This window comes from Paraburkholderia madseniana, assembly GCF_009690905.1.
GTDB lineage: Bacteria > Pseudomonadota > Gammaproteobacteria > Burkholderiales > Burkholderiaceae > Paraburkholderia > Paraburkholderia madseniana.
Genome location: NZ_VOSW01000084.1, coordinates 1 through 41,604, shown reverse-complemented (window position 1 = coordinate 41,604; position 41,604 = coordinate 1). Strand labels below are relative to the sequence as shown.

The 41,604-nt window shown below is 62.9% G+C and carries 32 protein-coding genes, 1 tRNA gene and 1 pseudogene; 23 read left to right on the top strand and 11 right to left on the bottom strand.

Annotated features, from left to right (window positions below):
• From tolA to FSO04_RS33490, 7 genes are all read left to right on the top strand, one after another.
• Positions 1 to 790, top strand: a 790-nt coding sequence (gene tolA, locus FSO04_RS33520; RefSeq protein ID WP_154565857.1) for a cell envelope integrity protein TolA, incomplete at its 5' end; no start/stop codon positions are given.
• A gap of 139 nt (positions 791 to 929) precedes the next feature.
• Entirely contained in the window at positions 930 to 2,222 is a 1,293-nt protein-coding gene (gene tolB / locus FSO04_RS33515) for a Tol-Pal system beta propeller repeat protein TolB (RefSeq protein ID WP_154565856.1), read from the top strand.
• Between the two features lie 32 nt (positions 2,223 to 2,254).
• A complete protein-coding gene (pal, locus tag FSO04_RS33510) occupies positions 2,255 to 2,764 on the top strand; it encodes a peptidoglycan-associated lipoprotein Pal (protein WP_035552920.1) in 510 nt (169 codons plus the stop codon).
• A 19-nt stretch (positions 2,765 to 2,783) separates the two neighbouring features.
• Complete coding sequence (ybgF, locus tag FSO04_RS33505; protein WP_154565855.1) at positions 2,784 to 3,533, top strand: tol-pal system protein YbgF; 750 nt, start codon at positions 2,784 to 2,786, stop codon at positions 3,531 to 3,533.
• A gap of 195 nt (positions 3,534 to 3,728) precedes the next feature.
• A tRNA-Lys gene (locus FSO04_RS33500) sits at positions 3,729 to 3,804 on the top strand.
• Between the two features lie 338 nt (positions 3,805 to 4,142).
• Entirely contained in the window at positions 4,143 to 4,607 is a 465-nt protein-coding gene (locus tag FSO04_RS33495) for a hypothetical protein (RefSeq protein WP_325063544.1), read from the top strand.
• Positions 4,608 to 4,800: 193 nt separating this feature from the next.
• On the top strand, positions 4,801 to 5,613 hold the full coding sequence (locus tag FSO04_RS33490; RefSeq protein WP_154565854.1) for a mechanosensitive ion channel family protein: 813 nt from the start codon (positions 4,801 to 4,803) through the stop codon (positions 5,611 to 5,613).
• A 166-nt stretch (positions 5,614 to 5,779) separates the two neighbouring features.
• On the opposite strand, the gene FSO04_RS33485 is transcribed toward FSO04_RS33490, so the two are convergent.
• Complete coding sequence (locus tag FSO04_RS33485; protein WP_154565853.1) at positions 5,780 to 6,457, bottom strand: DedA family protein; 678 nt, start codon at positions 6,455 to 6,457, stop codon at positions 5,780 to 5,782.
• A 273-nt stretch (positions 6,458 to 6,730) separates the two neighbouring features.
• Between FSO04_RS33485 and mutL the strand changes: the two genes are divergently transcribed.
• Positions 6,731 to 8,770: a DNA mismatch repair endonuclease MutL gene (mutL, locus tag FSO04_RS33480; RefSeq protein WP_154565852.1), complete on the top strand. Its 2,040-nt coding sequence runs from the start codon at positions 6,731 to 6,733 to the stop codon at positions 8,768 to 8,770.
• Positions 8,771 to 8,813: 43 nt separating this feature from the next.
• Positions 8,814 to 9,770 carry a tRNA (adenosine(37)-N6)-dimethylallyltransferase MiaA gene (gene miaA, locus FSO04_RS33475; protein ID WP_154565851.1) on the top strand — a complete coding sequence of 319 codons (957 nt, stop codon included), beginning with the start codon at positions 8,814 to 8,816 and terminating at the stop codon, positions 9,768 to 9,770.
• A 72-nt stretch (positions 9,771 to 9,842) separates the two neighbouring features.
• On the opposite strand, the gene purM is transcribed toward miaA, so the two are convergent.
• Positions 9,843 to 10,898, bottom strand: coding sequence for a phosphoribosylformylglycinamidine cyclo-ligase (gene purM, locus FSO04_RS33470; protein WP_154565850.1), 1,056 nt, complete (start codon positions 10,896 to 10,898; stop codon positions 9,843 to 9,845).
• A 159-nt stretch (positions 10,899 to 11,057) separates the two neighbouring features.
• Here purM and FSO04_RS33465 point away from each other — a divergent pair, with 159 nt between their 5' ends.
• From FSO04_RS33465 to panB, 7 genes are all read left to right on the top strand, one after another.
• Positions 11,058 to 12,134 (top strand): AI-2E family transporter, encoded by a 1,077-nt coding sequence (locus FSO04_RS33465; protein WP_154565849.1) that lies wholly within the window; start codon positions 11,058 to 11,060, stop codon positions 12,132 to 12,134.
• A gap of 104 nt (positions 12,135 to 12,238) precedes the next feature.
• Positions 12,239 to 13,012 carry a DnaA regulatory inactivator Hda gene (gene hda / locus FSO04_RS33460; RefSeq protein WP_168435938.1) on the top strand — a complete coding sequence of 258 codons (774 nt, stop codon included), beginning with the start codon at positions 12,239 to 12,241 and terminating at the stop codon, positions 13,010 to 13,012.
• Positions 13,005 to 13,691, top strand: a complete 687-nt coding sequence (locus tag FSO04_RS33455; RefSeq protein ID WP_154565848.1) for a histidinol-phosphatase — start codon at positions 13,005 to 13,007, stop codon at positions 13,689 to 13,691. The genes hda and FSO04_RS33455 overlap by 8 nt, the downstream gene beginning before the upstream one ends.
• Positions 13,688 to 15,271: a polynucleotide adenylyltransferase PcnB gene (gene pcnB, locus FSO04_RS33450; RefSeq protein WP_168435937.1), complete on the top strand. Its 1,584-nt coding sequence runs from the start codon at positions 13,688 to 13,690 to the stop codon at positions 15,269 to 15,271. Before FSO04_RS33455 ends, pcnB begins: the two co-directional genes overlap by 4 nt.
• Before the next feature lie 48 nt (positions 15,272 to 15,319).
• Positions 15,320 to 15,868 carry a 2-amino-4-hydroxy-6-hydroxymethyldihydropteridine diphosphokinase gene (gene folK / locus FSO04_RS33445; RefSeq protein ID WP_154565846.1) on the top strand — a complete coding sequence of 183 codons (549 nt, stop codon included), beginning with the start codon at positions 15,320 to 15,322 and terminating at the stop codon, positions 15,866 to 15,868.
• Positions 15,865 to 16,545, top strand: coding sequence for a deoxynucleoside kinase (locus FSO04_RS33440; protein ID WP_154565845.1), 681 nt, complete (start codon positions 15,865 to 15,867; stop codon positions 16,543 to 16,545). Before folK ends, FSO04_RS33440 begins: the two co-directional genes overlap by 4 nt.
• A 35-nt stretch (positions 16,546 to 16,580) precedes the next feature.
• Positions 16,581 to 17,396 carry a 3-methyl-2-oxobutanoate hydroxymethyltransferase gene (gene panB / locus FSO04_RS33435; RefSeq protein ID WP_154565844.1) on the top strand — a complete coding sequence of 272 codons (816 nt, stop codon included), beginning with the start codon at positions 16,581 to 16,583 and terminating at the stop codon, positions 17,394 to 17,396.
• Positions 17,397 to 17,776: 380 nt separating this feature from the next.
• Here the strand turns inward: panB and pabB are convergent, their stop codons facing one another.
• The 5 genes and pseudogenes from pabB to grpE form a co-directional block, all read right to left on the bottom strand.
• Positions 17,777 to 19,657, bottom strand: a complete 1,881-nt coding sequence (gene pabB, locus FSO04_RS33430; protein WP_154565843.1) for an aminodeoxychorismate synthase component I — start codon at positions 19,655 to 19,657, stop codon at positions 17,777 to 17,779.
• Positions 19,658 to 19,681: 24 nt separating this feature from the next.
• Positions 19,682 to 20,824 (bottom strand): molecular chaperone DnaJ, encoded by a 1,143-nt coding sequence (gene dnaJ, locus FSO04_RS33425; RefSeq protein WP_154565842.1) that lies wholly within the window; start codon positions 20,822 to 20,824, stop codon positions 19,682 to 19,684.
• A gap of 268 nt (positions 20,825 to 21,092) precedes the next feature.
• Positions 21,093 to 23,048 (bottom strand): molecular chaperone DnaK, encoded by a 1,956-nt coding sequence (gene dnaK / locus FSO04_RS33420; RefSeq protein WP_154565841.1) that lies wholly within the window; start codon positions 23,046 to 23,048, stop codon positions 21,093 to 21,095.
• A gap of 153 nt (positions 23,049 to 23,201) precedes the next feature.
• Positions 23,202 to 23,387, bottom strand: a pseudogene (locus tag FSO04_RS33415) (thioredoxin family protein); the annotation flags it as partial.
• 120 nt (positions 23,388 to 23,507) lie between these two features.
• Positions 23,508 to 24,092: a nucleotide exchange factor GrpE gene (grpE, locus tag FSO04_RS33410; RefSeq protein ID WP_154565840.1), complete on the bottom strand. Its 585-nt coding sequence runs from the start codon at positions 24,090 to 24,092 to the stop codon at positions 23,508 to 23,510.
• Positions 24,093 to 24,471: 379 nt separating this feature from the next.
• Here grpE and FSO04_RS33405 point away from each other — a divergent pair, with 379 nt between their 5' ends.
• Positions 24,472 to 24,633 carry a hypothetical protein gene (locus FSO04_RS33405; protein ID WP_012431795.1) on the top strand — a complete coding sequence of 54 codons (162 nt, stop codon included), beginning with the start codon at positions 24,472 to 24,474 and terminating at the stop codon, positions 24,631 to 24,633.
• Here the strand turns inward: FSO04_RS33405 and FSO04_RS33400 are convergent.
• The 3 genes from FSO04_RS33400 to hrcA all read right to left on the bottom strand — a co-directional run bounded on the left by FSO04_RS33400 (position 24,605) and on the right by hrcA (position 27,286).
• On the bottom strand, positions 24,605 to 25,012 hold the full coding sequence (locus FSO04_RS33400) for an RNA-binding S4 domain-containing protein (protein WP_054040979.1): 408 nt from the start codon (positions 25,010 to 25,012) through the stop codon (positions 24,605 to 24,607). The two genes, FSO04_RS33405 and FSO04_RS33400, sit on opposite strands and share 29 nt — an antisense overlap.
• An 8-nt stretch (positions 25,013 to 25,020) precedes the next feature.
• A complete protein-coding gene (gene hemH / locus FSO04_RS33395) occupies positions 25,021 to 26,091 on the bottom strand; it encodes a ferrochelatase (RefSeq protein WP_154565839.1) in 1,071 nt (356 codons plus the stop codon).
• Between the two features lie 175 nt (positions 26,092 to 26,266).
• Positions 26,267 to 27,286, bottom strand: a complete 1,020-nt coding sequence (hrcA, locus tag FSO04_RS33390; RefSeq protein WP_154565838.1) for a heat-inducible transcriptional repressor HrcA — start codon at positions 27,284 to 27,286, stop codon at positions 26,267 to 26,269.
• A gap of 213 nt (positions 27,287 to 27,499) precedes the next feature.
• On the opposite strand from hrcA, the gene FSO04_RS33385 reads away from it, so the two are divergent.
• Together FSO04_RS33385 and recN are read left to right on the top strand one after the other, a co-directional pair.
• Positions 27,500 to 28,402 carry an NAD kinase gene (locus tag FSO04_RS33385; protein WP_154565837.1) on the top strand — a complete coding sequence of 301 codons (903 nt, stop codon included), beginning with the start codon at positions 27,500 to 27,502 and terminating at the stop codon, positions 28,400 to 28,402.
• Between the two features lie 96 nt (positions 28,403 to 28,498).
• Positions 28,499 to 30,169, top strand: a complete 1,671-nt coding sequence (recN, locus tag FSO04_RS33380; RefSeq protein WP_154565836.1) for a DNA repair protein RecN — start codon at positions 28,499 to 28,501, stop codon at positions 30,167 to 30,169.
• Positions 30,170 to 30,198: 29 nt separating this feature from the next.
• Here the strand turns inward: recN and glnE are convergent, their stop codons facing one another.
• The gene (gene glnE / locus FSO04_RS33375; protein WP_154565835.1) at positions 30,199 to 32,991 is read right to left on the bottom strand and encodes a bifunctional [glutamate--ammonia ligase]-adenylyl-L-tyrosine phosphorylase/[glutamate--ammonia-ligase] adenylyltransferase; all 2,793 of its coding nucleotides are present in this window, start codon (positions 32,989 to 32,991) and stop codon (positions 30,199 to 30,201) included.
• A 186-nt stretch (positions 32,992 to 33,177) separates the two neighbouring features.
• Here glnE and FSO04_RS33370 point away from each other — a divergent pair, with 186 nt between their 5' ends.
• The 4 genes from FSO04_RS33370 to aroG all read left to right on the top strand — a co-directional run bounded on the left by FSO04_RS33370 (position 33,178) and on the right by aroG (position 41,415).
• Entirely contained in the window at positions 33,178 to 37,359 is a 4,182-nt protein-coding gene (locus FSO04_RS33370; RefSeq protein WP_233465061.1) for a YhdP family protein, read from the top strand.
• 128 nt (positions 37,360 to 37,487) lie between these two features.
• Positions 37,488 to 38,378 (top strand): carbon-nitrogen hydrolase family protein, encoded by an 891-nt coding sequence (locus FSO04_RS33365; protein WP_154565833.1) that lies wholly within the window; start codon positions 37,488 to 37,490, stop codon positions 38,376 to 38,378.
• Between the two features lie 93 nt (positions 38,379 to 38,471).
• Positions 38,472 to 39,938, top strand: coding sequence for a metalloprotease TldD (gene tldD / locus FSO04_RS33360; RefSeq protein WP_054037784.1), 1,467 nt, complete (start codon positions 38,472 to 38,474; stop codon positions 39,936 to 39,938).
• A gap of 403 nt (positions 39,939 to 40,341) precedes the next feature.
• Positions 40,342 to 41,415 (top strand): 3-deoxy-7-phosphoheptulonate synthase AroG, encoded by a 1,074-nt coding sequence (gene aroG, locus FSO04_RS33350; protein ID WP_154565831.1) that lies wholly within the window; start codon positions 40,342 to 40,344, stop codon positions 41,413 to 41,415.
• Positions 41,416 to 41,604: the final 189 nt, after the last annotated feature.

Here is a 41,604-nt window from a genome sequence, read left to right as displayed (position 1 = left end):
CTTTTTGCGCAGCCTGATCGGCCGCCAGTTGCCGCTGCCGGATGAACAGGCCGACATCGCGTTGCAGGAAAAGAAACGCCAGCAACAGGAAGCGGCCCGTCAGGCGCAACTGGCCGAGCAACTGCGTCAGCAGAAGCTGCAAGCCCAGCAGGAAGCCGAGGCGAAGCGCCAGCGGCAACTGGCGGCCGATCAGGCTGCGCAAAAAGCGGCCGCGGCCAAGCAGAAACAGTTGCAACAACAGCAACAGCAGCAGGCCGACAAGCTGAAACAACAGCAATTGGCCGACCAGCAAAAGCAACAGCAGGAGCAGCAGAAACAAGCCGACGCTGAGGCGCAGAAGAAAGCCGATGCGCAGAAAGCGGCGAAGGCCAAGGCGCAGGCCGATGCAGCGGCGCAAGCCAAGAAGCTGGATGCGGAACGTCGTGAGCGGCTTGCCCAGATGCAAGGTTCGGCAGGCGCCCCGGGTTCGACCGGCAATGGACTCGCGAAGAGCGGCACGGGTAGCGGCTCGGGTGGCACGGCGACATCGCCGGGTTACGCGGACAAGGTGCGTCGTGTGGTGCGCCCGAATATCTCGTGGGGTGGCGAAACGGAAGGTCTGGAGACCGTCATCTCCGTGCGCTGCTCGCCGACTGGCACGCTGCTGGACGCGCAGATCGCGCGCAGCAGCGGCAACTCGGCGTGGGACGATGCGGCACTGCGGGCCGTCCAGCGTTCCAATCCGATGCCTCAGGACATCGACGGGAAGACGCCGACCAGCTTCAAGATTACGTTGCGCCCGGCAGGTTGATTGCAACAGTTTGACAGTCAGTTGACAGCAGACGCCGCGCCCCGCCCAGCGCGGCGCGCCCGGGAACGAATTAGATGTTTTCGGGTCTCTCTGCTGTCGTGAAGTGTTAGTAAAACCGTTTTTGGGGAAACCATTCAGCATGAGTTTGATGACCAAGCTAGGCCTGCGGACACTTGTAGCATCGTGCCTGATCGCCGTCGGCGGCGCCGCCCACGCACAACTCAACGTCCTCGTGACAGGCGTCGGGTCCACCCAGTTTCCGATCGCAACGGCGAATTTCGCCAATGAAGCGAACTCGCCGCAGCAGGTCAGTACGATCGTGCGTCAGGATCTGCAACGCAGCGGCAAATTCACGAATATCGACGCGGGCAGCACGCCCGTCGCGGAAACCGATTCCGTCGACCTCGGCAGCTGGAAGGCCAAGGGCGCCAACGCGTTCGTGTCGGGCAGCGTGAACCGCTTGCCGAACGGCCAGTACGAAGTGCGCTTCAAGCTGTACGACACAGTCAAGGGCGAAAGCCTGGGCGGCCTCGTGCTGGTGAGCCCGGAAAGCGGCTTGCGCATGAGCGCACACAAGGTTGCGGACTATATCTACGCGAAGCTGATGGGCGGCCGCGGCGTGTTCGCCACGCGCCTGTCGTACGTCATCAAGACCGGTGGCCGTTATCAGTTGCAGATCTCCGATTCGGACGGCCAGGACGCGCACATCGCGCTGTCGAGCCCCGAGCCGATCATCTCGCCCGCCTGGTCGCCTGACGGCACCAAGGTCGCTTACGTTTCGTTCGAAAAGAAGAAGCCGATCGTCTACATCCACGACCTGCCTACGGGCCGTCGCGTGGTCGTATCAGACCAGAAGGGTAACAACAGTGCGCCGGCATGGTCGCCGGACGGCCGCACGCTGGCCGTCGCGCTTTCGCGCACCGGCAACACGCAGATTTTCGCCGTCAATGCGGACGGCAGCGGCCTGCGGCGCCTGACGCAAGGCAGTTCGATCGACACTGAACCGTGCTTCTCTCCTGACGGCCAGTCGATCTATTTCACCAGCGACCGTGGCGGCCAACCGCAGATCTACAAGATGTCGGCCCAGGGCGAGAACGCCGGCGCCGCGCAACGCGTGACCTTCACGGGCAACTACAACACCAGCCCGCGCGTCAGCCCGGACGGCAAGCAGCTCGCCTATATTTCGCGCGTCGGCGGCGGCTTCAGGCTGTATATCCAGGACCTGCAAGGCAACACGGCAACGGGCCTGACGGACACCACACATGACGAATCGCCGAGCTTCGCGGCGAACGGTCAGTACATTCTTTACGCCACAGAGGTGAACGGCCGTGGCGTGTTGGCCGCAGTATCGACCGACGGTCGCACTCGGCAGGTCCTTTCCGTTCAGGGTGGCAGCGTACGCGAGCCATCCTGGGGCCCGTTTATGCAGTAACGTTCATGCAACAACACAAGGAGAGTAACAAAATGATGTCAAAACTTCGTTTCGCATTTGCCGTATTGATGGTCGGTGCGTTGGCCGCATGTCACTCGGGCGTCAAGCTCGACGAAAACGCTAACAAGGGTGGTGCAGTTTCGACGCAACCGAATCCGACCGATGTCGCTCAGGTCAACGTCGATCCGCTAAACGATCCGAACAGCCCGCTCGCCAAGCGCAGCATCTACTTCGACTTCGACAGCTACTCGGTCAAGGACGACTATCAATCGCTGCTGCAACAACACGCGCAATACCTGAAGAGCCATCCGCAACGTCACGTCCTGATCCAGGGCAACACCGACGAACGCGGCACCAGCGAATACAACCTGGCACTCGGCCAGAAGCGTGCCGAGGCGGTGCGCCGTTCGCTGTCGCTGATGGGCGTGACGGACTCGCAAATGGAAGCCGTGAGCCTCGGCAAGGAAAAGCCGCAAGCTACCGGTCATGACGAATCGTCGTGGGCACAAAACCGCCGCGCCGACCTCGTGTACCAACAGTAAGTAACAGGTGATGAGCCGAATGACGCATCGTTTCTCCTGGCTGCGGTTTGCCGCAGCGGCCTGCGTCGCGGGCACGGCCTTCGCGGCTATGCCTGCGCATGCGGGCATCTTTGACGACGATCAGGCCCGTCAGGCCATTCTCGATCTGCGTTCGAAGACCGATAGCCTGTCGAGCCAATTGTCGGCCGCACAGCGCACGATCCTCGATCAGTCCAACCGCCTCGACCAGTTGAATCAGCAGGTCGCAACGTTGCGTGGGCAGAACGAGGATATGGGCAACCAACTCACCACGCTGCAAAAACAGCAGAAGGACTACTACACCGATCTGGACACGCGCCTGAAGAAATTCGAGCCGCAGCAACAGACGGTGGATGGCGTCCAGGGTGAGGTGCAGCCGGGCGAAACCGATTCGTTCAATGCGGCTTCACAGTTGTTCCGCAACGGCGACTTCAAGAATGCGGCGGCGGCGTTCCGCAGCTTCATCTCCAAGTTTCCGAACAGTCCTTACCAGCCGACCGCGCAGTACTGGCTCGGCAACGCGCTGTATGCGCTGCGCGACTACAAGGGCTCGACGGCGACCTGGCAAGGTGTGGTGGCTAAGTATCCGCAGCATCCGCGTGCGCCGGAAGCGTTGCTCGCGATTGCGAACAATCAGCTCGAGCAAGGTCAGAAGGCTGCGGCCAAGAAGACGCTGGAGCAGATCGTCGCGCAGTACGGCGGCTCGGACGTCGCCCAGTCGGCTCAGAGCAAGCTGTCGCAGATCAAGTAGTCGTACAGGGTTTGGCAGTTGATGTAACGCGCAGTGGCTGCGCAGTCTCCAAATCAACAGTCACGCGCGCCTCTCGCCGGAAAGCCCGGGGTAGTGATACCTCGGGCTTTTCACTATCTGAAGTGCGGATAGCTCGACTCACCACCATGGGTTGACAGGCCATAGGTCCTATCGCTATAATCTCGCTTCTCTTTTGGGTCGTTAGCTCAGCTGGTAGAGCAGCGGACTTTTAATCCGTTGGTCACAGGTTCGAATCCCGTACGGCCTACCAAAAGATTCAAGGGCTTGCACGCGTCAGCGTGCAAGCCCTTTTCTTTTTGCGGCTCGAATCCGCGCGCGGTCTCGGCGAATCACGCCGTCACCATTCGTCCGTATCGCCCCAACCGAATGGCGTCGCGAGAAACACCGTTTGAGTGACGAGCGAAAGCGACGAAAGCGACGAAATCGGAACGATATCGCCGCACTCTTTACACGCGTGCGAAGCATTCTCACAGCGCCAATCACAAAACCCCACGCACCCACGGGCCCCTCTTACATCACGCCTCTTCGATACGAAACAGATACAACGGACTCCGAACATTGATATTTATTGAGACGTGAAGACGTGCAATGATCGCCGCCGATTCTGCGAATCACGCTGCAACGCTGCGTGAGCAGACGCTTTGGCAACGCCGCAGATCCCTGCGCTTTCATTCTGTCAACATGACCAATTTTCTGTTCGACCTCGTCTCGAACCTTGTTTTGCTGGCTATCGTTCTGAGCGCATGTCATCTGTGCAACCGGTTCGCACCCGGCGCCGCGCTCAATGGTGCGCACATTTTCGTCGCAATGATTTCGGCCGCCTTGCTGCTCGATGCCGCGCTAACCTTTCTCGTGTTCGCCGATGCGCAGAGCCGCTATGGCAAATTCAGCACGCCGGCCGCGTTCTTCGAACGCGCCAGCGCATATGTGCTTGCAGCCATTGCGGCTTTGGCTTCGCGCTACGTGGCACGTCGCGCGCGCGCCGCCAAAACTAACGACAACACGCTGGTCATTCGCACGTCCCCGTACTCCGAATCTCAACTGCCGATGTAGCCCCACGCGGCCCGTTTTCTTCCCTTACGCAATCCGCATCATCAACAGGAACGGACCTTGCGGTCGCGCGCGCCGTCGCGTATAACTTTCGAAGACCGAGATTTACAGTTTGCGCCCGTCGCCGGGCATTCGCCGCTGTATTGCACTACCGCCGTTCAATCAGTCGAAGGCAACTCAACCAGCGAGGAACATCTTGGATCTCGAAACCGTACGCGTGTTCATCATGACCCGAGGCATCGACCTCGGCACCAAGGTACTCGGCGCAATCGTCTTGTGGATCGTCGGCCGGTGGGTCATCGGCCTCATCACCGGCTTGCTTCGCAAACTGTTGTCGAAAAACGGCCACGTCGATCCAACACTCGCTCATTACCTCGGTTCGATTCTCGGCGCACTGCTGAACCTGCTGCTGATCCTTGCGATCCTGCAGGTGTTCGGCGTCCAGACTACCTCGTTCGCCGCATTGCTCGCCGGCCTCGGTCTTGCAATCGGCACGGCGTGGGGCGGCTTGCTCGCACACTTCGCGGCAGGCATCTTCATGCAGGTGCTGCGGCCGTTCAAGGTGGGGGATTTCGTCATGGCGGGCGGTGTCACGGGCACGGTCTCGGAACTGGGGTTATTCGGCACGACCATCGTGACGCCCGACAATGTGGTAACCATCGTGGGTAACAACAAGATCTTTTCGGACACAATCTCGAACTACAGCGCACTGCCGGTGCGGCGCGTCGAGCTGACCGCGAAGATTGCGAACGGCGTCGATCCTACGGATGCGATGGTCCGGTTGAAGGCGGCCGTTACGCAGATCCCCAACGTGGCCGAGAGTCCCGCACCGGATATCGAAGTACTGAGCTTCACGCCGGAAGGACCGTTGCTGTGCGTGCGGCCCTACACGCATACCGATCATTACTGGCAGGTCTACTTCGACACCAACCGCGCGATCATCCAGACCTTCAAGGACGCAGGCTATCCGACACCGGAAACACCGCTTGCGCCGCGTATCGTCAGTTGAGCACTATCGGGGCTCAGGTCTCTGGATCGAGGCTGACGTCCGCTAAGGTGAAGCGTTGTTCGCTGCCTCAGCGCTTCAACTGACCAAAAGCCCAACCGCAAAACGAAAACGGCGTCGCGAGATTCGTGACGCCGTTTGTTCGTTCAGCTTCGTACTACGTGAAGCGTTAGCGGCTACCCGACTTGGCCGCGTCGCTCTTCTTGCGCGTCACTTTCCACAGCGCGCCGAGCACAACCGGCACCACGGCCGCGCCGATACCCACCAGCACGATCAGGTTCAAATACTGCCGGATGAACGGAATGTTGCCGAAGAAGTAACCGAGGAACACCAGCAGCAACACCCAGAGCAGCGCACCCAGGACATTGAAAAGCTGGAACCGGCTAACCGTCATCTCCGACGCGCCCGCCACGAATGGGGCGAAAGTCCGCACCACCGGAATGAAACGCGCCAGCACGATGGTCTTGCCGCCATGCTTCTCGTAGAAGTTATGAGTCTTCTGCAGCGCGCTGCGGTCGAGGAAGCGCTCAAGGAAAGGGATGCGCGAATTGAACACCCGAGGCCCGATGGACCGCCCGACCATGTAGTTAACCGTGTTGCCGGTGATCGCAGCGACGAGCAGCAGCACGATCAGCAAACCGAGATTCATTTCGCCGGTCGCACAAAAAGCACCGCCGATGAACAGCAGTGAATCGCCCGGCAGAAACGGCAGGACGACCAGCCCGGTTTCGCAGAACACGATCAGAAACAGCACCGCGTAGACCCAGGCGCCGTACTCGTGAATAAAGACTCCCAGAAACTTGTCGATGTGCAAGACAAGGTTGGCGAACTGTAGCAGCGTGTCCAAAAAGCGTCCTTTATTGAGCGAATGTGAGCGTGGCGGAAGCGGCCGCGTCAGCAGCCTTGCGGGCGATGAGCAACGAGCGCATGCTCGCCGCTGGAAATTGACCGCGTCATGATACCGAAAGTGCCCGGCTGCGATTAAAAATCTGCCTTGCGCGGACAATTTCGACGCCGTGCGGCGATTCTGCAGTTCTGCGATCACCTGCCGCACGACCGCGCCGATTCCTACCTTCGGCCCCCATCCAGCCTGTTCGCGCCGAATCGCTATAATTTCGCCATGTCAGAATTCTCCGAAACGCCTGCCGGCACCGCCGACGCGGCCGCAGTTTCCGCCGCCGCGCCCGTCCCACGCCCGTTGCGGGCGATCCAGCCCCTGCCCGATCAGTTGATCAGCCAGATTGCCGCCGGCGAAGTGGTCGAGCGGCCGGCCTCGGTGGTCAAGGAATTGCTCGAAAATGCGCTCGACGCCGGCGCGCAGACGCTGCGCATCCTGCTCGACGAAGGCGGCGTCAAACGCATCTCGATCACCGACGACGGCTGCGGCATCCCCGAAAACGAACTCGCGCTCGCGCTGATGCGTCACGCGACCAGCAAGATCCGCTCGCTCGCCGAACTGGAAGCGGTTGCCACGCTGGGGTTTCGCGGTGAGGCGCTGGCGTCGATTGCATCCGTCGCGCAGATGGCCATCACGAGCCGCACTGCTGACGCGCCGCACGCCGTGCGCGTCGACGCGCAAACGGGAGTGCTGAGCCCCGCCGCGGGCACCCAGGGCACCACGATCGAAGTCCGCGAGCTGTACTTCAACACGCCCGCGCGCCGCAAATTCCTGAAAAGCGAGCAGACCGAACTCGGCCATTGCCTCGAACAGATTCGTCGCGCTGCGCTGGCGCGGCCGGATGTGGCGATTTCGGTCCTGCACAACGGTAAGGCGGTCGAACACTGGAATGCCAGCGAACCTCCCGTGCGGGTCGCCAAGATCCTCGGCGAAACCTTTGCGACGGCTCATTTGCCGCTCGACGAATCCGCTGGACCGCTCGCCGTCTACGGCTGCGCCGGCCTGCCGACCGCGAGCCGCGGACGCGCCGATCAGCAGTATTTCTTCGTCAATGGCCGGTTCGTGCGCGACAAGCTGCTCACGCACGCCGTGCGCGCCGCCTACGAAGACGTGCTGCATGGCGACCGCTATCCGTCCTATGTGCTGTTTCTCGATCTGCCGCCAGAAGCGGTCGATGTGAACGTGCATCCGTCGAAAATCGAAGTGCGGTTTCGCGATTCCCGTTCGATTCACCAGTTCGTGTTTCATGCCGTGCAGCGTGCGTTGGCCCGGCATGCGGGCGCGTCGCCGGAAACGACTGCCGGTGGGCATGCAGCGCATCTGGAAGCATCGCCGGGTGGGCCGGCTTCGTTCGGCGCTACACCGCTCGGCGGCGCGGGTGCTGGAGGCGGCGGTGGCTTCGGCACCACTGCAGGCGGCTTCGGCGGCGGCTTTGGTAGCGGATCCGGATCCTCGCAGCCGGGCAATAGCTGGATGCGCCAGGCACGCATGACACAAGGCACGCTGCCGGTTGCCCAACCGTTGGCCTTCTACGACGCCCTCTTCGGCCGCAGAGACACGAACACCGGCACAGCGGAAGGCGCGACGCTCTTCGAAGCGCGCGACTCGGCTACGGAAGCGCCGTCCCCGTACAACGCCTCAGGGTCATACGCATCGCCCGCGTTCAATGCCTCCGACGAGCAGCCGCTCGGTTTCGCCCTCGGCCAGATTCACGGCATCTATGTGCTCGCACAGAACGCACATGGACTGGTGATTGTCGATATGCACGCCGCGCACGAGCGCATCCTGTACGAGCAGTTTAAAAACGCGCTGGCCGATCGCACGATTGCCGTGCAGCCGCTGCTGATCCCGCAGACCATGCAGGCCGATCCGATCGAAATCGGCACGGTCGAAGAAGAGCGCGACACGCTGGACGCACTCGGCTTCGACCTCGCGGTGCTGTCGCCGACTACGCTCGCGATCCGCGCTGTGCCCGCCCTGCTGAAAGACGCCGATCTGCAGGCCTTGGCCCGTGCGGTCCTCTCGGACCTGCATGCGTTCGGCGGTTCACGCGTACTGACGGAGCGTCAGCACGAACTGCTCGGCACGCTCGCCTGCCATCACGCGGTGCGCGCGAACCGGCGTCTGACGCTCGACGAAATGAACGCCCTGCTGCGCCAGATGGAGGCGACCGAGCGCGCCGACCAATGCAACCACGGGCGTCCGACGTGGTACCAGCTGACGCTGTCCGATCTCGATCGGCTGTTCATGCGTGGGCAGTGACGGTGCGCCTGATTACGCTGATTCGGCGCGCGTCGTCTTGCCTATGACCTCAAGCACCTCACGCACACCCACGCCGATCCCTTGCCTGCTCGGCCCGACCGCGTCCGGCAAAACCGCTGCTGCGCTGGCGCTGGCCGCACGGCGGCCAGTGGAAATCATCAGTGTCGATTCGGCGCTGGTCTATCGCGAGATGGATATCGGCACCGCCAAGCCGACGGCGGAAGAACGCGCGGTGGCGCCGCATCATCTGATCGACATCGTCGATCCGACGGACGCATATTCGGCGGCGGAATTTCGCAGCGACGCGTTGCGCCTGATCGGCGAGATCAGCGCGCGCGGGCGACTGCCCTTGCTGGTCGGCGGGACAATGTTGTACTACAAGGCGCTCACTCAAGGGCTAAACGACCTGCCCGCCGCGGATGCCGACGTTCGCGCGACGCTCGATGCCGATGCCGCACGCCACGGCTGGCCGGCAATGCATGCGCGGCTTGCCGCTGTCGATCCCGTTACGGCCGCGCGTCTGGCGCCGAACGATTCGCAGCGAATTCAGCGGGCGCTCGAAGTTTTCATGCTGACGGGGCAAGCGATGTCCGCTCTGCTAGCCGCGCCCGCTCGAACGGACGACGCCGCTTTGGCGTGGCGCTTTGTGCCCATTGCGCTCGAGCCTTCCGATCGAAGCTGGCTGCATGCGCGCATCGAAAAGCGCTTCGACGCCATGCTGGCCGACGGCTTTATCGACGAAGTGGTGAAATTGCGCGAGCGCGGAGATCTATTGCCCGAGATGCCGTCCATGCGCTGCGTGGGATATCGGCAGGCCTGGGAATATCTCGACGGGGCGGTCGATTACTCGACCATGCGGGATAAGGGGGTGTTTGCTACCCGGCAATTGTGCAAACGGCAGCTCACATGGCTGCGCAGCATGACCGAGCGGGTTGTTGTTGATTGCTGCGACCCCAACGCTACCGGGCAGGTCGTGAGCTTGATTGAAGCGCTAATTTGAGGTTTTACCCGCGCGGCGCGTTCTTTCTGTACGCCGCGCAGGCAAACCAGCCTTGGGTCAAGCTGGGGCTGGTTAGACGACTACCGTCTGAGCTTCACCGGCCGCGCTCTCGCGAATCACGCCGATCTTCCAGACCTGCTCGCCAGCCGCCGACAAAGACGCGATCGCCGCATCGGCATCAGCAGCGGCAACCACAACCGCCATGCCGATCCCGCAGTTGAACACGCGGTGCATTTCCGCATCCGCCACGCCGCCGTGCTCCTGCAGCCACGAGAACAGCGGCGGCATCGTCCAGCTACGGTGATCCAGCTCAGCCGTCAGACCTTCACGCAAAACGCGCGGAATGTTCTCGACCAAACCACCGCCAGTGATGTGCGCCATACCCTTCACAGCGATCTGCTGCATCAAGGCCAGCAAAGGCTTCACATAAATATGCGTAGGCGCCATCAGCGCATCGGCCAGCGAGCGGCCATCGAAATCCGCATTCAGATCCGGCTGCGCGCGCTCGATGATCTTGCGCACCAGCGAAAAACCATTCGAATGGATGCCGCTGGAAGCCAGGCCCAGCACCACGTCGCCCGGGGCGATCGTGCTGCCGTCGATAATCTTGCTCTTTTCCACCGCGCCGACCGCAAAACCGGCCAGATCGTATTCACCGTCCGGATACATGCCCGGCATTTCAGCCGTCTCGCCGCCGATCAGCGCGCAGCCGGACAGTTCGCAGCCATGCGCGATACCCTTCACGACCGTTGCCGCCGTACCGACGTCCAGCTTGCCGCAAGCGAAATAATCGAGGAAGAACAGCGGTTCGGCGCCCTGCACCAGGATGTCGTTCACGCTCATCGCCACCAGATCCTGGCCGACGGTGTCATGTTTGTTCAGTTGGAACGCGAGGCGCAGCTTAGTGCCGACACCGTCGGTGCCCGAAACCAGCACCGGTTCCTTGTATTTCTTCGGCACTTCAAACAGCGCGCCAAACCCGCCGATGCCACCCAGCACGCCGTCGCGCATCGTCTTTTTGGCAAAGGGCTTGATCGCGTCGACAAGGGCGTCGCCCGCGTCGATGTCCACGCCGGCGTCGCGATACGACAAACCTTGGGCGTCAGAGGCGGATTTCGGTTGATTCATGGGGAAGAGCAAGAAGGTCGGTAAAATGCGATTTTACCCGATGCCGACCAGAGTTGGCGCTTCAGCGCTTACTCTGGTCCCATACAGAGTTGCCGGCCGGCTGGCTGGAATTTGAATCATCCTGAATCCTCCGGTCACGACGACACCAGGGAAATAACTTTGCAACAGAACTCCTCGATCCTGACGCCTGTGCAGCGCCGCGCCTTTATCTGGCTGGCGATCGCGCTGGGCGTCGGCATTCTGCTCTGGCTCCTGAGCCCGGTCCTCACGCCGTTCCTGCTGGGCGCCATTCTCGCGTACATTCTGCAACCGGGCGTCGCGTGGATGGTGCGCCGGCGCGTGCCGCGCGGACTCGCCGCCTTGCTGATGATGCTGCTGTTCTCGTTGCTGATGACGCTGCTCGTACTGCTGGTGCTGGCCGTCATCCAGAAAGAAGGGCCGCAGTTGAAGCAGCAGGTGCCCGTGCTGTTCGCTCACGTGAGCGCCTGGCTGCAACCGAAGCTTGCGCTGCTGGGCCTCGCCGACTCGCTCGATTTCGCCAGCATCCGCGATCTCGTGATGGGCCAGCTCGAAGGCAGCGCGCAGCAGGTCGCGCTGTATGTATGGACCTCCGTTCGCACCAGCGGCAACGTGATGATGACAGTGGTCGGCAACCTCGTGATGGTGCCGCTCGTGCTGTTTTATCTGCTGTACGACTGGAATCGCATGCTCGCTCGCATGCAGATCACGGTGCCGCGCCGCTGGCTCGACAAGACGCTGCAACTCGCGCGCGACATGGACCAGATGCTGTCGCAATACCTGCGCGGCCAATTGCTCGTGATGGGCGTGCTCGCGGTCTATTATGCGATTGCGCTGACCATCGCTCGCTTCGAGATCGCGCTGCCGGTGGGTATTTTCACGGGCCTCGCTGTGTTCATCCCGTACATCGGTTTTGCAACCGGTCTCGCGCTGGCGCTGCTCGCGGCACTGCTACAGTTCGGCGACTGGTACGGCTTCGGCGCGGTCGCGCTGATTTACGGCGTCGGCCAGATCGTGGAGAGCTTTTATCTCACGCCGCGCCTCGTCGGCGAACGGATCGGCCTGCACCCGCTCGCGGTAATCTTCGCGTTGCTCGCGTTCGGTCAACTGTTCGGCTTTTTCGGCGTGTTGCTGGCATTGCCGGTCAGCGCCATTCTGTCGGTAGCCATGCGCGAGTTGCGTCAAAGCTATCTGACGAGCACGCTTTACAACAACTGAGTCACTGACTGCTCATTGACTGCTCATTGACTGTTTACGGACGTTTTAGGGCCCGCGATCCGGGCCATTTGCGGCCTAAGCCTCATTTTCGGCATTAACCTACTGTGCTTCGTCAACTGACGCTCGATCTCGGCACCCCGCCGCCATCGACATTCGACAATTTCTTCGCCGGCGCCAACGCCGAGCTGGTCACGCGGCTGCGCGAGCTCGACAACGCGCTCGCGGCCGGGCCAGTGGCCGATCGCACCTTCTATGTCTGGGGCGAGGCCGGCAGCGGCCGCACGCATCTGCTGCAGGCGCTGGTCCACGAAGCGCCGCCGGGTCATGCACGTTTTGCCGGTCCGCAGAGCAGCCTCGCCGCTTTCACGTTCGACCCGCGCGTCGCGCTGTATGCGGTCGACGATTGCGACGGTCTGTCCGCGGCGCAGCAGATTGCCGTGTTCAACCTGTTCAACGAGGTGCGCGCGCATCCCACCAGCGCGCTCGTCGCCGCGGGCAATGCGCCACCGATCGGAATGACGGTGCGCGAAGATCTGCGCACCCGTCTCGGCTGGGGCCTGGTGTTTCATCTCGCGCCGCTGCCGGACGAAGGCAAGGCCGCCGTGCTGAAACACGCGGCGCGCGAGCGCGGCATCATGCTCGCCGACGACGTCCCCGCCTACCTGCTCACGCATTTTCGGCGCGATATGCCGAGCCTGATGGCCTTGCTCGACGCGCTCGACCGCTTCTCGCTCGAACAGAAACGCGCGGTTACGCTGCCGCTCCTGCGCACCATGCTGGCCTCGCCCGACGCCGACGATCGGCGAGCCGCGCCCCCTTCATCGGCCTCATCCGCGTCCCCCGCCGCCGCTTCAAGTAAAATAGGCCCCCATGGCTAACCTCGCACTCTTCGACCTCGACCACACCCTCATTCCCACTGACAGCGACCACGAATGGGGCCGCTTCATGGTGAAACAAGGCATGGTCGACGCCGAAAACTTCGCTCGTGAAAACGACCGCTTTTTCGCCGACTACAAGGCCGGCAAGCTCGACATTCACGCTTATCTGATCGCCATGCTCACGCCGCTCGCGAAATACACGCGCGCGCAGCTTGCCGAGCTTCACGCGCAGTACATGCATGAAGTGATCAAGCCGGCGATCTTTCCGGTCGCGCTGGAACTGGTCAGGGAGCATCGTGAAGCCGGTGATCTCTGCTGCGTGGTCACCGCGACCAACGAATTCATCACCCGTCCGATCGCGCAAGCGTTCGGCGTCGACGCGCTGATTGCCTGCGAAGCGGAAACCGTCGACGGCCAGCCGCATTCGCCGTACACCGGCCGCCCCACCGGCACGCCGAGCTACAAGGAAGGCAAGATCGTCCGTACCGAGGCGTGGCTGGCATCGCTTGGCAAGACCTGGAGCGACTTCGAGCACAGCTATTTCTATAGCGACTCGCACAACGACATCCCGCTGCTCGAAAAGGTCACCGATCCGATCGCGACCAATCCCGACGACACATTGCGCGCCCATGCGCAGGCCAAAGGCTGGCGCATCCTCGAACTCTTTCAACCCTCGTGATCAAAAAACTTATCCGCAAGCTATTCGGCCAGGACCCGGCGCCCGCTGACGACACCCCGCCCGCCGAAGCCGAAGCAGACGAAGCCGGTGAGGCGCCGGCACGCAACGCGTCCAGCGCCACCAAAGCGCGCCGCAAACCGGCGCGCCCTGCCGCCAAAACCGTGCGGGACCCCGACGTGCCGGTCATCATTCCGCACGACGTGCATGGCATCGATCAGTCGCTGATCTCGAGGAACGCGATTCGCGTCACCGAGGGTCTGCAGGAAGCGGGGCATCGCGCGTTTATCGTCGGCGGTGCGGTGCGCGATCTGCTGCTCGGCATCAAGCCGAAAGACTTCGACGTCGCGACCGACGCCACGCCCGAACAGGTGCAGAAGCTGTTCCGCCGCGCGCGCATCATCGGCCGTCGGTTCCAGATCGTGCACGTGCAGTTCGGCCAGGAAATCATCGAAACCTCGACGTTCCGCGCACTGGTCGATCCTCCCGCAGCCGACGCGGCACCGCCGCGCCGCCTGAAGCGCGACGAGCTCGACCGCCGCACGCACGCGGTGGACGCCAGCGGCCGCGTGCTGCGCGACAACGTCTGGGGCGAGCAGCACGAAGACGCCACGCGCCGCGACTTCACGATCAATGCGATGTACTACGATCCGGCCACGCAAACCGTGCTGGACTATCACAACGGCATGGCCGACATGCGCGCGCGTCTGTTACGCATGATCGGCGACCCGGCCACGCGTTATCGCGAGGATCCGGTGCGCATGCTTCGCGTGGTGCGTTTTGCCGCCAAGCTCGAGTTCGAGATCGAAGACACGACCCGCGCGCCGATTGCCAAGATGGCCGATCTGATCAACAACGTGCCGGCCGCGCGTCTGTTCGACGAGATGCTCAAGCTGATGCTGTCGGGCCACGCGCTTGCCTGTTTGAAACGTCTGCGCCAGGAAGGCCTGCATCACGGTCTGCTGCCGCTGCTCGACGTGGTGCTGGAACAGCCGATCGGCGAGAAATTCATTACGCTCGCGCTGACCAATACGGACGCCCGCGTGCGTGCCGGCAAGCCCGTTTCGCCGGGTTTCCTGTTTGCCACGCTGCTGTGGCACGACGTGCAGACACGCTGGCAACAATTTGAAGCGAACGGCGAATATCCGGTGCCGGCCCTGCATCGCGCGATGGACGAAGTCCACGACATGCAAACCGAGAAACTCGCGATCCACAAGCGCTTTTCGTCGGATATGCGCGAGATCTGGGGGCTGCAACTGCGCCTCGAGAAACGCTCTGGAAGAAGCGCGCTGAAGCTGCTGGAACACCAAAGATTTAGAGCGGGGTATGATTTCCTCCTGTTGCGCTGCGAATCGGGCGAACTCGAAGAGTCGGTCGGAGCGTGGTGGACGGAGTTCATCGAAGGAGACGTCGCGGCGCGTGAGACTTTGCTCACGCAAGGCGGGAAGGACCGAAGCCCCAGAAAACGACGGCGGCGCAGCAGTGGCGCGAGGAGCCGCAAACCGGGCGACGGAATGGAGGGCGGCACGCAAGCCGAACGCACAGCCAACGACGCGGGCCATGACGGCCCGCACGAAGACTGACACAGCGTTGGCTGTTGCCGTCGAACGATAGTTGCAGGAAGTTATGCCATGACGGTTGCCTATCTCGGCCTCGGCGCGAATCTCGGGGACGCGCGCCAGACCCTGAAAGACGCGGTGGTGTGCCTGGCACAACAGCACACCATCTCCGTGCTCGCCAAGTCGAGCCTGTATCGCACTGCCCCGATCGACGCGGGCGGTGACGACTATTTCAACTGTGTCGTGAAGGTCGAAACGACGCTCCCCGTGCGGCATCTGCTAGCGCTATGCCACAAAATCGAGCATCAGTTCGGCCGTGAACGGCCGTTTCGCAACGCCCCGCGCACGCTCGATCTGGACATCCTGCTATACGGCGATCAATCGATCGACGAAGCCGATCTGATCGTGCCGCATCCGCGTTTGATCGAACGCGCCTTTGCACTGGTGCCGCTTGTCGAGATCGACCCAACGCTGATCATCCCGCAACACGGCCGTGCGGAGGCGCTGCTTGGTGGCGTGCACGATCAACGCATCGAAAAGGTGAAGGGGCCGTGCCAGTGTCCGATGCTCAATGCATTGACCGCCGACGCCCCTGCCAGGGACAAGGGCCGTTGCGAATGAATTCGCCGCCACTCACCGTCACCGCGCCGCAACTGCGGCCGCCCTTCGGCTATCTCGCGATCGAAGGGCCGATCGGCGTCGGCAAGACTTCACTCGCGCGGCGGCTCGCCCAGCGCTGGTCGATGCAGGAACTGTTCGAGCGACCGCAGGACAATCCCTTTCTCGAACGCTTTTATCGCGACACCACGCGTTATGCGCTGCCCACGCAATTGCACTTCGCCTTGCAGCGCGCGCAGCAGGCCCAGAACGTGGCGGCCGCGCATGTGGCGGGCACACCGCTGATTGCCGATTTCATGACGCAGAAGAACGACATCTTCGCGCGTCTGACACTGCAGGAAGACGAGTGGCAGCTTTATCGCGCCCTCGCCGCGCGAATCGACGTGAGCGCACCTGCGCCGGATTTCGTGGTCTACCTGCAAGCCAGTCCCGAAGTGCTGTTCGCGCGTATCCAGAAACGCGCGGTGCCAATGGAACTGCAGATTTCCGATGCGTATCTGCACGCGCTCTGCGACGCCTACAACGAGTTTTTCTATCACTACGACAGCGCACCCGTGCTGACGGTCAACGCTGAACATCTGAATCCGCTCGACTCGGACGCGGACCTTGCGCTACTCGCCGAACGCATCGAAACCATGCGCGGCCGCAAGGAATTCTTTGTCAAAGGCACGTCGCTTTAAGCGACGCGCCGCTCTTCTTTCCAACGGATTTCCCCATGACCTATTTGCAGGAAGCGAGCCGGAACGCCATCACCGTCCCGAAACTGCAGGCGATGCGCGACGCTGGCGAAAAGATCGCCATGCTGACCTGTTACGACGCGAGCTTCGCCGCGCTGCTGGATCGCTCGGGCGTCGACGTGCTGTTGATCGGCGACTCGCTCGGCAATGTGCTGCAAGGCCAGGCAACCACGCTGCCAGTCACGCTTACCGACATCGCGTATCACACGGCGAGCGTCGCGCGAGCGCGGCCCTCGGCGCTGGTGGTCGCCGACCTGCCGTTCGGCACGTACGGCACGCCGGAAGACGCCTTCAGAAGCTCCGTGGAACTCATGCGCGCCGGCGCGCAAATGGTGAAACTCGAAGGCGGTGAGTGGCTCGCGGACACGGTGCGCTTTCTGGTCGAACGGTCGATTCCGGTGTGCGCGCACGTCGGCCTGACGCCGCAATCGGTGCATGCGTTCGGTGGTTTCAAGGTGCAGGGCAAGACCGATGTCGGCGCGAGCCAGGTGCTGCGCGACGCGCTCGCCGTGCAGAATGCAGGCGCCCAACTGATCGTGATAGAAGCGATTCCCACGCTGCTCGGCAGTGAAGTCACGAAGCAATTGCGGATTCCGACGATCGGCATCGGCGCGGGTCTGGATTGCTCGGGTCAGGTGCTGGTGCTACACGACATGCTGGGAATTTTCCCAGGCAAGCGGCCGCGCTTTGTGAAAGATTTCATGCAGGGGCAGCCGAACATTCAGGCTGCCGTGGAAGCGTATGTGCGTGCTGTGAAGGACGGCTCGTTCCCGGGGCCGGAGCATACGTTCTAATTACGCGGTCTGTTAGCGGATTACATCAATCGGGCGTAATTGCGCCCGATTGATGTGTTGTCCCGTTTGGTCCTGTTTTGTCCTATTTGGGACCCGTCCGATATCGCCTGAAAACCTGATCGTCTATCTTCGTCTACCTTGTTAGCGCGGCGCTGCCGCAAGCCGAAGAGAGATGACCATGAGCCCCTTTTGCCTGATCGACGTAGCGGAAATCCGCAATCACGCCACCGCACCGCATGACGTGCGGGAATCCACTTGGCACGCCCGCCTGTCCGGATGGATGGCCCGCTTGCTGCACGCTCGCCACAGTTGAGCCGCTGTGGCGGCATGCGTCACCCAAAGCCGGGAGCACGGCTACCTCAAGCCTCGCCCCTCCCACCTTAGCCCAGCACGCGCGCCTTTACCGCGCCTCGCAGTGCGTTGCACACCAGAAGCGCTTCGGCATTCTGCACATCGACTCGAGTCAGCACGCGTTCAGCAGCGCGAAGGCCGGTATCCTCCAGCAACACACCTCGCATGATCCCGGGCAGCACGCCCGACTCTAATGGCGGCGTCCACCACCGTCCCGCCAGCTTCACAAACACGTTCGACCGGCCGCCTTCGGTCAACTCGCCGCGCTCGTTGAAGAACAGCGTGTCGAATGCGCCTTTCGCTTCGGCTTCGCGCCAACCGCGATCGTATTCGGCGCGGCGCGTAGTTTTGTGGCGCAACAGCGGATCGTTGGCGTCCGTCGTGGGGAAATCGTGATCCGACCCAAGCAGCACGCAGACCGTCGAGTCGGCCAGCGGCGTCAGCACTGCCGCCGTTATTTGTGCCGCGCCGTTTTTGCTCAACGCGAGGCGCATGCGGTGCGGAGTGTGCGTTGGCAACGCCGCACATTTCTCCGCGATTTGCGCGCGAATTTCGTCTTCGTCTTCGAGTTTGAAACCCAGCGTTGTGGCGCTTGCCGAGAGTCGCGCGAGATGGCGCGACAAATGCCGCACACCCTCTTCCCGCGTCGCATACATCGTTTCGAAGAGCTCGAAACCCGGCTCGGCGCCGGTTAGAAAGCTGGCCTTCAATTGGCACTCCGCATATTCGTCGGCAGCGACGCTGTCGAGCACGATGCCTGCGCCGACACCCATCTTGCCTTGCAGTTCGCCCGGCTGTGCGGCCGGGGTTAAGGTCAACGTGCGGATCGCGACGGATAGGCAGAAGTCACCGCAAGCGTTTTCGCTTGTAGTGGCATCGAGCCAGCCGATCGCGCCGGTGTAGAGGCCACGCGGAGTGCTTTCCAACTCCTCGATCAATTGCATCGTGCGATGCTTCGGCGCACCGGTAATCGAGCCGCATGGAAACAGCGCACGCATGATCTCGGCGAAAGACGTGCCGGCGCGCAACGTCGCATGCACCGTCGACGTCATCTGCCAAACCGATGCATAGGGCTCGACCGAAAACAGCGCCGGCACACTGACCGAGCCTGTCTGCGCCACGCGCGACAGGTCGTTGCGCAACAGGTCGACGATCATCACGTTTTCGGCGCGATTCTTCGGGTCATTCGCGAGGAAATCGGCGGCGCCGCGATCCGTGGCAGGATCTTCCGAGCGCGGCGCCGTGCCTTTCATCGGACGGGCCCGCAATAGCGCGCCTTCCTTCTCGATGAACAACTCCGGCGAGCATGACAGCACCCACTCGTCGCCCGGCAACGCGATTAACGCGCCGTATGGAACCGGCTGACGCACTCGCAGCCGCCGATAAAGCGCGGTCGGCGAGCCGAATACATCGAAACCAAGCCGATACGTGTAGTTGACCTGATAAGAATCGCCCGCGCGCAGGGCGGCATGGATCGCATCGATCGCTTCGTTAAATTGCTTCGGATCGACGCTCGCGCGCACGTTTGCGGTACCCGCTACCGACGCCTCAGCCATCCCGCCGTCGCGCGCCATGAGCCACGCGTCGACCTCGTCGCGCGACAGCTTCTCGCAACGTTCGAACAATAAAAAACGCAGCGTGGCATCGCCACGCTGCGTTTCTGTCAATGCCTGGTGAGAAAGGCCGCCGTCCAGAAGATGCCGGCCAAACTCATAGTCGGCGAGCACGACGGCATGCAAACCACGCCGTGTATCCGCGGCCACGGTCTCGCACACGACTTCGAGTTGCGCGGCGTCCACGCAAACCCGCTCATGCACAAAACCCGTGTACAGACGACTCGAACGGCGCGCCGCCGTCGCGTCGCAATCGTCGAGCAACGCGAACACTGCATCGCGCTCATCTGCCGTCATGCTTACCGCCACATCAAACCGCTATTAATCGAAGAAGCTCTTCACCCGATCGAACCAGCTCTTGCTCTGCGGGCTATGCCGTGCGCCGCCTTCCACGAGTGCCTTCTCGAATTGCTGAAGCAACTCGCGCTGCGGCTCCGTGAGCTTGACCGGCGTTTCGACTTGCACGTGCACGTAAAGATCGCCGGCAATGCTCGAGCGCAGACCCTTGATCCCCTTGCCACGCAAACGGAACGTCTTGCCCGACTGCGTGCCTTCCGGCACCGTGAAGCTCGCGCGGCCCGCGAGGGTCGGCACTTCGATTTCACCGCCGAGCGCCGCCGTGGTAAACGGAATCGGCATCTGGCAATGCAGGTCGTCGCCGTCGCGCTCGAACACCGAGTGCTGCTTGATGTGAATCTCGACGTACAGATCGCCCGACGGACCGCCGTTGATACCCGGCTCACCGTTGCCGGCCGAGCGGATGCGCATGCCGTCGTCGATACCTGCCGGGATCTTCACTTCCAGCGTCTTGGTTTCCTTCACCTTGCCCGCGCCGTGGCAGTGACCGCACGGTTCAGGGATATAGGTGCCGGTGCCGTGGCACTTCGGGCAGGTCTGCTGGATGCTGAAAAAGCCCTGCGACATCCGCACCGAACCCGAACCGCTACAGGTCGGGCAGGTTTCCGGCTTGGTGCCGGGCTTCGCGCCCGAGCCGTGACAGATTTCGCACGACACCCAGCTCGGCACGCGAATCTGCGTGTCGTAGCCGTGCGCGGCCTGTTCCAGCGTGATTTCCATGCTGTAGCGCAGATCGGCGCCGCGATACACCTGCGGACCGGCACGGCCGCCACCGCCGCGTGCGGCACCGCCGGCCGCCTGGCCGAAGATGTCGCCGAAAATATCGCCGAACGCATCGGCAAAACCGCCGAAGCCCTGCGCACCGGCTCCGCCCATGTTCGGATCGACGCCCGCGTGGCCGTACTGATCGTACGCACCACGCTTTTGCGAGTCCGACAGCATTTCATAGGCTTCCTTCACCTCTTTGAAATGCTCTTCCGCATCCTTGTTGCCGGGATTGCGGTCGGGGTGGTGCTTCATCGCAAGCTTGCGATAAGCCTTCTTGATTTCGTCGTCGCTCGCGTTCTTTGCGACGCCCAGAACCTCGTAGTAATCCCGTTTCGCCATATCGGTTCAACGCCACTCGCGCAATGCGACGCGGTGGCTCCTCTTGAATGCTGGAGTCTTGCGACTCGTCCGGCCGCTGTTTCCCGCCGCTTTCACGCGACTCAAAACAACGCCCTCCATAAAACAAATGTGCCCGGAGAGCCCAAAAAGGCTCACCAGGCGCGATAACCGCTTTGCAGGTTCATGCACCCGGACGGGAGCAAACCGTTTTGCAGCCAGGCCGCACACATCGCTGTGTGCGGCTTTACGGTCAGATTGCGACCCGGCTTTAGTCTTTCTTCACTTCCTTGAACTCGGCGTCGACCACATCGTCCTGCTGCTGGTGGCTCGCGCCACCCGCCGATGCGCCCGCACCTGCCGCGCCCGCTGCCGCAGCTTCGGCACCTTGCGCAGCTTGCATGTCGGCGTACATCTTCTCGCCCATCTTCTGCGAGGCGGTGGCCACCACTTCGATCTTGGCTTCGATCGCGGCCTTGTCGCTCGAACCGCTCTTCAGCGTTTCTTCGAGGTCCTTCAGCGCGGTTTCGATCGCTTCCTTCTCCGCGGCGTCCAGCTTGTCGCCGTATTCGGTGAGCGCCTTCTTCGTGCTATGGACCAGCGCGTCGCCCTGGTTGCGGGCATCGGCCAACTCACGCAGCTTGTGATCTTCTTCCGCGTTCGCTTCGGCGTCCTTCACCATCTTCTCGATTTCGGCTTCGGACAGACCCGAGTTCGCCTTGATCGTGATGCGGTTTTCCTTGCCGGTCGCCTTGTCTTTCGCGCCGACGTGCAGAATGCCGTTCGCGTCGATGTCGAAGCTCACTTCGATCTGCGGCGTGCCGCGCGGTGCCGGCGGAATGCCTTCGAGGTTGAACTCGCCCAGCAGCTTGTTGCCCGCTGCCATTTCGCGTTCGCCCTGGAACACCTTGATCGTCACGGCGCCCTGATTGTCATCGGCCGTCGAGTAGACCTGTGCGTGCTTGGTCGGGATCGTGGTGTTCTTGTTGATCATCTTCGTCATCACGCCGCCGAGCGTTTCGATGCCGAGCGACAGCGGGGTCACGTCGAGCAGCAGAACGTCCGTGCGGTCGCCCGACAGAACCTGGCCTTGAATCGCGGCGCCAACGGCCACGGCTTCGTCCGGGTTCACGTCACGGCGCGGTTCCTTGCCGAAGAACTCCTTGACCTTGTCCTGCACCTTGGGCATACGCGTCATGCCGCCGACCAGAATCACGTCGTCGATCTCGCCAACCTTCACGCCTGCGTCCTTGATCGCCGTGCGGCACGGTTCGATGGTGCGTTCGATCAGTTCTTCAACCAGTGCTTCGAGCTTGGCGCGCGTAATTTTCAGGTTCAAGTGCTTCGGACCCGACGCGTCGGCCGTGATGTACGGCAGGTTGATTTCGGTCTGCTGGCTCGACGACAATTCGATCTTCGCCTTTTCAGCCGATTCCTTCAGGCGTTGCAGCGCGAGCACGTCTTTCGACAGGTCGACGCCCTGTTCCTTCTTGAACTCGCCGATGATGTAATCGATGATGCGTTGGTCGAAGTCTTCACCGCCGAGGAACGTGTCGCCGTTCGTGGACAGCACTTCGAACTGCATTTCGCCGTCAACGTCAGCGATTTCGATGATCGATACGTCGAACGTACCGCCGCCAAGGTCATACACCGCGATCTTGCGGTCGCCCTTTTCGGCCTTGTCCAGACCGAATGCCAGAGCGGCTGCGGTCGGTTCGTTGATGATCCGCTTCACCTCCAGACCGGCGATGCGGCCTGCGTCTTTGGTAGCCTGACGCTGGCTGTCGTTGAAGTACGCGGGAACCGTAATCACGGCTTCTGTGACCGGCTCGCCGAGGTAATCTTCAGCGGTCTTCTTCATCTTGCGCAGCGTTTCCGCGGAGATTTGCGGCGGTGCGAGCTTCTGGTCGCGCACTTCGATCCATGCGTCGCCGTTATCGGCTTTCATGATCTTGTACGGCATCAGAGCGATGTCTTTCTGCACTTCCTTTTCTTCGAAGCGGCGGCCAATCAGGCGCTTGACCGCGTACAGCGTGTTCTTCGGGTTCGTGACCGACTGACGCTTCGCAGGCGCGCCGACGAGAATCTCGCCGTCTTCCATGTAAGCGATGATCGACGGCGTGGTGCGCGCGCCTTCCGAGTTCTCGATCACCTTGACCGAATTGCCTTCCATGATCGCCACGCACGAGTTGGTCGTGCCGAGGTCGATACCGATGATTTTGCCCATTTTTACTAATCTCCTGACTTTGATCGCTGCGGGAATCGCCGTTTTTGCCCATCTGGCGGTACGGCGATCCGCTCTGAATTCCTACCTGCACTCAACATAAGTGCGTCCGCATCGTTTTCAAGACCTCTTTTACGATGCGGTCTTTAATTTTTTTCAATCGGTCGAACTTTTGCCGCTTTTTTCACCATTTGCCGTACTGCCGACCACATTGCCCGCACGGATCTTGTCCCGCGCGACCGCGACCGCCGCCTCGAACTGCCCAAGGCCGTGCCAGCCGGTAGTCTGGCCAAGCCGCTTGCCTCGGTAAAAGAAGAACCATGTGGACACGCCGTGAAGCATGACCGCAGTGGCGTCGACGGGAATGTTGGCCATCACGGCGCCTGTCAGACGGACCGGCTGATAACCGCGTCCCTCATGCGGCGTCTGAGGCAGCTCGCGCTGCGCGCCTCAGATGCTTGCTTACTTCGGCGCCGCGACAGTCACGAGGGCCGGACGCAGCACGCGGTCGGCGATCACGAAGCCTTTTTGCAGCACAGCAACGACGGTGTTCGGTTCCTGGTCGGCCGGCACCATCGAAATAGCCTGGTGGCGGTGCGGGTCGAACTTCTCGCCAACCGGGTTCAGGGCAACGACGCGGCCCTTCTCCAGCGCGCCGGAGAGCTGGCGCAGCGTGAGTTCGACACCTTCACGGACCTTTTGCAGGTCGTCGGACGAGTGGGCAACCGCCGCTTCAAGGCTGTCGACCACCGGCAGCAAATGCTCAGCGAAGCTTTCGATCGCGAACTTGTGGGCCTTGGCGACATCTTCCTGGGCGCGGCGGCGCACATTCTCAGTCTCCGCCTTCGCCCGCAGGAAGCTTTCCTGCATCTCGGCAAGCTTCGCCTCTGCTTCGGCCAATGCGGCTTCCACGCCAGTTGCCGGCGCTTCAGGCGCAGCGTTTGCAGCGGTGTCCTGCTGGGATGCTGCAGCCTCGGCGGCCTGGCGCGCGGTTTCGTCGGCGGGCGTGGGATTCTGGCTCGTCGGGTTCTCTTGCGTGTTTTCCATGTCGCTGACAGTCGTTAAAAGGTTAAAGCTAGTGGTGGCGGCAACGCGTCAAAAGCTGTCGCAATTTGTGCGTTGCAAAATTGCGACAGACAACTTGGTGCGTGAGCGCGTATCGAAACGGCAGATGGGGCCGGAAAGACCCAATTCAAGCGCATCTCCCGGAACTTTTCACACCGCGGACGTGCGGCAGAAATGCCCGGTTACAACCATTATTGCGTCGCAATCAGATTGAGATTGAGTGCGCCCAACAAGTGGCCTATGCTCCATTAAAGCGTCGGAAAAGACACGTTAACCCTAATCTAACGTAAGCCTTACCGATAATTTTCAATTACCACCTGATTCGCCTGTTTCCGTCTCGAATCTTCCCAAGGGGAGTACCGTGAAGCTGACCTTTGCAATATCGGTGGTCGCATTGGTACTGATCGCGGGCACCACGACCATCTGCATGTCCGGGGCCGTCAACGATCACACCACCGAGTACGGCGGTGTGCACGCGACGATGGAACAATTGTTCAATCCCCACCTGAAAGTTTGTCGATAGTGCGCCGGTCGCGCTTGGTCGGCCTGCCGTGCAAAGCGGCGGCCGGTTCTCGGTATGTCTTGCGCCGCTCCTGCTCGACCTGCCGCTTCACCTTGCTCTCTTCCGTTTCCGCATAAAGCGTCTGCGCGACGCTGGCCGGGCCGCGCACGTCGCATACGCCCAGCACTTCCACCTGCCAGACAATCCGCTCGATTTCTATCTCGACCAGGTCGCCTACGCGCACCTCCTTGGCCGGTTTGACACTCGCGCCGCCGATGCGCACGTGCGCTTTTTCGACGGCATCCGCCGCGAGCGAGCGGGTCTTGAAGAAGCGCGCCGCCCAAAGCCATTTGTCGATGCGCAGCTTCGCGCCCGGTTCGGTTGAAATCCTGTAATTCATGAGCCTGCTTAAGCCCCAGTCGTGTGCGGCACCGGCACCGCTTGCACGGGCCAGCCCTGCAGATTCTGCGCGACGATCTCGCCGAGCGCGGCGATCCACGGCTGCGAGGCGTTCAGGCAGGGAATTCGATGGAATTCCTTGCCGCCCGCCTGCAGGAACTCGTCGCGCACCTCCATGCCGATTTCTTCAATCGTTTCAAGGCAGTCGGCGGTAAAACCCGGACAGAACACGTCGGCACGCCGCACGCCCGCCGAGCCCAATTCCTTCAGCGTGGGGGCGGTGTACGGCTGCAGCCACTCAGCCTTGCCGAAGCGCGACTGAAACGTGACGCGGCATTCCACCTGCGTCAATCCCAGCGCCTGCGTCAACAACGCGCCGGTCTGCTGGCATTGCTCGTGATACGGATCGCCGAGATCCATCGTGCGCTTGGGCACGCCGTGAAAACTCAGCACCAGCTTGTCGCCTGCCGCGAAATCCGGTCGGCCGTGCTGATGCCAGTAGTGGTGCACCTGAGCGGCGAGCGCGGCGATATACGCCGGATGATCGGCGTACTGGCGCACCGTGCGGATTTCCGGCTGATTCCGCATGCGCTTGAGGGCAGAAAAAGCGTCGTCGAACGCCGTGGCCGTGGTCGACGACGAGTATTGCGGATACATGGGCATCAGCAGCACGCGCTCGGCGCCCGCCAGCTTGAGCTGGTTCAGCATGGCCGGAATGCCGGGCGTGCCATAGCGCATCGCGTAGTCGACCAGCACCGTGTAATCGTTCAATTGCAGCAGATGGCGCAAACCCTCCACCTGCTTCTCCGTGAAGACACGCAGCGGCGAGCCTTCCGGCATCCACACAGCCGCGTACTTCTTTGCTGACGCGGGGCTCCGGAACGGCAAAATCAACACGCGCAGGATCACCTGCCAGAGCAGCGCCGGAATTTCGACCACACGCGGATCGGACAGGAACTGCGCAAGATAGCGCCGGACCGCACGCGGTGTCGGCGCGTCGGGCGTGCCGAGATTGATCAGCAACACGGCCACACGATGTGACGTGGCGTTCTGCGATGGCCGCTCGAGGTCGAAGCGCATAGGCAGCAGGGATAACCGCTTTGGGCGGAGAGTCGGTTCAGGTGGAATTCATTATAGCGGCGCGGTCCATTGCGAGGTCCGCCAGGGACCCCTGGCCATTCGGCCAATTGGCAAGCCGCGCGCTGTCGCGCATCATTTGCAGCATGAGGTGTGCGGCAGCCACGGTGACCGCAGGTTACTGTTGACTAAGCGTCAGCGAAAGCAACCGCGCGGTGATGTCCACGATTGGGATCACGCGGTTGTAGGCCATGCGGGTCGGCCCGATCACGCCAAGCGTGCCGACAATCTTGCCGTTCACCTCATAAGGCGCGGTGACGACGCTCATTTCCTCGATCGGCACGAGATTCGACTCACCGCCAATGAAAATCTGCACGCCCGCGGCGTGACTCGACACGTCGAGCAACTGAAGGAGACTGGTCTTTTGGTCGAACACATCGAACAGCTTGCGCAGGCGCGCCATGTCCGACGAAAGGTCGGCGACTTCGAGCAGGTTGCGCTCGCCGGAAATCAACACGTGTTCGCCGGTGTCGGTTTCATCCGTGCTGGCCGTGACCGCGGCGTGCATCAGCGTGGTCATGTCGCCGCGCAATTCGTCGATTTCTTCGCGCAGGCGGCGGCGCACGTCGTCGAACGAGAGGCCCGCGAAGTGCGCATTGATGTAATTGGAGGCTTCCACCAGTTGCGAAGGCGAAAAGTCGCGCTGGGTGGCCATAATGCGGTTCTGCACGTCGCCCTCGGGCGTCACGATGATCAGCAGGATGCGCTTGTCCGACAGGCGCATGAATTCGATCTGCTTGAACACGTGGCTGCGGCGCGGCGTGAGCACCACACCGGCGAACTGCGACAGATTGGACAGCACGCTGGCCGCCGCGGCGACGACTTTCTGCGGCTCGCCCGCCTGCAGCGTAGTCTTGACGATACGCATCACCGCTTCTTCGTCCGCGGCGGATTCCACCGTCAGCATGGTATCGACGAACAGCCGGTAACCGCGCGGCGTCGGAATCCGGCCCGCCGACGTATGTGGACTGATTACGAGCCCCAGGTCCTCGAGATCGGACATCACGTTGCGGATCGTGGCCGGGCTCAGTTCGAGGCCGGAATAGCGTGACAACGTGCGCGAGCCGACCGGCTGACCTTCGGCGATGTAGCGCTCGATCAGCGTTTTGAGGAGGGTTTGTGCGCGGGGATCTAGCATGACGGAAAATTTTAGCTCAATGACGCGGCTACAGCGAGCGCTAACGGCGCCAACCCCTGACTATCGCGCCGCCGGTTGGCGGGACGGCGCATGTCATCAAGGTTTCACCATTCTAACGATAATCGCCCAATGCGCCGGCAGCGCGCTTGCGCAGGCTCGCTACCGGGTCTGTCTGCGGTTCTTTTCAGGCCCTACCTATGGTGTAATGCCGGCATGCAAGTGACCAGCCAGTTCAAGACCGTCGCGCTCGTCGGGCGCAACAATACGCCGGGCATCGGCGAGCCGCTGACCGAGCTCGCCTCGTGCATCGCGAGGCGCGGCTTCGAGGTCGTATTCGAAGCCGACACCGCCGCCGAAATTGGCGTAACCGACTATCCGGCGCTGCGTCCCGCCGAGATCGGCGCGCGCGCCGACGTTGCCGTGGTGCTAGGCGGCGACGGCACGATGCTAGGCATTGGGCGCCAGCTCGCGCCCTACCGCACGCCGCTGATCGGCATCAACCACGGCCGGCTCGGCTTCATTACCGACATTCCGATCTCCGACATGCGCGAGATCGTGCCGCAAATGCTCTCAGGCAACTTCGAGCGCGAAGAGCGCATGCTGCTCGAAGCGCGCATCATGCGCGACGGCGCCCCGATCTATCACGCACTTGCCTTCAACGACGTGGTGGTCAACCGCAGCGGTTTCTCGGGGATGGCGGAACTGCATGTCTCGGTGGACGGGCGCTTCATGTACAACCAGCGCTCGGACGGCCTGATCGTCGCCACGCCAACGGGTTCGACTGCCTACGCGCTGTCCTCGCAGGGGCCGATCCTGCATCCGCAATTACAAGGCATCGTGCTGGTGCCGATTGCGCCGCATGCGTTGTCGAACCGGCCAATCGTGCTGCCGGACGACTCGAAGGTGAGCATCCAGATCGTCTCGGGCCGCGAAGTGAACGTCAATTTCGACATGCAGTCGTTCACTTCACTGGAATTGGGCGACACGATCGAAGTGCGCCGCTCGCGCCATACGGTGCCGATGCTGCATCCGGTCGGCTACAGCCATTTCGCGACGCTGCGCAAGAAGCTGCACTGGAACGAATACCCGTCGCACGAAGAAGATACCAAGCCCTGAACGGCCCGAAACGCCGGAAAGCCGGAATGCCGGGCCGCCGGAACACGAACGCCGCCGCTGCCGAACCCTGAATCTCAAGCTCACCAGACGACCTCCATGCTTCGCCACCTCTCGATACGCGACTTCGTCATCGTCGCCGCGCTCGACCTCGAATTCGACAGCGGCTTTACCGTTTTCTCAGGCGAAACAGGCGCCGGCAAGTCGATCCTGATCGACGCACTGGCCCTTGCGCTCGGTGCCCGCGCCGATGCGAACGTGGTGCGCACCGGCGAGAGCCGTGCCGACATCACCGCGGAATTCGAGACGCATGCGCAAGTCGAGCAATGGCTCGACGAGCAGGCGCTCGGCACGACCGCCGACGACGGCCATCACGGCGGCACCGTCATGCTGCGTCGCGTGGTGGACGCGAACGGCCGCTCGCGCGCGTTCATCAACGGCACGGCGGCGACGCTCGCGCAGTTGCGCGAAGTCGGCGAGATGCTGGTGGATATTCACGGGCAGCATGCGCATCAGTTGCTGATGCGTCCGGACGCGCAGCGCGAGCTGTTCGACACCCATGCCGGCCTCACGGAAACCGCTGCAACCGTCACGCGTACATGGCGGTCGTGGCGCGAAAAGATTCAGGCTGTCGAGCACGCGAAAACGCGCGATCGCGAGCTGCAACTGGAGCGCGAGCGGCTCGCCTGGCAGCTCACCGAGCTGGACAAACTTTCGCCGCAACCAGGCGAGTGGGAAGAGGTCAACGCCGAACACCGGCGCCTGTCGCACTCGGCCAATCTGATCGACGGCGTGCAAGGGGCGCTCGGCGCGCTGTCCGAATCGGACGAAGCGATGATCACGCATCTCGCCTCGATCGTGTCGAAGGTGCGCGACCTCGCCGAGATCGACCCGGCACTGAACGACGTGCTGGCGGCGCTGGAACCGGCGGAAATCCAGTTGCAGGAAGCGGCCTATTCGCTCAGCCACTACGCGCAGAAGCTCGAACTGGATCCAGACCGGCTCGCCCAGGTCGAAAAGCGTCTCGACGCGCTGCACTCGGCCGCACGCAAATTCCGCCTGCAACCCGAGACGCTGCCGGAAGAACACGAAGCGCGTCGCGCGCAACTTGCCGCGCTCGACGCCGCCGCCGATCTCGACAGCCTGCACGCGGCCGAAGCCAAAGCCAAAGAAGCCTTCCTCGCCGAAGCAAAAAAACTGTCGAAGGCGCGCGCCAAGGCCGGCAAGGCCCTGGGCGCAGCGGTGACCACCGGCATGCAGGAACTGTCGATGAAAGGCGGCAGCTTCGACGTGGCGCTGGTGCCGTTGCCAGAAGGTGGCGCGCACGGGCTCGAACAGGTCGAATTCCGTGTCGCCGGTCATGCCGGCGTGCCGCTGCGGCCGCTCGCAAAGGTTGCCTCAGGCGGGGAACTGGCGCGGATCAGTCTCGCTCTGGCGGTCATTGCGAGCGCCGCGAGCCCGACACCAACCCTGATCTTCGACGAAGTGGATACGGGAATCGGCGGCGGCGTCGCCGAAGTGGTTGGGCGCTTGCTGCATCAACTGGGTCAAGCTCGGCAGGTGCTGTGCGTCACCCACTTGCCGCAAGTCGCCGCGCGCGGCGACCATCATTTCCAGGTGGCGAAGTCGGGCAACGGCAAAGGCGGCACGGTGAGCAGCGTGACCTCGCTCGACCGCGCGAGCCGCGTCGAAGAAGTCGCGCGGATGCTCGGCGGACTGGAGATCACCGCCACCACCCGCAAGCACGCGAAGGAAATGCTGGCGGCCTAGGAACGCGGGTTGGAAATCATCGCGGAGCCTCAGCCAAACACCCGCTCCCACAGTCTCAGCACCGCTTCACGCTCGGTCACCACCAGCGCCGGATCGACCCGCGCCTTCTCCATCCCGTCCAGCCGCAATTGGTGCTGCAACTTCCGGTAGGTCCGATAAGCCGCCCCGACCGTCTCCGCTTCCGCCTCGCTCATCAGGCCGAAGCGCGACACCTCACGCAGCAGCGCGATATTGCCGGTATTGCGGATCAGTTCGGGATCGCTCGCCGCATGCAGCAGCACCCAGTACTGCACGGTAAATTCGATATCGACCATGCCGCCGCGATCGTGCTTCAGGTCGAACAGCGCCGTATGGTTCGGATGCCCCGCCTCCACGCGCTCGCGCATCTCGACGATTTCCTTCGCGAGCGGTTCGGCCTCGCGCGGCGTGGTCAGCACCTGTTCGCGAATCTGCTCGAATTTCGCGCCGATTTCGGCGTCGCCCGCGCAGTAGCGCGCGCGGCTCAATGCCTGATGCTCCCACACCCACGCCGTGTTGGCGGCATCGCCTTCACGCAGTTGATAACGGCGGAACGCGTCCAGATCGGTGACGAGTAGGCCCGACTCGCCGTTTGGCCGTAGCCTCAAGTCGACATCGAACAAGGTGCCAGCGCCGGTCGCCGTCGTTAGCCAGGTGATGAGGCGGCGGGTGTAGGTGGCATAGACGTCGGCGGCAGCATCGTCCGGATCGTCGTAGAGGAAGATGACGTCGAGGTCGGATGCGTAGCCGAGCTCCTTGCCGCCCAGCTTGCCGTACGCGATCACCGCAAACTTCGGCACCTCGCGATGGCGTTTGGCCAATTGGTTCCAGACAGCTTCGAGCGTGACGTCGAGCACGGCGTCGGCAAGCTCTGACAGGCGGTCGCTCACATGCTCGACGCTCAGCCTGCCGGCCAGATCGATCAGCAGGATGCGGAACACCTCGGCCTGGTGCGCGTGGCGCAGCAGGTCCATCTGTTGCTCGATGCCATCCGCCGCGGCCAGACGCAAGCGCAGCGTGCGCTTGAATTCAGGCCAGTCGAACGGACTGTCCATCGCCTCGTCGTCGAGGAGTTCGTCGAGCAATTGCGGGTGGCGGATCAGGTAGCCGGCGGCCCAGCGCGAACCACCCAGCACCGACAGCACCCGATGCAGCGCCTGCGGATATTCCGTCAACAGCGCGAGGTACGCGCCGCGCCGGCTCACGGCTTCGAGCAGGTCGAAGAAACGCGCCAACGTATCGCCGCGCCGTTCGAGCGGCTCAAGGGTACGCGCGGCTTCCAGCGCACGCTGCGCGACGATATCGAAGCGCTGGCGGCTACGCTCGGCGAGCCCCGCGTAACGCGACGACTGCCATATCGCGCGCAAGCGCGCCAGCAGCTCGTCCGGCTCGGACACACCCAGTTCAATCAGGCGCGCGCGAAGCGCGTCCTCAGCGCTGTCGTCGGCGAGCGCGCTGCTCCAGACCCACGCCGCCGCGCCGTCTTCCGGTGCGCCGCAGCCGTCGCGGCCGCTCACCTTGTCGGCGAAAATCTGGTCGAACTGCTGCTCGACGAACTCGCGATGCGCGTCGAGCTTGAGCATCAACGCGGCATAGTTGTCGCAACCCATTGCTTGCGCGAGCGCCACGCGCTCCTCAGGATCGACCGGCATCGCGTGAGTTTGCGCGTCGTTGCGGTATTGCAGGCGGTGCTCGAGTTCGCGCAGGAAGCGGTACGCCTGTGAAAGCTTCACGCAGACCGAGGTATCGAGCAGCCCGTGCGTGGCCGCGTGCCGCAAGACAGCGAGCGTCGGACGCACCCGGAAGCCGGCATCCTGGCCGCCGCGGATCAGCTGAAATACCTGAGCGCTGAATTCGATTTCGCGGATGCCGCCGCGGCCCAGCTTGATGTCGTCGGCTTTGTCAGGGCGCATCGAGGCACGCCGCTGTGCTTCCTGGCGAATCTGCAAATGCAGCGCACGGATTGCGCTGATCACACCGAAGTCGAGATAACGCCGATAGACGAACGGCGTGACGATCGCGTCGAGCTGCTTCTGCAACCGCCGCGCAGCGTCGCTCGCGCCTTCGGACACGAGCCGGCCCTTGATCCACGCATAGCGCTCCCACTCGCGGCCCTGCACGTAGAAATACTCTTCGAGCATGCCGAGGCTGCACACGAGCGGCCCCGAGTCGCCGTTCGGCCGCAAGCGCATATCGACGCGGAACACGTAACCGTCGGCGGTCACCTCGGCCAATGCGCCGATCAGGCGCTTACCCAGACGCGTAAAAAAGTCCTGCGTCGCGATCGGCGAACGCTGACCGCCCGCGGTCTCACCGTCCTCTTCATAAATGAAGATCAGATCGATATCCGACGAAACATTCAGCTCACGCCCGCCCAGCTTGCCCATCCCGACCACGCCGAGCGCGAGCCGCTCGCCCTGCGGTCCGCGCGGTTCGCCGTAGAGCGTTTCGAGCTCGGCGGACACGACCGCGAGCGCGCGTTGGATTGTCGTCTCCGCCAGATCGGTCATCGCGCCGGTGACTTCGGCGACATCCGCCTCGCCCGCCAGGTCACGCTCCATCACGGCGCAAAATACCTCAGTGCGCAATTGGCGCAAGGCCCGTTTGAGTGCATCCTCACTCAACGGGCCGTCGCCCGCGCCGGCTGCCTCGGCACACAGCGCTTCAAAGCGCGCGTCGATCCGTTCGCGCGTGAGGGGTGCGGAGGCGAGCGCCACCACCTGCGCCACGATTTGCGGACGGGCCGCCGCGGCACGCGCCGCGTAATGTGAATAGCTGGAACTCAGGAGGGTTGCGTCAGTCATCAAGGGTCTGGCTCGCTCGTTGCTTTATCAGCGTTGTTCAGTTCGCCGCAGCACACGGGTCCCGCGGCCTCGCGCAGGTCGCGAGACGGCATGGAGAAAGGGTTTGCCGGAGGTCCGCCGACGCTTTCCCGTGTGTTACATTTCGTCGTTAATTCGCAAAACTACCATACGCCCACCCGCCGCAGCATGTCCGAGCGAAACGAATCCGCCGACCCGCACGAAACCAGGCAGGTCCGGCCCGCGAGCGGAAGCGCCCACATGGTGCTGCATCGGACGTCCCATGTGGTGCTGGCGCTCGCACTCGCCTTCTACTTTATCGCGGCGGGTCTGTTTCTCGGTTTGCGTTACGTACTGCTGCCGCGCGTCGACTCGTTCCGCCCGCGCATCGAAGCCACGGTTTCCGAGAAGCTGCACGCACAGTTCACCATCGGCAAGCTGGCGCCGCATTGGAGCGGCTTTCAGCCGGGCCTCGACGTCACCGATCTCGTCATCCGCGACCCGGAAGGCAAAGCGGCGCTGACCATTCCGCATGCCACCGCCGCGCTCTCGTGGAAGTCGCTCTGGCAGTTCCATCCCGCGCTTTCTAGCCTGATCGTCGATCAACCGGACGTGCTGGTGTCGCGCAGCAGCGACGGCGTGATCTCGGTGGCGGGCGTGCCAGTGCCCACCCGGCACAGCGGCAACGACACCCTGTCCACGTGGCTGTTGCGCCAGCAGGCAATCGTGGTGCGCGGCGGCGTGCTGCGCTGGCGCGATGCCCAGCATGACGCGCCGGAGCTTGCCCTGCGCGACATCCGGATCGCGATTCTCAACGACGGCTACGATCACCGCCTCGCGTTGCAAGCGCCCGCCGACGGCCATGTCCTGCACGGGCCGATCGACTTCCGTACGCATTTCAAACACGCCCGCCTCTCCGCGATCGGCAAGCCGGTCAACTGGGTCGGCCAGGTCTATATGTCGACCGGTCCGGTCGATCTGCCGACCCTCGCCCGCTACATCAACTTCCCGATCGAGATGTTCGCCGGCCGCATCGACAATGCGATCTGGGCTGACTTCGCCGATGGCCGCATGAAGTCGGCGAGCGGGCAGTTGGCCGGCACGGACGTCTCGATGCGGGTCCGCCCGACCCAGCCCAAGCTGGTGGTGCCGATCGCCAATTTCTCGTGGGGTCTCGACGTCGACCAGGGCGATTACACGCTGCAACTGAACCACTTGCGCGCCGAGCTCGGCCAACCGCCGCTCGACGACGGCACGCCGCTCACCCGCACCCTCGCGCTAACCACGCTGCACGGCCGCTACCGGACCGCCACGCTGCAGCATGGGCAACTCGTCAGCGTCAGCGGTGATCGCGTCGACCTGGGCATCCTCGCCGAATTCAGCCGCGCGCTGCCGTTGCCGCGCCCCCTGCTGAACAACCTGGTGCGCTTCAATCCCCGCGGCATGGTGTCGAACTATGTGATCGAAGTCGAACGCGGCAAACCGGAATCGGGCGAAGCGGGCAGCGACCACCGGCCAAGCGGCGCCGAGCCGATCGAGCGTTATCGTTTCAAGGGCGACCTGCAGGGCATCAGCGTCGCCGCGCAGGAACCGCCGCCGGGGCTCACCCCGCTGAATCACCCGCGCGCGGGCATTCCAGGTATTGAAAACCTGTGGGGCAGCGTCGACGCCGACGAAAAGCACGGCACGGCGACGCTCAACACCTCCAACGTCGCGATTACGCTGCCGGGCGTGTTCGACGACCCGCGCCTGACACTCGACCGCCTGCATGGCCAGGCAGACTGGACCATCACGCCGAAGGCGCCGGGCGAAAATCACCCCGCCTTCACCGTCAAGCTGGCCGACTTCGGCATCTCCAACGCGGACGCCAACGCCACCGCCACCGTCGATTACAGCAACCCGGGCCATGGGCGCGGCTCGCTCGACCTGAAGGCCGATTTTCAGCGCGCGCAGGTCACGCGCATCGTCCGCTATTTGCCGACCAGCATCAGCGAAAAGCTGCGCATCTACCTGGGCCATGGGCTGCAAGCCGGCGTCTCGCGCGGCGCAACGATCGAAATCCACGGCGATCTGACCAAATTCCCCTACTCGCGCGCGCCGGAGGCCGGGGTCTTCCATATCGTCGCGCCGTTCAAGGGCGGCAAGTTCGACCCTTCGCCGTACCCGCCGCGCAAGATGAAGAACGGCACGCCGAACGTGTGGCCGCCGCTGGATGGCATCGACGGCGTGTTCGAACTCAAAGAGAACGTGCTGCGCTTCGATATCGACCGCGCCCATTACAAGCGGGTGGCTTTAAACAAGGTGAACGGCAGGATCGACGATCTCGGCACCAAGGCGTCGAACCTCGTCATCGATGGCAACGGCCTTGGGCCGCTTGCCGACATGCTCGACTACGTCAACGAAAGCTCGCTTGGCATCATGTCCAAACATGCGACCGAGAAAGTGCGCGCCGAAGGGCCCGCCGCGCTGGCGCTCAAGCTGACCGTGCCGCGCACGCCGAAGCCGCATATCGCCGTGGAAGGCGCAGTGGGCTTCCAGAACAACCGTTTGACGGTCGATAACGTGCCGCCGTTGTCGCAACTGAACGGCAAGGTGCGCTTTACCGAACATACGGCGCAGGTCGACCGGCTCTCGGGCCAGTTCCTCGGCGGCGACGTGCACGCGAATGGCGGCCTGAAGCAGGACGGCACGTATGCACTCGACCTTGGCGGCCATATCGCCGTCGACGCGGCGCGCGGCCTGAATCTGCACGGTCCGGCCGCACAGGTGTTGACGCACATGAGCGGCAGCGCGCCCTACGCGCTCAACGTGCGCGGCGCCAAGGGGCGGTTGCCGGAAGTCACGGCGAACTCCGATCTGACCGGCCTCGCGCTCGACTTCCCCGCGCCGTTCAACAAACCCGTCGGCACGCCAATGCCGCTGCACTTCGCGGTCAACCCCTTTACCAGCGCGAGCGAAGCCGGTCTGGAACGGGCCGACCTCACCTTCGGCCCGATCGCCGCCACCTACCTGCTGCGTTACCAGCCGAAAACGCCGCCGACGGTCGTGAGCGGTGCGATCGGCGTCAACAAGCCCGCCGACCTGCCGTCCGAGGGCGTGATCGCCGCAGTCGACGTCGAAGCATTCGATGCCGATGCCTGGCGCGCGCTCGTCACGCAGATGCGCAACAAGGACGCGCCCGCTGCCGCGCCAGCCACCCCTAATCCGACCCTCGCGCAATTCCTGCCGAGCCGCTTCGCGGTACACGTCGGCACGCTGACACTGCTCAAGCGGCACTGGGACAGCGTGATCGTCGGCGCTTCGCATGCGGACGGCAAATGGCAGGCCAACATCGCGTCGAACCAGGTGTCGGGCCACGTGTCCTGGCTGCCGGGCGCCAATAAGGAATCGCCGGGCACGCTGCAGGCGCGCTTTGCCCGTGTGGTGATCCCCTCCGCCACGGATAAAGACCTGCTCGGCCAGGCCATTTCGGCGCCGGCGCAGAACATGCCGTCGATCGATCTGGTGGTCAATGAGTTGATCGTGCGCGATCGCGACATAGGCCGGCTCGAAGTGGACGCGCACAACTTCGAAGAAGACGGTGTGCCGGTCTGGCAACTCGACAAGCTGGACATCACCAACCCCGCCGCCACGCTGACCGCGACCGCGAACTGGCGCACGTCGACGGGCCTCGGCAACACCGCGGACGAAGCGACGCCGCGCCGTACGGTGTTCGATTTCAAACTCGACATCAAGGACGCCGGCGCGCTGCTGGAGCGCTTCGGCCAGCCGCGCACGCTCAAGGCCGGCAGCGGCTCCCTCTCGGGCAAGGTGGTGTGGCGCGGCGGCCCGACTACCATCGACTACCCGACGCTCAACGGCAATCTGGCCGTCGATCTGCGCCATGGGCAGATTCTCAAGGTCGATCCGGGCGTCGCGAAACTGCTGGGCGTGCTCAGCCTGCAAAGCCTCGCGCGCTTCGCCACGCTCAATTTCCGCGACGTGATCGGCGAAGGGCTGCCGTTCGAGCACGTCACCGGCACGGGCGAAATCCACAATGGCATTGGCCGCACCGAGAACTTCGAGATGGTGACGGCGCCGGCGCGCGCCGAGATGAAGGGCTCGGTGGATCTGGCGCAGGAAACCCAGGATCTGCACGTGCAGATCGTGCCGACCGTCAGCGCCGGCGCCGCCGTGATCGCCGCGACCGTGATCAATCCGCTGCTCGGGCTGGGTGCGCTGGTGGCCGATCTGGCGTTCAGCAAATCGGTCTCCACCGCGTTTGCACGCGAGTACGCGATCACCGGTCCGTGGTCGAAACCGCACATCGAGCGGGTGAAGAGCGATCGCGGTAAGATGGACGCTCCGGCTTCGACCGTGGAAGCGCACTGAGCCCGATCCGATCCTTGGTCTGATCGGAAGAGCGCCGTGCCGCGCCGCAGTCCTCAGCCAGCCTTGAACGACGTATGCGGCGCCAACGGTTCGCGCCGCCGCCTTGCCGGGAGTTTTCCGAAACGCTCATGAGCGAAACACACGTCTCTTCATCCTCGTCCACCGCTTCGTCCACTGCCGCGCCCAGCGCGGCGCCCAGCGGATCTTTCGAAAGCGTGTTCCGCGTGGCCGCGCTGCAAATGGTGAGCACGCCGGATCGCGAACGCAATCTGGCCGAAGCGGAGCGCCTGATCGCTGAAGCCGCCGCCGACGGCGCGCAACTTGTCCTGCTGCCCGAGTACTTCTGCTTCATGGGCTTCAAGGACACGGACAAGCTCGCCGTGCGCGAGCCCTACCAGGACGGCCCGATCCAGCGCTTTCTCGCGGACGCCGCGCGCCGCCATAAGGTATGGGTGATCGGCGGCACCTTGCCGTTGATGTCGCAGGAACCGGCGCGCGTGCTGAACACTACGCTGGTGTTCGACCCGCAAGGCAACGAGGCCGCGCGCTACGACAAGATCCACCTGTTCAACTTTGAAAAGGGCGAAGAATCGTTCGACGAGGCGCGCACCATCTGCCCCGGCGGCGAAGTCCGCACCTTCGAGGCGCCGTTCGGGCGGATCGGTCTGTCGGTCTGCTACGATTTGCGCTTTCCGGAGCTGTACCGGCGCATGGGCGACTGCGCGCTTATCGTGGTGCCGTCGGCGTTCACTTACACCACCGGTCGCGCGCACTGGGAGATGCTGCTGCGCGCCCGGGCGGTCGAAAACCAGTGTTACGTGCTGGCTGCCGCGCAAGGCGGCAAACATGAAAACGGCCGCCGGACATGGGGCCACAGCATGCTGATCGACCCGTGGGGCGAAGTCGTCGCGGTGCGCGACGAAGGCGCCGGCGTGGTGACCGGCAACCTCGAGCGTGCGCGCATCGACGAAGTGCGGCAGAGCCTGCCCGCCTGGCGTCACCGCGTGCTGAGCTGCTGACGTATTACCTGACATTGAAAGTGCGGCGCCCGTCACTCATATAGTGATGCAAGCGCTAACCGAATCCTTCGTATCGAGCAGAACATACTTCGCATGAACATCATCGAACCCGGTATCCGTAATCTCGCCACCGCCAAGGACATCCTCCTGACGCCCTACGGTCTCGACGAATCCCTGCTCACCCGCACGCTCGCCGAAATCTTCACGCACAAAATCGATTACGCCGACCTGTACTTCCAGTACACGCGCAGCGAAGCGTGGAGTCTCGAAGAAGGCATCGTGAAGTCGGGCAGCTTCAGCATCGACCAGGGTGTCGGCGTGCGCGCCGTGGCGGGCGATCGCACGGCCTTCGCGTATTCGGACGACCTGTCGCCCGAGGCAATCCGTCAGGCGGCGCTCGCCACCCGTTCGATTGCCAAGGCGGGCGGCGGCAAGCAGAAGATCAAGGTGGCCTCGTCGCTGACCGGCATTGCCGGGCGCGATCTGTACCTGCCGTCCGATCCGCTGCATTCGCTCGACGCGACCGCCAAGGTCAAACTGCTCGAGCGCATCGAACAGATGGCGCGCGGCCGCGATCCGCGCATCCAGCAAGTGATGGCAGGCCTCGCCGGTGAATACGACGTGGTGCTGGTCGCGCGCAGCGACGGCGGCTTTGCGGCCGATATCCGTCCGCTCGTGCGCGTGTCGGTCACGGTGATCGCCGAGCAGAACGGCCGCCGCGAAATCGGCAGCGGCGGCGGCGGTGGCCGCTTCGACTACGGCTATTTCACGGACGAAGTGCTGTCGGGTTATGTCGACGACGCCGTGCATGCGGCGCTCGTGAACCTCGACGCCCGCCCGGCTCCGGCCGGCGCGATGACTGTCGTGCTCGGACCGGGCTGGCCCGGCGTGCTGCTGCACGAAGCGATCGGCCACGGCCTCGAAGGCGACTTCAACCGCAAGGGATCGTCGGCGTTCGCGGGTCGGATCGGCGAGCAGGTTGCGGCCAAGGGCGTGACCGTGGTCGACGACGGCACGCTGCCGAACCGCCGCGGCTCGCTGAACATCGACGACGAAGGCAATCCGACCCAGTGCACGACGCTGATCGAAGACGGCATCCTGAAGGGTTACATACAGGACACGCTGAACGCCCGACTGATGAAGATGCCGGTCACCGGCAATGCGCGCCGCGAATCGTATGCCGCGCTGCCGATGCCGCGCATGACCAACACCTACATGCTCAACGGCGACAAAGACCCGCAGGAAATCATCGCGTCCGTGAAGAACGGTTTGTATGCGGTGAACTTCGGCGGCGGCCAGGTCGACATCACGAACGGCAAGTTCGTGTTCTCGGCCTCCGAGGCCTACATGATCGAAAACGGCAAGGTCACCTACCCGGTCAAGGGCGCGACGCTGATCGGCAGCGGGCCGGAATCGCTCAAATTCGTCAGCATGATCGGCAACGACATGAAGCTCGATTCGGGCGTCGGCGTGTGCGGCAAGGAAGGCCAGAGCGTGCCGGTGGGCGTCGGTCAGCCGACGCTACGTATCGACAAGATGACGGTCGGCGGTACAGCCTGATTTTGATGTAGACGCATACTTTGTGCATATAATGCTCGAAGTATGCGGATTTACCGCATTTTTGCACCCTACAGCTTGCCAGCCAAGCTTGCACGGGTTATAAAGTCACTCACCCTTTTTGACCAGCGACCCAATTTCGCCATGTCCGCCAAGTTTTACTTTTACTTTTTTTGGCATCTCAGACCGCTGGCGGATCGAGAGGGGTGTTAGTGCACGCAAGACACCCAGAATTCACGAAAACCGCCAGCTAGCCTGGCGGTTTTTTTTCGCCTCACGCCTTTGAAACTTTTGCCGTTGAAATCTTTTTGATTGTTGTTCGCCGTGGCATCGCTGCCCGATTGCCGTCTGATCGCAGCCTTCATTGCCCGCGCGAACACGCTACGACCGATTCAGGAGAATAAACATGCCCCCGCACAACACCGACGATGTCCGCATCCGCGAATTGAAAGAACTCACGCCGCCCGCTCACCTGATTCGCGAATTCGCCTGCGACGAGACGGTGTCCGACGTGATCTACAACTCGCGCAACGCGATGCATCGCATCCTGCACGGCATGGAAGACCGTCTGATCGTCATCATCGGACCGTGCTCGATTCACGATACGAAGGCGGCGATGGAATACGCCGGGCGTCTCGTCGAACAGCGCAAGCGCTTCGCCGGCGAACTCGAAATCGTGATGCGGGTGTACTTCGAAAAGCCGCGTACGACGGTGGGCTGGAAGGGTCTCATCAACGACCCGCACATGGACAACAGCTTCAAGATCAACGACGGCCTGCGCACCGCGCGCGAGTTGCTGCTGCGTATCAACGAACTCGGCCTGCCGGCCGGCACCGAATACCTCGACATGATCAGCCCGCAGTACATCGCCGATCTGATCTCGTGGGGGGCGATTGGCGCGCGGACGACCGAATCGCAAGTGCACCGCGAACTGGCATCGGGACTGTCGTGCCCGGTCGGCTTCAAGAACGGCACTGACGGCAACGTCAAGATCGCCGTCGACGCGATCAAGGCCGCGTCGCAGCCGCACCATTTCCTGTCGGTCACCAAGGGCGGCCACTCGGCGATCGTCTCGACCGCCGGCAATGAGGACTGCCACATCATCCTGCGCGGCGGCAAGACACCGAACTACGACGCGGACAGCGTCAATGCGGCATGCGCCGATATCGGCAAGGCAGGCCTCGCGGCGCGTCTGATGATCGATGCGAGCCATGCGAACAGCTCGAAGAAGCACGAGAACCAGATTCCGGTGTGCGCGGACATCGGCCGCCAGATTGCTTCGGGTGACGAACGGATTATCGGCGTGATGGTGGAATCGCATCTGATCGCGGGCCGCCAGGATCTGCAGGAAGGCTGCGCGCTGACCTACGGCCAGAGCATCACCGATGCGTGCATCGGTTGGGACGAAAGCGTCGCCGTGCTGGAAGGTCTCGCCGAAGCAGTCAAGCAACGGCGTGTGGCGCGCGGCAGCGGCAACTAAAAAGTCTCTGCGCGCCTCTGCGCGATCGCTGTAGTTGACTCAACGAAAACCCGGCTCATGCATTATTCCCCCCAGCAAGGAATACATAGTTCTGTAACGCTGAGCGGAATTCACTTCGAACACCCCTCTTGAAGGGGTGTTTTTTTGCCTTTCAGATGTTGAAGCTATACCGTGCGATGGCATCGTATG

Bases quoted from the DNA above. Each gene is read 5' to 3' on its own strand.
- FSO04_RS33370 (WP_233465061.1), top strand. From the start codon at position 33,178: ATGTCCGAGCGAAACGAATCCGCCGACCCGCACGAAACCAGGCAGGTC.
- dnaK (WP_154565841.1), bottom strand. From the start codon at position 23,048: ATGGGCAAAATCATCGGTATCGACCTCGGCACGACCAACTCGTGCGTG.
- glnE (WP_154565835.1), bottom strand. From the start codon at position 32,991: ATGACTGACGCAACCCTCCTGAGTTCCAGCTATTCACATTACGCGGCG.
- mutL (WP_154565852.1), top strand. From the start codon at position 6,731: ATGTCAGAATTCTCCGAAACGCCTGCCGGCACCGCCGACGCGGCCGCA.
- grpE (WP_154565840.1), bottom strand. From the start codon at position 24,092: ATGGAAAACACGCAAGAGAACCCGACGAGCCAGAATCCCACGCCCGCC.
- panB (WP_154565844.1), top strand. From the start codon at position 16,581: ATGACCTATTTGCAGGAAGCGAGCCGGAACGCCATCACCGTCCCGAAA.
- tolB (WP_154565856.1), top strand. From the start codon at position 930: ATGAGTTTGATGACCAAGCTAGGCCTGCGGACACTTGTAGCATCGTGC.
- FSO04_RS33365 (WP_154565833.1), top strand. From the start codon at position 37,488: ATGAGCGAAACACACGTCTCTTCATCCTCGTCCACCGCTTCGTCCACT.
- dnaJ (WP_154565842.1), bottom strand. From the start codon at position 20,824: ATGGCGAAACGGGATTACTACGAGGTTCTGGGCGTCGCAAAGAACGCG.
- FSO04_RS33495 (WP_325063544.1), top strand. From the start codon at position 4,143: ATGATCGCCGCCGATTCTGCGAATCACGCTGCAACGCTGCGTGAGCAG.
- hrcA (WP_154565838.1), bottom strand. From the start codon at position 27,286: ATGCTAGATCCCCGCGCACAAACCCTCCTCAAAACGCTGATCGAGCGC.
- FSO04_RS33455 (WP_154565848.1), top strand. From the start codon at position 13,005: ATGGCTAACCTCGCACTCTTCGACCTCGACCACACCCTCATTCCCACT.
- miaA (WP_154565851.1), top strand. From the start codon at position 8,814: ATGACCTCAAGCACCTCACGCACACCCACGCCGATCCCTTGCCTGCTC.
- FSO04_RS33385 (WP_154565837.1), top strand. From the start codon at position 27,500: ATGCAAGTGACCAGCCAGTTCAAGACCGTCGCGCTCGTCGGGCGCAAC.
- recN (WP_154565836.1), top strand. From the start codon at position 28,499: ATGCTTCGCCACCTCTCGATACGCGACTTCGTCATCGTCGCCGCGCTC.
- tldD (WP_054037784.1), top strand. From the start codon at position 38,472: ATGAACATCATCGAACCCGGTATCCGTAATCTCGCCACCGCCAAGGAC.
- FSO04_RS33400 (WP_054040979.1), bottom strand. From the start codon at position 25,012: ATGAATTACAGGATTTCAACCGAACCGGGCGCGAAGCTGCGCATCGAC.
- FSO04_RS33440 (WP_154565845.1), top strand. From the start codon at position 15,865: ATGAATTCGCCGCCACTCACCGTCACCGCGCCGCAACTGCGGCCGCCC.
- folK (WP_154565846.1), top strand. From the start codon at position 15,320: ATGACGGTTGCCTATCTCGGCCTCGGCGCGAATCTCGGGGACGCGCGC.
- ybgF (WP_154565855.1), top strand. From the start codon at position 2,784: ATGACGCATCGTTTCTCCTGGCTGCGGTTTGCCGCAGCGGCCTGCGTC.
- aroG (WP_154565831.1), top strand. From the start codon at position 40,342: ATGCCCCCGCACAACACCGACGATGTCCGCATCCGCGAATTGAAAGAA.
- purM (WP_154565850.1), bottom strand. From the start codon at position 10,898: ATGAATCAACCGAAATCCGCCTCTGACGCCCAAGGTTTGTCGTATCGC.
- pabB (WP_154565843.1), bottom strand. From the start codon at position 19,657: ATGACGGCAGATGAGCGCGATGCAGTGTTCGCGTTGCTCGACGATTGC.
- hemH (WP_154565839.1), bottom strand. From the start codon at position 26,091: ATGCGCTTCGACCTCGAGCGGCCATCGCAGAACGCCACGTCACATCGT.
- pal (WP_035552920.1), top strand. From the start codon at position 2,255: ATGATGTCAAAACTTCGTTTCGCATTTGCCGTATTGATGGTCGGTGCG.